This is a genomic window from Pseudomonas sp. YQ_6, assembly GCF_043103245.1.
Taxonomy (GTDB): Bacteria; Pseudomonadota; Gammaproteobacteria; order Pseudomonadales; family Pseudomonadaceae; genus Aquipseudomonas; species Aquipseudomonas alloputida.
Window position 1 is genome coordinate 1 of the sequence record NZ_JBICJR010000071.1, and the last position, 56,515, is coordinate 56,515.

The window sequence follows — 56,515 nt, forward strand, 5'->3', positions numbered from 1 at the left end:
GTGTCCAACTTCTTGGGGGCAGTCCACCTAAAGGACCGCGTCAAAACAGAGGCAAACAATCCACAGGTCAGCGACAGCTTGACGAATCGCTCGTCTTAGGTTTTGATTGCAACCATTAACTTTCGAATCGAAACTTAAGCGCACATGTCGAAACGAAACACACCACAACGGCGACACAATATTCTGGCTTTGCTCAGCGAGCAGGGTGAGGTAAGTGTGGACGCGTTGGCCAAGCGTTTCGCCACCTCGGAAGTGACCATTCGCAAAGACCTCGCCGCCTTGGAAACCAACGGCTTGTTGTTACGCCGCTATGGCGGGGCGGTGCCGGTGCCGCAAGAGTTGCTCGGTGAACCGGCACAACCCGTCTCTTCCTATAAAAAGGCCATTGCGCGTGCTGCTGTGGGGCGTATCCGCGAACATGCACGCATTATCATCGACAGCGGCAGCACCACGGCGGCAATGATCCCCGAACTGGGGCGCCAGCCAGGCCTGGTGGTGATGACCAATTCGCTCAATGTGGCCCGTGCGATTTGCGACCTCGAACATGAGCCGGTGCTGCTGATGACCGGTGGCACCTGGGACCCGCATTCCGAATCGTTCCAGGGTCAGGTCGCGGAGCAGGTACTGCGCTCCTACGATTTCGACCAATTATTCATCGGTGCCGACGGCATCGACCTCGGCCGGGGTACCACTACCTTCAACGAGTTGCTTGGGCTGAGCCGGGTCATGGCGGAAGTTGCCCGTGAAGTGATCGTGATGGTCGAGTCGGACAAGGTGGGGCGCAAGATCCCTAACCTCGAGCTGCCCTGGGGCAGTGTGCACACCCTTATTACAGATGAACGCCTGCCAGCAGCAGCGCGCGAACAAATTCAAGCCCGCGGCGTCAACCTGATCTGCGCCGCGATCAGCCAGGAGCAATAAAACATGTGTGGAATCGTTGGTGCTATCGCCGAGCGTAATATCACAGCCATCCTGATCGAAGGCCTCAAGCGTCTTGAATACCGCGGTTACGACAGCGCCGGTTTGGCTGTGCTCACCCAGAACGGTGAACTGCAGCGCCGCCGGCGCATTGGCAAGGTCAGCGAGCTGGAGGTTGCTGTTGCTGATGACCCATTGGCAGGCCAGCTGGGTATTGCCCACACCCGCTGGGCTACCCACGGCGCGCCGACTGAAGGCAACGCCCACCCGCACTTCTCGGGCAATGACGTGGCCGTGGTGCACAACGGCATCATCGAGAACCACGAGGAGCTGCGCGAAGAGCTGAAGGGGCTGGGCTATGTCTTCACTTCGCAGACCGATACCGAAGTCATCGTCCACCTGATCCACCACACCCTGAAGAGCCTTCCAAACCTGACCGACGCCCTTAAGGCAGCGGTGAAGCGCCTGCACGGCGCTTACGGCCTGGCGCTGATCAGTGCCAAGCAGCCGGACCGCCTGGTGGCCGCACGCAGTGGTAGCCCGCTGGTTATCGGCCTGGGCCTTGGCGAGAACTTCCTGGCGTCCGACCAGCTGGCGCTGCGTCAGGTTACTGACCGCTTCATGTACCTGGAAGAAGGCGACATCGCTGAAATCCGCCGTGATCAGGTCTCTATCTGGGACCAGCAGGGCAATAAGGTCCAGCGCGAAACCGTGCAGTATCACGAAGGTGCCGAGGCTGCCGACAAGGGGGCTTACCGTCACTTCATGCTCAAGGAAATTCACGAACAGCCAAGCGTTGTTCAGCGCACGCTTGAAGGCCGCCTGGGCAAGGACAACGTGCTGGTCCAGGCCTTTGGCCCGCAAGCTGCCGACCTGTTTGCCAAGGTGCGCAACGTGCAGATCGTTGCCTGTGGCACCAGCTACCACGCCGGTATGGTTGCGCGTTACTGGCTGGAAAGCCTGGCCGGCATCCCTTGCCAGGTGGAAGTGGCCAGCGAATTCCGTTACCGCAAGGTGGTGGTGCAGCCGGACACTCTGTTCGTCTCCATCTCGCAGTCCGGCGAAACCGCCGATACCTTGGCCGCGCTACGCAATGCCAAGGAGTTGGGTTTCCTTGGCAGCCTGGCGATCTGCAACGTAGGTATCAGCTCGCTGGTACGCGAGTCGGACTTGACCCTGCTGACCTTGGCCGGTCCTGAAATCGGTGTGGCTTCGACCAAAGCGTTCACCACCCAGCTGGTTTCGCTGATGCTGCTGACCCTGGCCCTTGGCCAGGTGCGCGGTACGCTAGAAGCCGGTGCCGAAGCTGAGCTGGTTGAAGAGCTGCGTCGACTGCCAACCCGCCTGGGCGAAGCCCTGGCCATGGATGCCACCGTCGAGAAAATTGCCGAGCTGTTCGCCGACAAGCACCATACCCTTTTCCTCGGCCGCGGCGCGCAGTACCCGGTGGCGATGGAAGGTGCTCTCAAGCTTAAAGAGATCTCCTACATCCACGCCGAAGCTTACCCAGCAGGCGAGCTGAAGCACGGCCCGCTGGCTCTGGTGGACAACGACATGCCGGTGGTTACCGTTGCACCGAACAACGAACTGCTGGAGAAACTGAAGTCCAACCTGCAGGAAGTGCGTGCCCGTGGTGGCGAGTTGGTAGTGTTCGCCGACGAGCACGCTGGCATGACCAATGGTGAAGGCACCCACGTGATCAAGGTGCCGCACATTGCCGATGCCCTGGCGCCAATCCTGTACACCATCCCGCTGCAGTTGCTGTCTTATTACGTGGCCGTGCTAAAGGGGACCGACGTTGACCAGCCGCGTAATTTGGCCAAGTCGGTGACTGTCGAGTGAAGTCAGGAGGCTTGCTGCAGTCATGGTTTCGTTGAATTAAAACAGTCGTCGGGCAATTAAAACTATCGCCGGTAGAGGAGAAGCGCTCGCTTCTCCTCATCGAGCGCTTTTACGAGCCTCCCCCGCTTCCCCCAACCTCTTACTGAAACGCTTCCTTCATACATGAGAAGCAATCTGTGGCTCTACTGGGCCGAGCCCAAGGCAGAGATCTTCGAAGTACGATAGCCAGTAAGTTGATGGACGATGCCAATGAGAATAGCCCATGCCTGATAGCTGACATGGGCGCCGGCAAGGCGGGATGGTAACGCCTAGTAAGCTGAATAGCAGTGAAGCACGCTGCGCCGATTACTGGATCAGCGGCACGCCACTCAGCGCTTGCAACTGCTCGAAGTCAATTTCCGCACAGATCTCGACCACGCGCAGCCCATCTGAGGTCACCTCCAGCACGGCCATGTCGGTGTAGATGCGGCTGACGCAACCGAAGCCGGTCGGCGGGTAAGTGCACTCGGGCACCAGCTTGCTTTCACCTGACTTGGTCAGGTGGTTCATCATCACGAACACCTGGCGGGCACCAGTGGCTAGGTCCATCGCGCCGCCCACGGCCGGAATGGAACCCTCGGCGCCGGTGTGCCAGTTGGCCAGGTCGCCCTTGACCGACACCTGGAAGGCGCCTAATACAGCGATGTCCAGATGGCCGCCGCGCATCATCGAGAACGAGTCGGCGTGGTGGAAGAAAGCGCCACCGGGGAGCATGGTCACGTGCTCCTTACTGGCGTTGATCAGGTCATCGTCTTCCTCCTCGGGCGCCGGGCTCGGGCCCATGCCCAGCAGGCCGTTTTCGCTGTGCAGGAACACTTCTTTGTCACCCAGGAAATTGGCCACCAAGGTCGGTGCGCCGATGCCCAGGTTGACGTAGGCGCCTTCCTGAATGTCTGCGGCCACGCGCTGGGCCATTTCGGTGCGGGAGAGCTTTTTGGTGATGGACATGGCAGACCTCAGGCAGCGTTGATGATCGAAGAAGCGGCAGCACCGGAAACGGCGACCACGCGCTGGACGAAAATACCCGGAGTGATGATGTGTTCCTGGTCCAGTTCACCGAGCTCGACGATCTGGTCGACCTGGGCGATAGCGGTCTTGGCGGCCATGGCCATGATCGGGCCGAAGTTGCGCGCGGCCTTGCGGTACACCAGGTTGCCCCAACGGTCACCCTTGTGCGCCTTGATCAGTGCGAAGTCGGCGTGCAGGGGCATTTCCAGTACATACATCCGGCCGTCGATCTCCCGGGTTTCCTTGCCTTCGGCCAGCAGGGTGCCGTAGCCCGTCGGCGAGAAGAACGCACCGATGCCCGAGCCCGCGGCGCGGATACGCTCGGCCAGGTTGCCCTGCGGGACCACTTCAAGCTCGATCTTGCCGGCGCGGTACAGTTCGTCGAACACGTAGGAGTCGGACTGGCGCGGGAACGAGCAGACCACCTTGCGCACGCAGCCCGCCTTGAGCAGGGCGGCCAGACCAATCTCGCCGTTGCCGGCGTTGTTGCTGATGATGGTCAGGTCGCGGGCACCAGTGGCGATCAGCCCGTCGATGAGCTCGGACGGCATGCCTGCCGTACCAAAGCCACCGACCATGATGGTCGAACCGTCGATGATGCCTTCTACCGCGCTGGCGATGGACTCAAACGTTTTATTGATCACAGCGAGCTCCTGGTTATTCCTGGAGTTGGATTGGTCTGATCAGCCGCTGAGCAGTGCGGGGAACGGTGGGCCACTCAGCGATTGGCGTTGTTTTGCTGATGTGGCTCTAGCGTGCCGCAAGACTGGGCAACAGTAGAGGGGGGAAAGTGGAATTTGTGCGTTTATCGAACAGTTGTGCGATGTTCGGTCATTCTCGCTGCTGCGCTTTTAGGTTGTCGCTCCAACGGGGTACCTCCTGAAAGTAGCTCGGAGGAGGTCAATGAAGAACGACAGCTTGGGAAACAGATTCAAGCTGTCCTGGGATATACGTCGTAAGTATCCGCTGGCGGTGTCTGATACTCCTCCAGCACCTCCGCCCACCGCCCACCGCCCACCGCCCACCGCGCAGGTGCTAGGCAAGATCGCCCTCTAAGGGAGAACCGGGCCGACGTACAACTTAAATCGCTTTAAAGGTTACAGGCTGGAATTGATGCTTCCGCTTGCTTGTAGTGCTCGCCCGATATTCTTCGCCGCCGCAATGGTCACGGACAGCGCTCGACGTTCAAGTTCCTCCGTGGTGCACCGCACTGCCGGCGCCGCGATGCTGATGGCGCCAACTGGGTAGCCGTCGATATCCAGGACCGGAACGGCGAGGATGCGCAGGCCCTCGGCGAACAGCGATTCCGTGATGATGTACCCATCCTTACGGATCTGCTCCAACACCTCGGACAACGGCCGTGAGAGAGATTTGCTCATGAAGGACGTGGACGAGGAAAGCTCTTTGATGCGCTCAACTTCGTGATCAGGAAGGAACGCGAGGATTGATTGGCCAATCGCTGTCTGGCAAGCCGGCACCGTTGTGCCAATGCGAATATCCACTCCAAGCCGAGTGATACCAGCCCTGACACGTTCCAGGTAGAGGACGTCTGCGCCTTGCAACACGGCGAAGCTTGCGGCTTCACTGGTTTCACTGACCAGCCCCCTTAGCACTGGGCGAACCAGACTGCGCAAGTCCGTGTGAGCAATGGCGTGGAAGCCCAAGTTGAGGATTTTGAGCGTGAGGGAGAATCGCTTGCTCTCAGGAATTCGAGAAACATAGCCGAGGTCCACCAGCGTATTCAGCATGCGATAGGTCGTGCCTGGGTCGAGCTCGGCCTTGGCAGCAATCTGGCTCAGGGTCAGCTCATCGCTTTCCGCTGTGAAGGCCTCCAAGACTCGAAATCCTTTGGCAAGAGACTGCACAGTGCTGCGCTGGTTTTTATCTTCTTCAGCAGCGGTCGTTTCGCTTTTTGTTGAGGTTCTAGGAGCCATGCGCGATATCTACCTGGTGTAATTCTTGTTTTCGGAATGCGAAAAAATTCGTTCAAAAAGAATAGCATCAGGCGTTGCCTCATCCCACCTTAGATTTCTGCCGCTTACCTAGTTTTCAGGGAGCGAAATGATGGCTTCCAGCCCTCCATTGTGGTTGATGAGGGTGATCTCGCCGCCATGCTGGCGGGCTATGGAGCGTACGATGGAGAGGCCCAGACCGACGCCGCCAGTATTACGGTTTCTGGAGTGTTCCAAGCGATAGAATGGGGTAAAAACGGCTTCAAGCTCTGAATCAGGGATGCCATTTCCCCTGTCCGTCACCGAAATGTGAACGTGCTTATCCGCACTGTAGACGCGGACGTCCGCACACTCGCCGTACCTCACAGCATTCTCGATGAGATTACGGATAGCTCGCCGCAGAGCGTCAGGCCGGCATTCCAAAATGACTTTTGAGTTGCAGGAGAACGACACGGCCATTCCCAAGGTGACCAAGTCTTCACACAAGCTTTCGACCAGTGTCCCGATGTCCATGGTCCTGGTTGGCTCGGTCACAGCATTGTCACGTCCGTACCCGATTGCGGCTTCAGTGATAGCCGTAATCTCATCCAGGGTCGCAAGCATCTTGCGCTGTACTTCAGGATCCTGAATGAACTCAACGCGCAGCCTGAGCGAGGTCAACGGAGTTCGAAGGTCGTGGCCCACCGCGGCGAGCATGCGCGTACGATCATCGACAAAGCGCTGAATTCTGCGTTGCATCTGGTTGAAGGCCTTGGCGGTGCGACGGATATCTTCAGGCCCGTGCTCGCGCAACTCCGTGCCTGAATGGCCTCGGCCCAATCGCTGGGCAGCGAGCGCTAAATCTCGCAGTGGTTGGCTGATGCCCCGAGCGATCAACACGGCAATCAAGGTTAGGGCTAGAGCGGTGATACCTAGGGATACCAATGCTCGGCGACTAAACGGAGAGTCCGTGACCGGCTTAGCATAAGCGGCATGTAACCAGGTGCCATTATTCAGCGGTGTGGCCACCCCCATTACATTGAGCTGAGGCAAGTAGATGAACCTAGCCGTCCGGGGGGAGGGCCACAGCGCTTCACCCGGCACAGACCAAGCCGCTGTCGCATCAATCGTTGCCGGTGGAACCTCATCTTCGCTTCGAAACTGTATGGAGAGCGTTCCCTGAGGCTTCCCATGACTCAACGGTTCAAGAAGATGCCGACGAGCGAACTTCCACCACTCTGAAGGCTGGCTTGGTGAGGCTGGAAACAGCCAGAATCGCTCGTAAGCGGTGCTGCTGACTTGAAGCGTCATCTGCCGCTCGTCCACGGGCATTCGGTCCAGGAGTGAGGCAAGGGATGAGGTCCGACTCAGAAAATCAGACTTCGCCACTTCCCTAAGCGCACCCGCGCGCTCGTCCCAAAAAATGCTGAGCGTCAGCGCTTGAGAGACAATCAGCGCCAATAGCATAAGCCCAATGAATCTTGCGGCTAAATTGGGGTTTCTTAGTTTCATGATGAATTGGAAACCAGGTGCACAAACGCGTAGCCGCCGCCCCAATGGGTTCTGATATAAATCGGGTTTTTCGGGTCTGGCTCAATCTTTCTACGAAGCCGGCTGATTTGGTTATCGATACTCCGGTCAAAGGGTTCGCTTGCACGACCGGAGACCTTGTTTAGAAGTTCATCGCGCGTCACTATTTCACCTGGTTTTTCTAGTAATGCAGCCAGCAATCTGAATTCGGTACCACTCAATGATACCGATACACCATCTGCACCTAATAATTCCCGTAGTTTGCAGTTCAACACCCATTCGCCGAAGCGGATCGACCCCTCCAGCATGCTGGAAGCACCTTCGCTTGCTGGCGTGGCCCGACGGAGCAGGGCTTTGACCCGAGCCAACAATTCACGGGGGTTGAAGGGCTTCTTGAGATAGTCGTCGCCTCCCATCTCAAGTCCGAGAATTACGTCCAGGTCTTCTGTGCGGGCACTAAGAAAAAGAACGGGAGTATTAGAGCGAGAGCGGATGTGCCTGCACAGGCTTAATCCGTCTTCGCCGGGCATCATGACATCAAGGATAATTAAGTCAGGCACATCCCGATCAAGCAGAGCCCTGAGTTCGTTGCCATCAGCTACAGCGGTTAGGCGATAACCTTCTTGGGTCAGATATTGTGCAACCAGTTCTCGGATATCCGGATAGTCATCAACGATTGCAATGTGCTGACTGGAACTCATTTGTAAACCATCTGATGGAGTCGAATCCTTTCAGCCTAAGGTACAGATGGCATTTTGAAAAGGGCTGTACAACTGACCTGATACAAAGCTGATACATTTCTGACAGGTTTGTAAGATATCAGGTGCATAAAACACAAAAACCGTCCCACAAGGGACAAACTTTTCACGCACCTCGGGATTTAGCATTCAGGTTCGATCACAAAAACGAGAGCCTTGAGATGAGCCAGTTCAAACACGCTGTCCTCTTCTGTCTGGTTTACCTCGCAAGCGGCCTGTCGGCCGCCGCCAACGCGGGTCCTTCCCGCCACCTCGCCGATGATCTTGAACTACACAGCGTCCACGGTTTCGGTTTTGCCGATGGCTTTCTCGAGCAGCGCGCTGTCTGAAGCCAAGATTCGAGATCTGGCGCTCAGCAGTATTCGTCCTCAGCTCTCAAGCATCGAAGGCATGGTCAACCACCTGAAGCAGCAAAAATAGGACGAAAGCGACGCGCTCGGCGCAGCGCAACTTGCTACGACCCTGGCCACGCAGCGTAAAAATGAAGGCGCCATCAGCAATCTGCAGGGACTCATTGCGCAGCCCTTGGCCTCGCAGCTCGGCGCAAGCTGCAAAAGGTCAAGACCAACCAGATGATTCAAAGCGCCCGGTTGATCGGTGCGGTAGGCGATAGATGGGGCTCGTAGAGAGTCGCGGAGCTGGTCAAGAACAACTCATAAAATCTAATGGAATTTCAAAGCGGGGGGACATGGCATAAAGGAATAAAAAATCAGTTGAAAGGCCCAAAAAAGGATGGGCCCTGACTATTGATGGTGATATTCTATTTGAAAATAACAAAAAAATTTCGCAATCCGAAAAAACAAAAAGGTGCGAAGAAAGATGAAGCAAATTTTCAAACAACATGCCTGCTCCAAGCGTGCCGTCTACTCAGATCCAGGCATCTGCAGCAGCAATTTCAGTCTCTCCATGATTGGGTCATGTCCTTCGCGTGCTATGTCCAGTTCACATCTGAGGCAAGCTATCATCCGCACCCAAATCAAGAGCGTCTCCTTTATTCATGAAGCGCAGTGCTTCGGTACTTCGGGCATTGCCCGGCTTCGCCCCTCATCGCCGTTCTCAAACGACTCTTTCAATACACCATTCAAAAAGCTTCCTGGCGTTTTTCGCAGCAGTCGTGGACCGGGCTATGAAGTGGTCGTTCTCAAAAAACTGATTACATAGCGTGGTGACGCTGAACTGACACAATATCAGCTTCTAGATTAACTACGCCATTGCACTGTGTTTACCACGGCAAGCTTTTGCTCGCCCCGAAAAACGCAAAAATAATAAAAGGTAGTGCTATGTTGATGCAGCAAGTAGAGACTGACCCCTTGCCGGACAAGGTGAAAAGCCAAGCCAATATAAGTGCCAGGTTAGAGCGACTCCCAATCACTAAGCAGGTTTTTTGGGCTCGGAACATTATCGGTGCCGCAACATTCTTTGATGGCTATACCGTCATTGCTATCGCTTACGCAATGCCGGTGCTGGCCAAGGAGTGGAGCTTGAGCGGTGCGCAGATCGGCATGATCCTGTCGGCGGGCTATCTGGGCCAGTTGTTCGGGGCGCTGATCTTTGGCTGGCTCGCTGAAAAGCTCGGGCGTATGAAGGTACTGACCTTCACCATCCTCCTGTTCGTATCGATGGACGTTGCCTGTCTTTTTGCCTCTAGCGCAGCGATGATGATCGCGTTCCGGTTCATCCAAGGCATCGGTACGGGAGGAGAGGTACCTGTAGCCAGTGCTTATATCAACGAGCTAATCGGCTCGAAGAAACGAGGAAAATTCTTCCTCCTTTACGAGGTCATGTTCCTGTTGGGCTTGGTCGGAGCCGGCATCATTGGTTACTTCCTGGTACCTATCTACGGTTGGCAAGCCATGTTCGCAGTGGGGATCGTCCCGGCCATGCTGCTGATACCGCTGCGCTTCTTCTTGTTCGAATCGCCGCGTTGGTTGGCTTCCAAAGGCCGCTTGGACGAAGCTGATCGCATCGTCACTCGGTTGGAAAACAGCGCGCTAAAAGCGGGCAAAACGCTGCAGCCTCCAGTGGAAGTGCCACAGATCCAAACGGACAAAAACGGTTTGGGGTGGAAAGAGCTTTTCAAAGGCATGTACTTCAAGCGCTCGCTGGTGATCTGGGCGATGTGGTTTGGCGCCTACATGGTCGCCAATGGACTAATCACCTGGCTGCCAACCCTTTATCGCCAACACTTCAACTTGCCGCTTGAAACAAGCTTGGCTTATGGGTTTATGACTTCAGCCGGTGGTGTAGTTGCCGCAGTAATTTGTGCACTGCTTATTGACAAAGTCGGCCGTCGCCGCTGGTATATGGGGGCGCTCTTCCTGGCTGCCATCCCATTGGCGATCCTGGCAACTACTGGTGCAAGTGCGCCACTGAAAATTTTGGCCCTGGCAGGTTTGGGATACGCACTGGTACAAACTGTTACGTTTTCTCTCTATCTGTATTCGGCAGAGCTTTATCCAACTCGACTGCGCGCTCTGGGAACCGGCGTGGGTAGTGCTTGGTTGAGAATGGGTTCTGCACTTGGCCCGATCATTGTTGGCTTTACAGTTTCCGGTGCGGGTGTTCAGTATGTATTCGGAACTTTCGCAGTCGTACTGCTGATCACTGCAACCATCACAGCTTTGTTTGCAATTGAAACCAAAGGGCGAATTTTGGAAGAGCTTTCGCCTTAATCTTCAATTAAAAGTTTCAAACGGCGGTATCTGACCTAGCAGCAACTTCAGAACACATCAATGTGTGTTTTGCGCCCGCGCATGCGTTAGTTGCGAAAATTAACTAAACCAGAGGTAATAGAAATGAGCACTAAAAACACCATCGACCTGAAAGGCCTCGTTCCCGCTCCAGTGACTCCGTTCACCCGTGACGGTGAAGTTGACTACGCCGCTATCCAGAAACTGGGCGCGTGGCTGGGCAGCTACGAAGGCGTCAAGGGTCTGGTTGTTTTGGGTCATGCTGGTGAAGGCACCTTCCTGACCCAGGCCGAACAGGGCCGCGTCATCCAGGCTTTCAAAGAGTCGGTTGGTGGCCGTCTGCCAATCATCGCCGGCATCACCGGTGAAGGTACTCAAGTCGCCGCTGAAGAAGCCAAACGCGCTGTAGACAACGGTGCTGCTGCTGGTCTGGTGTACCCATCCCACGGCTGGCTGCGCTTCGGCTACCAGAAAGGCGCCGCCCAGGACCGCTACAAGGCCATCTATGAGGAAAGCGGTCTGCCGCTGATCCTCTTCCAGTACCCAGACGTGACCAAGGCCACCTACGACTTGGAGACCCAGCTGGAAATCGCCAAGCAGCCTGGCGTCTTCGCCATGAAGAACGGTGTCCGTAACATGCGTCGTTGGGACACCGAGATCCCAGTAATCCGTCGTGAAGTGCCGGACCTGCAGATCCTGACCTGCCATGACGAATACCTGCTGCACACCATGTTCGACGTGGACGGTGCCCTGGTTGGCTACGGTGGCCTGACCCCTGAGCCGCTGATCGAGCTGATCGCTGCTGGTAAGCGTCGCGACTACCCAGCTGCTCGCGCCATCCACGACAAGCTGCTGCCGGTAACCCGCAACGTCTACCACCGCGGTTCCCACATGGAAGGCACCGTGGCCCTGAAACACGGCCTGGTTGCTCGTGGCATCCTGGATCACGCCACCGTGCGTTCGCCGCTGCTGCCTCTGGCCGAAGGCGCCGACAAGGAAATCGCTGACGCGCTGCGTAGCGCTGGCCTGGTCTGATCCCAAGCCAAGGCCAGCACTGAGCCAATTCGGTGCTGGCTTTCAGCTGAAATCCCGGCCAGGGCCCTGCGCATCAGGGTCTTGGCATCTTTCGATTCGGATTCTGCTTCACACACGAACAACGATCCGTTTTCCCGGAAGGACGGCATTCGCCCGCTCAACCGGTGATGACAGACCAACAAAGCCCTTCAATAAAAACAACAGGGGACAGGTCTTGAACATTCATGCAAATCGCAAAAGCCTCGTACTCGTCATTCCTACTCTGCTTCTGCCTATCAATGTTTGGGCTGAAGGGTTCGTGGAAGACACTAGCGCCACTCTGACCCTCAGAAACTTCTTTTTTGAACGCAATTTCACTGCGCCTGGTGTCACTCAGAGCCATGCCCGTGAGTGGACGCAGGGTTTTATCTTTGATCTCAAGTCAGGATTTACACAGGGCACCGTGGGCTTTGGCGTGGATGTCTTGGGTAAGTATGCAGTGAAGCTCGACGGAGGCGCAGGGGAGTATGGTGCGCTGCTGTTGCCCAAGGATGGCGATGGTGATCCAGCCGGAAGCTTCGGCAGGCTTGGGGTTGCATTAAAGGCAAAGCTGTCGAACACCGAGGTCAAGGTCGGCGAGTGGATGCCTAATTTCCCGGTCGTCACCGCAGACGACTTCAGGGCTCTGCCGCAGACTTTCCGCGGCGCTCAGATCGCTTCGCAAGAGCTCAAGAACTGGTCGTTTTACGCAGGCGAGTTCACCAAGACCAGCCTTCGGAATGACTCCTCCATGGAGGACCTCTCATTCGGATCTGCGCAGTCAGATTCCTTCACATTCTTGGGTGCTGACTACCGCTCTAGCTCCAAAAATACGACTGTCCGTCTCTGGTCGGGGGAGTTGGAAGACATCTACAAGCAGCACTACCTTGGGCTCATTCAGAAATGGCAGCTCAGCCAAACGGTATCGCTTACCTCAAACCTTGGCTATTTCTGGGGCAAGGATACGGGGGTTGCAAAGGCAGGCTCGTTGGATAACCAGACAGCTTCCGCTCTGTTCAGCCTCAACATCGCTCAGCACTCGATCAGTATCGGGCTGCAAAATGTTTCGGGTGACTCCGGGTGGATGCGAATCGGCGGGACCGGCGGCATTTACCTTGCGAACAACACCTTCAACCATGCCTTCGACAATCCTCGCGAAAGATCCTGGCAAGTTCGCTATGACCTCAATTTCGTTGGCTACGGGATACCTGGTCTGACTCTCATGACGCGGTATGTGCATGGCGATAACGTGGAATTGAGAAACGTCAAAGACGGTTCGGAATGGGTACGAGAATCAGAGCTGGGTTACGTGTTTCAGAGCGGCAAGCTGAGGGATCTAGCCGTGCGGTGGCGAAACTCCAGCGTCAGACGAAATTTCAACGCCAGTGATTACGATGAGAACCGCCTTATCGTCAGTTACCCGCTCAACATTTTCTAGAGGACCGAATCTCATCATGCAATTGCACGAAGCTACTGAAGTCATTGAGGTGCTTGGCCAGGCGTCCGCCAACGAGTTGCTCAAGGATGGGTGGACCCTGCTCGCAATAGTCCCGAGCGCACAATCCACCCCTTGGTACATCCTCGGCAAGCGTTCCTAGCTGGTAGCAGCTTGACTGGCATGCTGTGCTTGCGCTTCTGCGCCGATGACTCGAACTCGCGAAATTGGGTTGAAGCGGTCACTTCATTGTGCCGCTCTCGGCCCTCCGTTGCTCGGATGTCCCTTGCCGCTCAGGAGTGCAGTGCTCTTTCAGCGTTTCTCGCACGCACAACTGACAATTCTGCTTTCTACGCTGCTCGCACAGCGGCTGACGGAGTGTCCAAGATCAATGAGATGGCGTGACTTCGGGGCAACCCTTGGTATCGTTTGTTTCGTATTGACCATCGGGTGGAAACGGCGAGGGAGAACGCATTCGAAATCACCTTGGTCGATGATGTTGAGTTATCAATAGCCTATTAGATTCAGGGCACGCAGTAATACGATCTGTTGCAAAATTGCTTAACTGACCTTCATCGGGCTTATGAAGGTGAGGATTAGTACCGATAGCTTGCCTGCACTAAAAATATATTCGCACTGTTCTCGTAATTTGCACTGTATTCGGGTTGAAGGCCAGAGTTGTTCGCTTGGTTTACCGAGGCTTTGGATTCCCAGAGATAGCCATAAGCAAAGTCTATCGTCAGATCGGGGCTCGGCAAATAAGCGCCACCCAGGGTCACGACTTGGCGGTTACCAACCGGAACGCGCACGCTACGATCGGCATTGCTGATTGGCGACGGATCGTAGGCGTAGCCTGCACGCAGCAACCATTGTTGGTTCAATTGAAAGGATGTACCAACGGCGGTGGACCATGTGTCGTGCCAGTTCAATGGTTCGTCCACACGCTCCAGGCCCGCACTCTGGCCAAGGGCGGAAACATCGCTGTTGATGGCCTCAATCTTTTTCAGTCGACTCCAACGCTTCCAGGTGGTTCCCAGGTAGCCCGTCCAGCGACTATTGAAATGATGGGTGATAGAGGTGTCCACGGATTCGGGCATCGTGATGTCTATCTTGTTGTCATACTTTCCGTCCAGCGGGATAACGCTCGGAGAGCCGGAAACCTCGGTATGCCCTTTTAGGTGATAGCTCACCTTAGAGTGATAGTTAATCCCCCAACTTGTTGCATCACTCAAGTCAACCAAGAGGCCGACGTTGTAGCCAATTGCCGTGTCATCGCCTTTGAGGGTGATCTCTGTGTCCTGGCCGTTGTTCAGGGCCCCGCTGGCCAGGTAATTCTGAAGTTCTGCATCGAAATGGTTTATGGTCGGCCCGCCACCAATGGACACGTAATCATTGATCCGATAGGCAATGGTGGGCTGCAGGGTGACCTCCTTGGTCGAGCTATAGGAACCTTGGTAGCGCCCCTGAAAAGTGCTCTCGTATTCGTTGATCAGACCACTCGGAGCATAGAGGCCCAGACCAATCGAAAAACGATCATCAAGCGGCGTCGACATATAGGCGAAGGGCAGGATCGTCAAAGGTACCGAGTCCCCCTTATTTGTTCCTGCGACACTGCTCTGCGCATCACTAATGTCGTCGCTCCCCGAGATGATCGCCGCCCCGCCGGAAATCTCGGCACGTTTCAACTTGGTCAAGCCAGCAGGATTTCCGTAGATGGTGCTGGCGTCCAGTGCGGAAGACGACCTTCCCGCATAAGCAGTTCCCGCGCTGCTGGCACTTTGTTCGTTAAGAGCAATGCCATTGGCACCTGCAATTGTAGAGGCACTGAGCAGTGCCATTACACTGGTGTACTTAACCCACGCAGCACACTTTCGCTGAGCGGAGAGACACGGGATTTCACAGCCATTGATTTTCATTTTCCACCTCTCGTTTATTGTTTTTGTTGATTGCACGCAGGCAAGGCTTTGCCTTCCTGTGCACTTTTGAGTGCCGGTTGGAGTTGATCGAAGTGGTGTAAAAGAACCTGAAGAAACACCGCCAGGGCAAGACTGCTGGACTTACAAATGCGAGCCAGGGACTCAATTAAGCCATTCGACTTGGAGCTATAGCGCAAGAGCGGCGCCACGATTTCCTGGTTAGTTCCGGCCCGGATGCGGGCGAAATGCCCGCGACCAGAAGTGGTCATTCGTTCAGGCTGCGACCCTGACCTAAGGAAGCCTTGACTTCATCGCTTAGTCTTACCGCTTCGGCGACTTTTCCAGCGTCGAAACCGATCCACTCGATAAGCCGGCGCAGCAAGCCTGGCGCTTTCGCCACCAGCATCTGGCTGCGTGGCACCGTCACCAAGTCATGCCGCTGCTCAATGCAATCCACCAGGGCGGCCACCACCTGCTCCAACGCGACGAACTGCCAGATCCCCTGATGGTTATTCCAGACCAGGGTGGAGGACGGCCCATCAACGATCGCCTCCATCATCGGCGTTTGGAAGAAGGTCGGGTGGAGCGAGCCGACGCTCACACCGTGCTGACGAAGCTCCAGGCGCAAGCTGTCACACAGGGCCCAGACTCCTGCCTTGCTGGCGGTGTAGGCCGTGTTCAGCGGCGAATGAACGAAAGCCGCCATAGACGATATGGCCAGTAGATAACCCTGGCGTGCCTTCACGTGCGGCAATGAAGCGCGGAAGGTGCGCGCCACGCCGTTGAGGTTGATATCGATTACCCGGTCAAACGTGGCGGGATCAATATGCTCTAGGGCTACCACCGAGCTGACGCCAGCGCCGGCGACCACAACATCAATTCCGCCGAAATGCTGCGCGGCCTCTTTTAACGCCGTTTCCAGACTCTCAATTGAGCGCACATTGGCCACCCAACCGACAGCGACATTAGGCCCGCCCAGGGTGACAGCCATGGCATTCAGGCTATCCAGATCGAGATCCAGCAGAACCAGCTTCGCGCCTTTGTCGCGAAGGGCCTGCGCGGCGGCTCTGCCGAGACCTCCCGTGGCACCAGTGATAGCGATGACGCGGTCGTTTAATGAGTAGCTCTTCATGGGTGAACCTTAAGCAAGTAGTGGGGCATCAACTTGGGCTCTGGGTGCGAACGGTTTCTTCTTCCAATTGGTGGAGCAACCGTTGCAGGTGGGCATCGCGTGTCAGATGCCAGTCTGTGAAGACGTTGAACAGGCCGCGCAACAGTGAGATGGGCGCCCAGCGAGCCGGTACAACGATGCGCGGCTGGCGCTTTTGTAGACCGCGCACCACGCCACGTGCCACCTGTTCCGGTGCAATCGCCCGATGCAGGAAGGCCGGCAATAGGGTCTCGTTCATCTGGGTGGCGATGGCGTTGCCACCGAAAGCGACCTTGGCGATGGCGGTCGCCGTCCAGCCGGGATAGAGCACGCTGGCGCTGGCGCCGGTCGCACTTAACTCGGCGCGCAGCGAGCGGGCCAGCGACTCCACCGCTGCCTTGCTCGCGGCATAGGGCGCGTTGGCCATGCCGTTCAAGTAGGCATAGGTCGACGACGTGACCAGTACTTGACCCCGATTGCGCACGACCTCCGGCAGTGCGGCGCGCATCGCGTGCCACACCCCGAACAGATCCACCTCAATGATGCGACGGAACTCCGCTTCGTCGCAGGTGCGTAGGGTCGCCGGTACGCCTCGCCAGGAGATGCCGGCATTGGCGAAGGCCACATCGAGACGGCCGAAACGCTCGACTGCTTGGCGTATCACTGCTTTTGCCGCCTCGGCGTCGGTGACGTCGAACGCCAGCGGCAACACGCGTTGGCTGTTGAACTCCTGAGCCAACTTGTCCACCGCCTCCTGCGAGGTATCGGTCAGCACTAGGCTGGCACCCTGCACATACAGTTCGCGTGCACTGGCGGCGCCGATGCCGCCAGCCGCGCCGGTGATCAGAACCACTTTGCCTTGAAGGTCGTACATATTCTTATCTCTTCGTTGGCGTGCTTGGCACGTTGCGCTTGAGGAAGTCGAGTTGATCACCCACCACCTGCTCGAAGGCTTTGCCTACATAAATATCGAAATGCCCATGGGCATAGCGATGGATCTCATGACGTGGCGCGCGCCTGGCGTGACGCAGCGTCTGCTTCGCCGGTGCCACGCTGTCGGGATCGCACACGCAAAACAGCACGGGGGCCTGGATACGAGGTGTACTGCGCCCGGGGTAGTAGCGAATGATGTCCAGGGCAAAGCGCGCGGCGGCCTCTTTGCGGATGTGCGCACCTGACGGGATCAGCCCGTTATAGCCACTCCAGGCATCCGGCGAAGTCATGAATGCCGTATCGCCAGGTTGACCGGCGAGCGGAACCAGAATGGGTTTGGCGCCGAACCACGAGCCGATACGGTCGGCCAGGGCCAGCAAGGTGAGGCGAAGTGACACCAGAAGTTCGGTGGCAAGACTGGAGCTCAGGCCGTCGGTGAAGGGACATTGGGAAATGACAGCGGCCACCCTGGCATCGTCGGCGGCGGTGGCCAGCACATGCCCGCCACCGAACGAGGTGCCCCAGATAACGACACGCTGCGAGTCCACATCCGCGTGGCGGCGGGCGTGATCTATCGCGGCTTTCCAGTCTTCGAGTTGGCGGTTGATATCCAACAGTTGGCGAGGTTCGCCATCGCTGTCGCCGAAGTGGCGATAGTCGAATACCAGGCAAGCGTAACCGGCGGCGGCGAAGCGGGTGGCAAAGGCTGGCAAGCGCATCTTGCGCGTCCCGCCAAGCCCATGCGCCATCACCACCACCGGGAAAGGTCCGGCGCCCAGTGGGCGGTAAAAGTCGGCAACGCAACGCGAGCCGTTGGAGAAGAACTGGATTGTCGCTGGTGCCAGAAGATCGGTGATCGTGTTCATGAACGGCATCTGCTGGAATGGCTGGAGTGTCATCATTCTCGGCCGCTGCCGTTAGGAAGGCTTGACGGTATCCGACGACTTGCTTGACACTTTGCGCCAAACAACAAAAGGCCAACTGACCCAAAGAGGCCCGATGAGCCAGCCTTTGTATAGGCGCGTGGTGCCCGAGACCTACGTGCAACTGCTCTATGAATACCTGGAGGCGCTCGGTCATGAGCCTGAGTCGGTGCTTGGCCAGCCCTGGCCCACACCTGCCCAGGAGGGTGTCGGCGGCGTTGATGTGGAATGCTGGGATCGCCTGCTGCTGACGGCGGCGCAGGCACTGGACGACCCGCTGCTGGGCCTGCACGTCGGTCAAACCATCAGCGCCCGGCATATCGGTGTGCTCGGTTCGGTGCTGCTGGCCTGTGGTAATTTCGGTACGGCTATGCAACGCCTGGAGCGCTACATTCGCCTGGTGTACGACGTCATTCCCATGACTCGCCGCGACGGCGACGGCTGGTTCGAACTGGTCTGGGATGTCAGCCAGTACCAGCCCGGACCCTTGGTGAACGAAACCGGTATGGTTGCCATAGTGCAGTTCTGCCGTGCCCTAGTGCGCGGCACGGCCAACCCGTTACGAATCGATTTCAATCATCCCAGCCCCCTCGATACCAGTCCGTATGAAGCCTTCTTCGGCTGTCCGGTACGCTTCGGCCAGGCCGAGGCGGTACTGCGTTTCTCCGCGCAACTGCTCGAACTGCCCTTCAAGAGCCCCGACCCGGCGCTGGTCTCCCTGTTGGAACAACATGCGGATCGTCTGCTGGCCCAGTTGCCACAGCAGGATGAATTCGTGGAACAGCTGCGTAAGACCATCACCCATGCTCTGCGCGAAGGTGAGCCGAGCATAGAGCGAATAAGCCCCCAGCTGGGCACCTCGTCACGCACGCTACAGCGCCGTCTACAAGAAGCCGGCACCAGCTTTCGCTATGAGCTGAACTTGGTCCGCCACGAACTAGCGTTGTCGTACCTGCGCGATCCACGCCTGCAAATCGTGGATATCGCCATGCTGTTGGGCTATTCGGAGCACAGCGCTTTCACTCGCGCCTTCAAGGAATGGAGTGGAAGATCGCCCCATGAGGCGAGGCAACTCAACTCGGAGAGTTACTGGGCGGGGAGTCCATGGAATTAGAGAACGCTTCGGGGGCAGGCTCAGTCCAATCGCCAAGCAGCGATAACCAACCTATCAGCCAGGCCTTGCTGGAAGCTCTACGCTCGTAGGCTCTGGACCGTTGCGATCCGCCATTCCGAGCTCTGGTCACAGCAACATGTACGCAATCATCAGCATGCCTAAAACACGAAGCCATGCCCGAGCTCTCTCTCCATCCACGCCAAGAAACGCCTGACCCTTTCGAACCCTGAATGGGCTTTCGGAAACACCAGATGATGGGCCGCCACAGGCGCGCTGAAGATGTGTGGCACGACTTCCACCAGTGTTCCGGACGCAAGGTACTTCTGCGCTAATAACGTGCTTTCGAGTGCAAAACCCAGCCCGTGACTGGCGGCCTCCAGGGACATGTAGGAACGATCGAAGCTCAATGCGTAGGGCTTTTCCGGGCGGGCGAGTCCGTGTCGAGCGAACCAGGCCGGCCATTTCAACAATGTGGCCTCGGAGAGAATCAAGTCCCGACGCAGTAGATCCGACGCGTCGTCGATCCTATGCCGGGCCAGCAGTTTCGGTGAGGCCAGCACGGCAAATGCCTCATTGCCTAAGGTGCGCACCTCGTAGCTAGGCCAATTGGGTTCGCCATGGCGAATGTCTACGTCAATCTTGTCGCGACTGAAATGCAGAGATTCATAGGAGCACGACAAGTTGATCTGGATATCCGGGTGCGCCATCCGAAATGCCTCCAGCCTTGGCATTAGCCACAGCAGGCCGAAACTCGGTGAGGAATGCAAACGCAGGCAATCGAGGCTGACGTCGCTGCTGGCCCGTTCCGTGGCGACGGAAAGACTGTGCAGAATGCCGGAAACGTCTTTCAGATACTGCTCGCCAACGGGGGTCAGGCTGACGCCACGCGCCGCGCGAAAGAACAGTTGTCGACCAATCAGTGCTTCGAGCTTGGCCAATTGATGGCTGACAGCCGAAGGGGTGAGGTCTAGCACTTCCGCCGCGCGGGCAACATTACCGAAGCGAGCAGTTTGCTCAAAGGCCTGAATCGCTCTCAGGGGTGGAAGGGCCGGCGCGGTATCGTCAACAGATCGCATATCAGTCACTTCGCTCGCAGCGCATATTTTTATTGGGGACCTTCATTCAATCATTTAGCAATCAGGGTGACGAGTGCTGAATTTTTTTCAGCACCCAATGATTTTTGCGTTATTGCTCAGGGCCTGGGCCGAGACCAAAGTAGGCCCATCGATTCCGCTGAATCGACCTTATAAAAACAATCAGAGGTCACACCCATGCTTCTTCAAGGCAAAGTCGCAATCATCACTGGCGCCGCATCGGCACGCGGGATCGGCCGGGCAACTGCGGCCACATTCGCTGCTCAAGGTGCCCGCGTGGTGATCCTCGATCTGGATGAAGCCGCTGCCAGCGATGCCGCAGCGTCTCTTGGCGAAGGACATCTCGGCCTAGCGGCCAACGTCGCCGATCAGGCACAGGTAAACCAGGCCGTTGCACAGATCATCGAGCACTTTGGCCGCATCGACGTGCTGGTCAACAACGCTGGCATCACCCAACCCCTCAAGACCCTGGACATCAAGCACAGCGACTACGACAAGGTGCTCGACGTCAGCCTGCGCGGCACTCTGCTGATGTCTCAGGCCGTCATTCCCCTGATGCGCGAGCAACGTTCGGGCAGCATTGTCTGCATGTCCTCGGTATCGGCACAGCGTGGCGGCGGCATCTTTGGTGGCCCGCACTACAGCGCAGCGAAAGCGGGGGTACTGGGCCTGGCCAAGGCCATGGCACGAGAGCTGGGGCCGGATAACGTGCGCGTGAACGCCATCGCCCCGGGTCTGATTCACACGGACATCACTGGCGGTCTGATGCAGGACGATCGTCGTCACGCGATCATCGACGGTATTCCACTGGGCCGTCTGGGCGAAGCGCAAGACGTCGCTAACGCCGCATTGTTTCTGGCCAGCGATCTGTCGACCTACCTGACCGGAATCACCCTGGATGTAAACGGCGGCATGCTCATTCACTGATGCACATTGCGTCAGCCCGTGCGGCTGACGCTGTTCTGAATCGATAAAAACAAGAGATCAGACCATCATGATTACCACCCTGTCATTGGACGTGGTTTCGGCCGTGCGCTCCAACGCATACCGCAAGACTGCCTGGCGACTGATGCCGTTCCTGATGCTGTGCTACCTGTGTGCCTATCTGGACCGGGTAAACGTGGGCTTCGCCAAGTTGCAGATGATGAGCGACCTGGCCCTAAGCGAGGCCGTTTACGGCCTGGGCGCCGGCATGTTCTTCATTGGCTACTTTCTCTGCGAAGTGCCCAGCAATCTGATCCTGCACAGGGTCGGCGCACGCCGCTGGATCGCCCGGATCATGATTTCCTGGGGGATCATTTCCGCCCTCTTTGCCTTCGTTGAAACCGCCTGGCAGTTTTATGCCCTGCGTTTTCTGCTTGGCATCGCTGAAGCGGGTCTGGCTCCTGGCCTGTTGTTGTACCTGACCTACTGGTTCCCGTCCTACCGTCGCGCAAAGATGACCGTGCTTTGGTTCGTCGCGATTCCATTGTCGGGGATGATTGGCGGCCCACTGTCAGGTTGGATCATGAATCAGTTCGCAGGTTTTCATGGCTGGGCGGGCTGGCAATGGATGTTCGTCATCGAGGCGATTCCAACCGTCATCGTCGGGTTGTTGGTACTGACCTATCTCAAAGATGGCGTGCATCAGGCCACCTGGCTGACCGATGAAGAAAAGGAACTGGTTACCAAGGAGCTCGCCGAGGACAACGCCCACAAGGTCACTCATGCCTCACCTCGGGAATTCATCCGCGATCGCCGCCTATGGCTGCTGGCCTGCATCTACTTCTGTGTAGTCATGGGCCAGTACGCGATTACCTTTTGGCTGCCGACCCTGATCCGCAATGCCGGGGTATCGGACCCACTGCATATCGGCATGCTGACCAGCCTGCCTTACATGTGCGCCATCGTCGCCATGCTGCTGATGGGCCGTAGTGGCGACAAGCATCGCGAACGTCGCTGGCATCTGGTTGTCCCGATGATCGCAGGCGCCATCGGCCTGACGCTGGCGGCGCTGCTGGGCGGCAACCTGCTGCTGTCGGTACTCAGCCTGTGCCTTGCAGCAGCTGGCGTGCTCTCGGCTTCCTCACTGTTCTGGATGCTGCCCACTACGCTGCTCGGCGGCGTGTCAGCCGCAGCAGGTATCGCCGGTATCAACAGTTTCGCCAACCTTGCCGGGTTCTGCTCGCCTTACCTGATCGGTTGGATCACCACTTCCACCGGTTCCAGTGCCATCGGCATGTACCTGATCACCGCAGTGCTGCTCGCGGGGGCCACGCTGGTCCTGCGCATTCCCGCCGCATCGGTCAATCGTTAACTCGCTGGAGTAGTCACCATGACTGTCAACGCACCCGACACTTCGCTCTCGGCGCTCGCCGAACGCGCGTACAACATTCGCCGCCATGCCCTGCGCATGGGGCAGGTCCAGGGCCAGGGTTATGTCGGCCAGGCCCTCGGCGCCGCTGACTTGCTGGCCGTGTCGTACTTCCATGCGCTGCGCTATCAGCCCCACAACCCCGAATGGGAGCAACGCGACCGCTTTTACCTGTCCATCGGTCACTACGCCATCGCCCTGTATGCAGCGCTGATCGAAGCCGGCGTGATCCCCCTGGAGGAACTGGAAACCTATGGTTCGGACGACAGCCGCCTGCCGATGTCGGGCATGGCCGCCTACACGCCGGGCATGGAAATAACCGGGGGGTCGCTCGGCCACGGCTTGGGCATAGCGGTCGGCGCCTGCCTGGGCCTGAAACGCAAGAAATCGGATTCGTTTGTCTACAACCTGCTCTCGGACGGCGAATTGAACGAAGGATCAACCTGGGAAGCCGCGATGTCGGCTTCTCATTGGAAACTGAACAACCTCATCGCAATCATCGACGTCAACAACCAGCAAGCCGACGGCTACTCCAGCGAAGTGCTGGCATTCGAGCCCATCGTTGATCGTTGGCAGGCGTTTGGCTGGTTTACCCAGCGCGTGGACGGCAACGACATCGGGGCCCTGGTCGCCGCGTTCGACGCCGCACGCAACCATCAAGGTGCACAGCCGCGGGTCATCATCTGCGATACCAAGATGGGCAAGGGTGTGGACTTTCTCGAGTCACGTGAAAAAACCCACTTCATCCGCGTCGATGAAAACGAGTGGGATCTGGCATTGCAAAACCTTCAGGTCGGGAGAATCGTATGAGCCGCGTAAACACCACCGAAACCGGCAAGAAGCGCCTGACAACCTCGGCCATGATCGCTTCGATCGCTGCCGAGGGCCAGGCCACCCGCTCAGCGCCGTTCGGTCATGCGTTGGCGGCACTGGCCGAACAGCGTTCGGACATCGTCGGCCTGTCGGCGGACCTGTCCAAGTACACCGACCTGCACATTTTCGCGAAGGCGCACCCGGAACGTTTCTATCAGATGGGCATGGCCGAGCAATTGCTGATGAGTGCAGCCGCTGGCATGGCACGCGAAGGCTGCGTGCCGTTCGCCACCACGTACGCGGTATTCGCTTCGCGTAGGGCCTATGATTTTATCTGCATGGCCATCGCCGAGGAGAACCTCAACGTCAAGATCGTCTGCGGGTTGCCGGGCTTGACCACCGGTTACGGCCCCAGCCACCAGGCAACGGATGATCTGGCTATCTTCCGCGCCATGCCGAACCTGATGATCGTCGACCCATGCGACGCTCTGGAGATCGAGCAGGCGGTGCCCGCCATCGCCGCCCATCAGGGACCGGTGTACATGCGCCTGCTGCGCGGCAACGTGCCGCTGGTATTGGACGAATATGGCTACAAGTTCGAGATCGGCAAGGCCAAGACCCTGCGCACCGGAAAGGACGTGCTGATCATCTCCACCGGTCTGATGACCATGCGCTCGCTAGAGGCCGCAGCGCAGTTGCAGAAGGATGGCGTCGATGTGGCAGTACTACACGTACCCACCATCAAGCCACTGGACGAACAGGCGATTCTGGCTGAGGCACGAAAGTCTGGACGGCTGGTGGTCACCGCCGAAAACCATTCGATCATCGGCGGCCTCGGCGAGGCGGTGGCGGGCCTGCTGCTGCGCAACGGAGTAACGCCGACATTCCGCCAGATCGCCTTACCCGATGCCTTCCTCGATGCCGGCGCTCTGCCGACGCTGCATGACCGCTACGGTATCTCCACCGACGCAGTGAGCGCGCAGATCAAGGCTTGGCTGTGACTTGATACCTGGAGATAGAGCCAGCCGGAATTAAAGGCGGCTCTATCCCCGACGCAGCGAATGGGGCTCGTCAGATTTGCATGGCCATGCCATCCACATTCATCGCCGCCTGGCGCAGGGCCTCGGAGCGCGTCGGGTGCGGGTGGCAGGTGAGGGCGATATCTTCTGCCGAGGCCGAGAACTCCATAGCCACGCAGAACTCACCAATCATCTCGCTGACGCTTGGGCCCACCAGGTGCACACCTAGTACTTCATCGGTTTCGGCATCGGCGATGACCTTGGCGAAGCCTTCGGTCTCGTGATTGATCTTGGCACGGCTGTTGGCGGTGAAGGGAAACTTGCCAACCTTGTAGGCACGCCCTTCGGCCTTGAGCTGCTCTTCAGTCTTGCCCACGGTGGCCATCTCCGGGCGGGTATAGATCACGCCAGGGATGAGGTTGTAGTTGACCTCGTGGGGCTTGCCGGCGATGCGTTCGATACAGGCCACCGCTTCGTCTTCCGCCTTGTGCGCCAGCATTGGGCCCGAAGTGACGTCGCCAATCACCCAGACACCCGGCACTGAGGTACGGTGGTGCTCGTTGCCGAGCATGCCGCGCTTGTCGGCTTCCAGGCCCACGCTTTCCAGGTTCAGCCCTTTGGTATAAGGGCGGCGGCCAATAGCCACCAACACGTAATCGGCTTGCAGCGATTCTGCGGTACCCCCTGCGGCAGGCTCCAGCGTCAGGCTGACGCCATCGGCACCTGCGGTAGCCTGAGTCACTTTGCTGCCCAGCTTGAACACCATGCCTTGCTTGGCGAGCGCCTTCTGCAGGGTCTTGGCCGTTTCCGTGTCAGTGCCTGGGCAGATGCGGTCCAGGTATTCGATGACAGTGACCTGGCTACCCAGGCGGCGCCAGACCGAACCCAGCTCAAGACCGATTACGCCAGCACCGATGACGACCAGGTGCTTGGGCACTTGCGGCAGCGACAGCGCGCCGGTCGAGTCAATGATGCGCTGGTTGTCGACGGTCACACCTGGCAGAGGGGTGGGCTCAGAGCCGGTGGCAATGACGATGTCCTTGGCCTGCAACGCGGTTTCGCTACCGTCTTCGGCCTTGACCACGACCTTGCCGATGCCCTCCAGGCGGCCCCAGCCTTTGATCCACTCGACCTTGTTCTTGCGAAACAGGTATTCGATGCCCTTGGTCAGGCCTGTCACGCTCTCATCCTTCTGTTTCATCATCTGGGCGAGGTTGAGGGTGGGCTTTACTTCGATACCGAGGTGGGCGAACTCGTCACCGCTGGCAGCTTCGTAAAGCTCCGAAGCATGCAGCAGCGCCTTGGATGGCATGCAGCCAACGTTCAGGCAGGTGCCGCCCAAGGTCGAGCGGCCTTCCACGCAGGCAACGCTCAGGCCCAACTGGCCAGCACGGATGGCTGCGTTGTAGCCGCCAGGGCCACCGCCGATGATCACCACGTCATAGGATTTCATGGGTTCAACTCCAGGATGTAGAAGCGCGAGAGGGCACAAGGTTAAGCTGAGACGGAAAGATTGTATACAATCTGCTGCATGGATAAGATCAGTTGGTTCTAGACCAAGGTCTTGCTTAGAGGAAACATCCTACAGATGAACTACTCTGATCCGGTGACGTTCGAAATATTAGGCGTCGTGGCCAATTACGGACAGGAGGGGTGATTCATGCTTGCTCAACTTCCACCTGCATTGCAGAGCTTGCATCTGCCGCTGAGGCTGAAGCTGTGGGACGGTAACCAGTTTGATCTTGGACCTAGTCCTCAGGTCACCATTCTGGTGAAGGAGCCGCAGCTGATCAGCCAGTTGACCCACCCAAGCATGGACCAGCTAGGCACCGCATTCGTCGAAGGCAAGCTGGAGCTGGAAGGCGATATCGGTGAGGCCATCCGCGTGTGCGACGAGCTGAGCGAAGCGCTGCTGGCGGATGAGGATGAAACGCCGCCGCCACGTGTGTCTCATGACAAGAGCACTGACGCCAAGGCAATCTCCTACCACTATGACGTGTCTAACGCGTTCTACCAGCTTTGGCTGGACCAGGACATGGCCTATTCTTGCGCCTACTTCCGTGAGCCGGACAATACGCTCGACCAGGCGCAGCAGGACAAGTTTGACCACCTGTGCCGCAAGCTGCGTCTGGATGCCGGTGACTACCTGCTCGATGTTGGCTGTGGCTGGGGCGGGCTGGCGCGGTTCGCTGCCCGTGAATATGGCGCCAAGGTGTTCGGCATTACCCTGAGCAAGGAGCAATTGAAGCTCGGCCGCAAGCGTGTGCAAGCGGAAGGGCTTGCCGACAAGGTTGACCTGCAGATTCTCGATTACCGCGATCTGCCTCAGGATGGTCGCTTCGACAAGGTTGTCAGCGTGGGTATGTTCGAGCATGTCGGGCATGCCAACCTGGCGCTGTACTGCCAGAAGCTGTTCGGGGCGGTGAGGGAAGGGGGAGTGGTGATGAACCACGGCATCACTGCCAAGCACGTCGATGGCCGACCAGTCGGGCGCGGGGCCGGTGAGTTCATCGATCGCTATGTATTCCCCCACGGCGAACTGCCGCACCTGTCGATGATCAGCGCCAGTATCTGTGAAGCCGGGCTTGAGGTGGTGGACGTGGAGAGCCTGCGCCTGCACTACGCCAAAACCTTGCACCACTGGAGCGAGAACCTGGAGAACCAGTTGCACAAGGCTGCAGCGCTGGTGCCTGAGAAGACCCTGCGGATCTGGCGTTTGTACTTGGCCGGGTGTGCCTACGCCTTTCAGAAGGGCTGGATCAACCTGCACCAGATATTGGCAGTGAAGCCATACGCCGACGGGCATCATGACCTGCCCTGGACGCGGGAAGACCTGTATCGCTGAAATCGCGAGTGTCACAGCCCCGATGTGGCTTTGGAGGAGTGGCCTTTATCGCGAAAGGCCGCTTTCAACGGGTGTGCTCACCCTAAAGAATCGGCGATATCAGCCGCGCAATCCGCATCCCCAATTGCTGCAGTCGATGGGTATCTTCGGTGTCTTCTGCAGTAATTTCCCGCGCGTGTTCGAAGTCTTCCTGGAGCATGTGCTCGACTTGGTCGGCGAAGCCGCGATCGACTGTCAGCAGGGTAATCTCGAAGTTCAGGCGGAACGAGCGGTTGTCCAGGTTGGCACTCCCAATCGCGCTGACGTCATCATCCACCAGCACCACCTTCTGATGCAGAAACCCGGGTTGGTAACGGAACATCCGTACCCCCGCGCGCACCGCTTCGAAGGCAAACAGGCTGGAGGCGGCGTAGACGATGCGGTGGTCCGGCCGTGACGGGATCAGTACCCGCACATCGACTCCTCGTAGTACCGCCAGCCGCAAGGCGGCGAATACGGCCTCGTCAGGGATGAAGTAGGGGCTCGTGATCCACACCCTGCGGGTGGCCGAATGAATCGCCTCAAGGAAGAACAGCGAACAGGTTTCTTGTGGGTCTGCCGGGCCGCTGGCCAAGGCCTGACACAGCACGCCGTTATCCGGGTACGTATCGGGCAGGATCAGCGGCGGTAGCTGGCGCGTGGCCCAATACCAGTCCTCGGCGAACGACTCTTGCAGGCAGGCCAGTACCGGCCCGCTGATCTGTACGTGGGTGTCACGCCAGGGGGAAAGCTGTGGATGTTCACCCAGGTACTCGTCGCCCACATTGTGACCGCCGATGAAGCCGAGCAAGCCATCCACCACCACAATCTTGCGATGGTTGCGAAAGTTCACCTGGAAGCGGTTGAACCAGCCGCGACGGGTGGCGAATGCATGGATCTGCACGCCGCCGTCACGCAGCATCTGGCTGTAGCTGGCCGGCAAGGCGTGGCTGCCGACACGGTCGTACAGCACGAACACCTGCACGCCTTCGGCGGCTTTGCGTAGCAAGAGTTGCTGCAGTGCCTTGCCTAGGGTGTCGTCATGAATAATGAAGAATTGCACCAGTACCACATCGCGTGCTTTTTCGATGGCTGCGAAGATGGCATCGAAGGTGGCCTTGCCATTGATCAGCAGTTTCACCTGGTTATTTGCCAGGCATGGCATGCGACCCAGCTTGGGCATGGCGCGCAAGGCTGTGTAGCTTTCGGACTCGCGGGCGGTAAGGGCTTCTTCAACCCAGGGCCGCCAGTTGAGGTTGGCCATGGCCACGTGCATTTCCTGGTTGGCCTGGCGCCGAGCCTTGATGTAGGCATAGAACGAGCGGGCGCCGAAGATCAGGTAGGGGATCAAGGTGAGGTAGGGGATGAAGAGCAAGGGCATCGCCCACGCAATGGCGCCCTGAGCTGTTCGCACGGTGAACAGCGCATGCAGTGCGGCGACAATACCCAGCAGATGGATCAGGCCGAGTAGGTAACCAAAGAAGTAGGGGCTGTGGTAATCCATATGCATCCTGCTTGCCGAGTACACTTGAGGTAACAGAACACGTTCCCGGTCCGCCTGCAACCCGCAGACGGATTTGGCGTCTAAGGCTCAGTCCGGCCCGTTTGACCGGCTTTTTTCCAGGAGCGTTCGTCCATGAAGATTCGTCTGCCACTGTTGGCGTTGGCCCTAGGCATGAGCAGTCCGCTGGTGCAAGCCCAGATGCTGCAACCGGGGTTGTGGGAGCTGACCACCAGCAACATGCAGGTCGATGGCAAGCCTCTACCCGACATGGAATTCATGCTTGGCCAGTTGAAGAACCTGCCGCCAGAGCAGCGCGCAATGATGGAAGGGGTATTGGCCAAACAAGGGGTAAGTGTAGGTGGCAAGGGTGTGCGTTCGTGCCTGACACCAGAACAGGTGGCAACGAATGACATTCCGCTGCAGGACCCGAAATCGGGCTGCACTCAGAAGATTACCGACCGTACCGGTAACGTGTGGAAATTCCAGTTCAGCTGCCCGAAGGCACAGGGTAGTGGCCAGGCTACATTTCTCAGTGATCGGGAATTCACCACCCAGGTCAGTGGCACGTTCAACGCTTCGGGTGTGCAGCAGCAAGGCAGCATGAACACGCGTGCGGTGTGGCTAGGCAATGACTGCGGGACGGTCAAACCGCGCAGCTGAAGTCCCATTGCCACTGGCTGGTGGCAACCGCGTCGTGGGCATGCAGTCTCTGTTGCCGTTAGAGCAGCCGAGCATGGCCAGTTCCAGAAGTCGGTAGGGAAACGAATAGTTCCACGTGGAACATTTCATGTTCAACCATTGCCTCGACGCGGTTACGGCATAGCTTTTCGTCCTGAGAACGGCTGATCAAGGCAGGCGTTTTCAGCAAGCGCTCGAAGCTGATGTGCAAATAGGCAGCAGAGGAAAAACCTTCAAAACAAAGGAGGCATCAACGGCAGCCCTCGATCAAACTGCAATGCAGCTTGAAGCGCTCCCCGCTGGAACTCGATACGCGGTTCAAGGTGGTCCAGCCTACTCGGCGGCTGTATCCCACCCAGGCCTCACCATTGCTGGCCAGGCCGGAAAAAAAAGTCAACGTGCCATAGCGGCTGTTGGTTTGTGCCCATAGTCGGCGGCTGCTGAAGTCATAGCCGCGAAGGTAGAACGTGCTGCCTTCGGTGCGCACGCTGTAGTAGTTGCCTTTGCCGTCTTGGCAAGCGAGCAGCGTCGCGCTTCGCGTACAAAGGGCCAATGCACTGTTTTGCGGCATGGCTAATAGCGAGGCAGGCATGGTGAGCACCAGCAATGCCATGACGCGTGGCAGATTCATTTTCATCCCCTGTGAGCACTCGTCCGTCGAGAACCACTTGGCGAAATTGTATTGTTACTTTATAACATTGTGCAATGCATCGTTTCGAATGCGTCTGCCTGAAGGGGTTCGCCATGTCCAATCGTCTTCCCGTCACCGTGCTGTCCGGCTTTTTGGGAGCCGGCAAGAGCACGCTGCTCAACCATGTGCTGCGCAACCGCGACAACCTGCGGGTGGCGGTAATCGTCAACGATATGAGTGAAATCAACATCGATGCCAGTGAGGTGCAGCGCAATGTCAGCCTCAACCGCGCTGAAGAGAAACTGGTCGAGATGAGCAACGGCTGCATTTGCTGCACGTTGCGCGAAGACCTGCTTGAGGAGGTTGCACGGCTGGCCGAAGAGGGACGTTTCGATTATTTATTGATCGAATCCACCGGTATCTCTGAGCCACTGCCAGTGGCTGAGACCTTCACTTTCCGTGACGAGCTGGGTCGCAGTCTGTCCGATATGGCGCGACTGGACACCATGGTCACCGTGGTCGATGGCTTGAACTTCCTGCGCGACTATCAAGCAGCAGACAGCCTGGCCAGCCGTGGTGAAACGTTGGGCGAAGAAGACGAGCGGTCGATCAGTGATTTGCTGATCGAGCAGGTCGAGTTCGCAGATGTGCTGCTGCTGAGCAAGATCGACCTGATCAGCCAACATGAGCGCGAAGAACTCATCGCCATTTTGCGCAGCCTCAATGCCCGAGCGCAGATCGTACCCATGGTCATGGGCCAAGTGCCGTTGGCACGTATTCTCGACACCGGACTGTTCGACTTCGATCAGGCCGCCAAGGCACCAGGCTGGCTGCAGGAGCTGCGCGGTGAACATGTACCAGAAACAGAAGAGTACGGTATCGCGGCCATGACCTGGCAGGCCCGACGCCCGCTTCATCCACAGCGCTTTTACGACTTTATCCACAAGAACTGGGAAAACGGAAGGCTGCTGCGTTCCAAAGGGTTTTTCTGGTTGGCCAGCAAATATCAGGAAGCTGGCAGCTGGTCGCAAGCGGGCGGCATGATGCGCCATGGTCTGGCTGGCCGCTGGTGGCGCTTCGTGCCACGCGAGCAGTGGCCACAAGATGTGGATAACACGAACGCGATCTTGAAACACTGGACCGCTGAGACCGGTGACTGCCGCCAGGAATTGGTGTTTATCGGGCAGAATATCGACGTCGAAAAATTATCCACAGCCCTTGATGCATGCCTGTTGACGGATCAAGAAATGGCCTTGGGACACATGGGCTGGTTGCGTTTACCTGACCCATTTGGCCCATGGCATGAGGAAGCGGCAGCATGAACCTGGCGCACCGACCTGTGGATATCTTTCAAGTGTTTGGCGAGACGCCTCAGGTGCTGGCCGAAGTGCTGCAGGATGGCGTGAACCTGGCCGTATGGCGGCGGCGCTTGCCGGCACAACTGGAGGACTTTGCCGCATTGGTGCTCAGCCTTGGCCAGCCCTTGGCTGATCAGCGGGTAATTGATGTGGACGAGGAACAGAAGCCGGTATTGCCAGATCTGCTGCGTGAAGCGGCGGATCTGCATGGATATGAAGCGTTCGTTGCTGATGTGACCTGGTTAGTGGCGGCTTATACCTGTCTGGTTGGCGCACGACGTGTAGGTTTGCGCTTGCGCGTTCTGGACAGTCCGATGTGCCCGCGCTTCCATGTGGATAACGTACCGTTGCGCCTGCTCACCACCTATGTCGGCCCAGGTAGCGAATGGTTGCAAGAGCGGGTTAGCGGTCGTGGTGAGTTACACACAGCTCAGCCGTCTGTGGATAACATCCAACAGCTGCAAGCCGGTGAGGTGGCGATACTCAAAGGTGAAAAATGGCAGGGTAATGAAGGTGCAGGCCTGGTTCATCGGTCGCCTTCGGCACAGCAGGGGCGTTTGCTGCTCAGCCTTGACTGGCTGGCCTGACAGCGCATAGTGGGGCATCACCGCCGCCTGAAGCCACGCCATGTTGCAGAACATTCCCACCCATGTAATTGCTGGCCCGCTGGGTGCTGGCAAGACCACTTTGATCCGTCACTTGCTGGCCCAGCGCCCCGCCAACGAGCGCTGGGCGGTATTGATCAACGAGTTCGGCCTTGTCGGCCTGGATGCAGCCATACTCAGCCGTGACGAAGACGGCATCGCCATCGGCGAAGTCGCAGGCGGCTGCCTGTGCTGCGTCAACGGCATGCCGTTCCAGGTGGGCCTGGGAAGACTGCTACGCAAATCGCGGCCTGACCGGCTGTTTATCGAACCTTCCGGCCTGGGCCATCCGTTGCAGCTGCTGGCTCAGTTGCAACAAGCGCCTTGGGTTGGAGTGCTGACAATTCAGCCACTCCTGATGGTTGTGGATGCCCAGGCCATGGCTCGAAACGAGCCACTTCCAGAGGCTCAACAGCAGGCTTTCAACGCCTCTGAAAGCGTGGTTTTCAATAAGTCAGAGGCTGTGGATGAAATACATAAGTTGTTGATAAGTAATCAATTTAAAGAAAAGAGAATCATGTGGACCGTGCAGGGGCAGTTGCCTTTGTCCGGCCTCCCGACTGTATCGCCACAGATTGTTGACAGCCCATTCTTGAAAAACAGGATTGTCGACAATCCTGGAATCGCACCAGCAGCACTGTGGGCTGACCCCAGTCTACCCATTTGCCTTGTCCAGCAGGGGGAGGGCGGATGGAGTATTGGCTGGCGGTGGCACCCTGGCCAACAGTTTTATCCACAGCGGCTAAAGGCTTTCTTGTGTGCTTGGCCATGGCGACGGGCCAAAGGAGTTATCCACAGCATGGAGGGCTGGTGGTCGTTCAATGGGCTGAATGGGGATATGCCCGCTTGGCAGCCCAGCGACTGGCGCAAGGACACGCGTATCGAGCTGATTTTCGATCAGCCGCAACCGCAACCCGCATTGCAAGCCGGGTTGGATGAATGTCGCGTCAGTTGATCAGTTGCGCCAGCGGTTGTGCTCCTGGCGCCATTGCTGCATCTCTATGACGTTGTCAGCGCGCGGTGGGGTCTTGATTTCGAACGGGTAGGGCGCCAGTTCAATCTGCACGCTGTGGGCGCCGAACTGGGTTGCGGTGCCGGGGTGACGTTGCTCACCCGTGACGGTGAATTCGAAGGCATAGACGCGTGCCAGGCGCTTGCGGCCATTGGCATCCCGGACAAAGGCGATGCGCTTGAGCGCTACGGCATCGTCAAGCAACTCCAGGTCGAGTTTGGCGCAATGCTGTTTGACCCGTTCCAGGGCCTTTTCACGCAACCCATGGTTGTGCCACAACCAGGCGCCTGCCGTGGCTACCAGCATCAGGACGAAGAGGTTCTCCAGGGTCAACATTTGCATATGCTCCAAACAGGTAGATCCAGCTTAACTGCGTTCCTGGCCTGTCGTACAGGTAGCAATCGAGTTCATACTGCGCTGCGCACAATCCTAGAAACAGCTTTGGAAACCTCCCGCATGAAACGTACCCCGCACCTGCTCGCCATTCAGTCCCACGTGGTGTTCGGCCACGCCGGCAACAGCGCCGCGGTATTCCCCATGCAGCGTATCGGGGTCAATGCCTGGCCCCTCAATACCGTGCAGTTCTCCAATCACACACAGTATGGCCAGTGGGCGGGTGAAGTGCTTGCCCCAGCGCAAATTCCTGCGTTGGTGGAAGGCATTTCCAACATCGGCGAGCTGGGCCACTGCGATGCAGTGCTTTCCGGCTATCTGGGCAGTGCCGAACAAGGGCGAGCGATCCTGGCCGGTGTCGAGCGGATCAAGGCGGTAAACCCAAAAGCGTTATACCTGTGCGACCCGGTCATGGGGCACCCGGAAAAGGGCTGCATCGTGCCGCCCGAAGTCAGTGAGTTCCTGCTTGACGAGGCTGCAGCCACAGCGGACATCCTGTGCCCCAACCAGTTGGAGCTGGACAGCTTCAGTGGGCGCCGCGCCCAGTCGCTGGAGGATTGCGTGAACATGGCGCGCAGCCTGCTGGAGCGTGGTCCGCAGGTTGTACTGGTCAAGCATCTGGCGTACCCCGGGCGGGCCGAAGAACAGTTCGAAATGTTGCTGGTGACCGCCGAGCAAAGCTGGCACTTGCGCCGCCCACTGTTGGCGTTTCCGCGTCAGCCGGTGGGGGTGGGTGACCTGACCTCAGGCCTGTTCCTGGCGCGTGTGCTGCTTGGCGACAGCTGGGTGCAGGCATTCGAATTCACGGCTGCGGCAGTGCATGAAGTGCTGCTGGAAACCCAGGCCTGCGCCAGCTACGAATTGCAGCTGGTACGGGCCCAGGACCGTATTGCGCACCCACGGGTGCGCTTCGAAGCGCAGTTGCTCGCGCTTTAAATGGCGTCGGTTTTCAGGTCCTGGTAGCGCTTTTCCAGCTCCTGGCGGATCTGCCGGCGCTGCTGGCCCTGCAGGAAGCGGCGCTTTTCTTCGCTGCTGTGCGGCTGGCGTGGTGGCACCGGCACCGGGCGGCGGTTGTCGTCGACCGCGACCATGGTGAAGAAGCAGCTGTTGGAATGGCGCACCGAGCGCTCGCGAATGTTCTCGGTCACGACTTTGATGCCAACTTCCATCGAAGTGTTGCCGGTGTAGTTGACCGACGCAAGGAAGGTCACCAGTTCACCCACGTGCACGGGTTCACGGAAGATCACCTGGTCGACCGACAGGGTCACCACATAACTGCCGGCGTAACGGCTGGCGCATGCATAAGCCACTTCGTCGAGGTACTTGAGCAGGGTGCCGCCATGTACGTTGCCAGAAAAGTTGGCCATGTCCGGGGTCATCAGGACGGTCATGCTCAGCTGGGCGTTTCCAGGTTCCATAGTGTGCTCACGGTGAGGTTGCGCTGAATCGGGCGAATGGAGGGCGTTATCTGCTGACACTTCTGTTCCCCTCTTTGAATTTGCCTTGCTGATACGGGACGTTGGCCGGCGCGCTGTCGTCACGCTGATCATGCCATCACGAGCGCTTTTCCAGCCGATCTGTTTCTGCATATTGCACCGACTTTTAGCGGCGGGGTGCGATGTTAACCTGAGTACGCCCATGCAACATGGGCGTTGCTGCATTCAATGCAGTATTTACTTGCTGCTCGCTCAGGTTTGCCTCGGCAGGAGCGGTCTGACCAGGCATCCCAAAAAAGACGAGATAAGGAGTATCACGCCATGCATGCCATCAGCTTCATCCAGGACCTGGCAGTCATCATGCTGATCGCTGGCGTCGTCACCATTCTTTTTCACCGCCTAAAGCAGCCGGTGGTGCTGGGCTACATTGTCGCCGGCTTCATCATTGGCCCACATACTCCCCCGTTCGGCCTTATTCATGACGAAGAAACCATCAAGATCCTCGCTGAACTGGGCGTGATATTCCTCATGTTCTGTCTGGGGCTCGAGTTCAGCCTGCGCAAGCTGTTCAAGGTCGGTGCCACGGCGTTCATCGCAGCGTTCCTGGAAATCGTCCTGATGATCTGGATCGGCTTCGAGATTGGCCGCTGGTTTGGCTGGAGCACCATGGATTCACTGTTCCTGGGCGCCATCCTGGCCATTTCCTCCACCACCATCATCGTCAAGGCGCTCAACGACTTGAAGATGAAGAACGAGCGCTTTGCCCAGCTGATCTTCGGCGTGCTGATCGTCGAGGACATTCTGGGTATCGGAATCATTGCCCTGCTGTCGGGCATTGCGGTCAGCGGCACGGTCAGCTCGGGCGAAGTGTTCTCCACTGTCGGCAAGCTGTCGCTGTTCATGATCGTCGCCTTGGTCATCGGTATTTTGCTGGTGCCGCGGTTACTGGCCTATGTCGCCAAGTTCGAAAGCAACGAAATGTTGCTGATCACTGTTCTGGGCCTGTGTTTCGGCTTCTGCCTGCTGGTTGTGAAGCTGGAGTACAGCATGGTGCTAGGCGCTTTCCTGATTGGCGCGATCATGGCCGAATCACGCCAGTTGCTGAAGATCGAACGCCTGATCGAGCCTGTACGCGACCTGTTCAGTGCCATCTTCTTCGTCGCCATCGGCCTGATGATCGACCCTCAGGTACTGATCGACTATGCCTGGCCTATCGTTGTCATCACCCTGGCGGTGGTGCTGGGCAAAATGCTGTCTTGCGGCATGGGGGCGTTCATTGCCGGCAATGACGGGCGGACGTCTTTGCGCGTAGGCATGGGGCTTTCGCAGATTGGCGAGTTCTCCTTCATCATTGCCGCGCTGGGCATGACCCTGCAGGTGACCAGCGACTTCCTTTACCCGGTGGCGGTGGCGGTATCGGCAATCACTACGTTGCTGACACCCTATCTGATCCGCGCGGCTGACCCGTTGTCGCAGAAACTGGGCAATGTGGTGCCCGCCCGCCTCGCACGCGTGTTGTCGTTGTATGGCGAGTGGTTACGCAACATCCAGCCGCAGGGCGAGAGTGCCATGCTGGCGGCGATGATCCGGCGCATCCTGTTGCAGGTGGGGGTGAACCTGGCGCTGGTGATCGCCATCTTCTTCAGTGGCGGTTATTTTGCAGGGCGTATCGGCAATTGGCTCAGCGAGTGGGTCAGCGATGTCAGCCAGCAGAAGGCCGTCATTTGGGGGGCAGCTTTGTTGCTGTCACTGCCATTCCTGATCGCCGCGTACCGCAAGCTAAAAGCACTCTCGATGCTGCTGGCAGAGATGGGCGTGAAGCCGGAAATGGCCGGGCGACATACCCAGCGCGTGCGCCGTGTGATCGCCGAAGTGATCCCGCTGTTGTCGCTGCTGGTGATTTTCCTGCTGCTGTCGGCATTGTCCGCCAGCATTCTGCCCACCAGCGAATTGCTGCTGGTGATTGCCGTGGTAGCTGCGGTGGTGGTGGCGTTGTTGTGGCGCTGGTTTATCCGCGTGCACACGCGCATGCAGATCGCGTTGCTGGAGACGCTGGAGAACAGTCGCGAGAACTCGCACTGAGGGGGTTACGCCCTGGGCAAGGTATCCCGTCCGCCCGAAGATATGGGGCTATAGCGATGTCGCCAGGCGCAGAAGGCCTGGCGATTTTAACGACCTTGAGGCGCTCAGATGTCATTGTTACTGACTCAGATCGCGAGCTTCTTTATAGGTGCAAGCGATCAGCTCTCCAGCCAAACATCTCGCGCCCAGTGCCACACAGATTCCCAACTGTCTTCGCCGACAATTTCCTCTTCGGCATCCCACAGCACCACGGTGCCGTCCTCTTCGACGCAATAGTAATTGTCGCCGTCCTGGCACAGCGGAATCAGGTCACGCGGTACGCCGGCATCCCAGGCGTTGGAGGCTACATCTGGCAGGTAGGTGTGCGACTGCGGATCAGTGACAGTAACAGGCTCAAGAGAGCCATAAACCACATCACTTACGGTCAGCAGAAACTCTTTGAACACGAATGGAATATTGATGAACAGCTGTTCTTCGATCTCTACCAGCTGGTCTTCGTCGGGAAGCTCCAGGGGCACCGGTACCGGCTCATTCGCTTCACGGAGTTGTTCGATCACTTCTTCCACGGTTCACTTCCTCTAACCTAGATGACAACGCTGCGCCTTATACCCTAGTAGCCCACTTTGGCAAAAGCAAAAACCCCGGGCAAGCCCGGGGTTCTCTGTTTAGCACGCAGCGGTTAGCCGTTTTGACGGATACCGGCTACCAGCCAAGGCTGGTTCTCGCCTTGGGCGCGAACCATGTGCCAGCTTTCGCTGAACACTTCGCCCTGGTCGAAGCGCGAATTCTTCGACACGCCACGGAAGGTCAGGGTAGCGTCGGTGCGGTCGGCGCGGTCATCGACACCGTCCAGTTGCACTTCCAGGTTATCGATGTAGGTAGACTGGAAGCCATCACCCAGCTCAGCACGCTCACGCTTGAGGAACTCAAGCATTTGCGGGGTAACGAACTCGCTGATCTTGTCCATTTCATTGGCATCCCAGTGCTGCTGCAGCGACTGGAAGTGGTTACGGGCTGCCGCCAGGAAGCTCTGCTCGTTGAACCAGGCCGGCGCGTTGATCACCGGTGCGGCTGTGGCAGCAGGTGCGGCCGAACCACCGAAAATCGACGGCTGCGCAGGCTGCGCGTGAGCCTCACGCTGCATCGGCGCATGGCCTGGCATGGCCATTTGTGGCTGCTGCTGGCGACGTCGCGCGGCAATGAAGCGGAACACGAGGAAGGCGATGAGCGCCACGATCAGGAAGTCCATGATCTGGAAGCCTTCGAAACCGTCGCCCATGAACATGGAAGCCAGCAGGCCACCGGCGGCGAGGCCGGCCAGTGGGCCCAACCAGCGCGAAGCACCGCTGGCAGCAGCCGGTGCACGGCCAGGTGCGGTCGGCGCGGCAGCAGGCGTGGTTGGCGTAGCCTGGCGGGTCTGGTGGATAGGCGCGGAGCCCGAGCTCTTGCCGCCGCCGAAACGCTTGGCGCTGGCGTCCAGGCTCAGCGTCAGGCCGACGCAGAGCGCCAGTGCGATGCTAAGAAAACGTTGCATAAGTGGGATATCCCCTGTTGTGGATTGCACGCGCGTCATGGTGCACAGGTTCCCGGGCACATGACCAGCGACATAGTGTTTCGAGCTTTTGCCTGATGTTACAAAGTTGGCAGGCCAGACCCTTGTGCGCTTTAGACAGCCTCGAGCTTGGCATACCCCAGCATCAGCCATTTGCTACCTTCGGCAAAATTCACCTGCACCCGCGCCTGAGCGCCAGAACCCTCGAAGTTGAGGATCACACCTTCGCCGAATACCGCATGCTGCACACGCTGGCCAAGGTTGAACGCGGTCTGCGGAATGCTGGCATTGGCGAACAGGTTGCTGTTGGTGGCCGTCTTGGCCCCGCCGAACGGGCGGCTGACGCTGTTGGACAGGCGTACTTCCTGAACCAGGCCTGCCGGAATTTCACGCACGAAACGCGAAACCTTGTTGTAAGTCTCGCTGCCATAAAGGCGGCGTGTTTCGGCGTAGGTCATGACCAGCTGGCGCATGGCGCGGGTGATGCCTACATAGGCCAGGCGTCGCTCCTCTTCCAGGCGGCCGGGTTCTTCCAGGCTCATCTTGTGCGGGAACAAGCCTTCTTCCATGCCCACCAGGAACACATATGGGAACTCAAGGCCTTTGGCGCTGTGCAGGGTCATCAGCTGGATGCTGTCTTCATGCTCATCAGCCTGTGTATCGCCAGCTTCGAGTGAGGCATGGCCAAGGAAGGCCGAGAGCGGGGAAAGGTCGGCGTCTTCGTCGGTGGACTCGAAGTTGCGTGCCGCACTGACCAGTTCCTCAAGGTTTTCTACCCGTGCCTGGCCCTTTTCACCCTTTTCTTCCTGGTGATAGGTGATCAGGCCGGACTGTTCGATGGTGGTCTGGGTCATGGTATGCAGCGGCATGTCCACAACTTTGGCGGCCAGCCCCTCGATCAGCTCGATAAAGGCCCCCAGGGCACTGGCGGCGCGGCCTTTGAGGGCCTTGGCGGCGAGCAGCTGGCACATGGCCTCCCACATGGACAGCTGGCTGTGACGGGCGTGCTCGCGGATGGCTTCGACGGTTTTTTCGCCAATACCGCGCGGCGGCACGTTGATCACCCGCTCCAGAGCGGCATCGTTGCCACGCCCTTCGATCAGGCGCAGGTAAGCCATGGCATTCTTGATTTCGGCGCGCTCGAAGAAGCGCTGGCCGCCATAGATGCGGTAGGGGATGCGCTCGCGTAGCAGGGCCTCTTCCAGCACGCGCGACTGGGCGTTGGAACGGTACAGGATGGCGATCTCGTTGCGCGCATTGCCCTGCTTGACCAGGCTCTCGATGGTTTCCACGACATAGCGCGCTTCGTCGTGCTCGTTGTAGGCCGCGTACAGGGTCAGTGGTTCGCCTTCGCCCATGTCGGTCCACAGTTCCTTGCCCAGGCGCCCGCTGTTGTTGGCGATCAGCGCGTTGGCCGCCTTGAGGATGCCGCCGGTGGAGCGGTAGTTCTGCTCCAGCCGGATCATTTCGGCGTCGGGGAAGTCGGCGGTGTACTGGTGAATGTTTTCGATCTTGGCGCCGCGCCAGCCGTAGATCGACTGGTCGTCATCGCCTACCGCCATCAGGCTGTCGCCACCGCGTGCCAGCAGGCGCAACCAGGCGTACTGCACGGCGTTGGTATCCTGGAACTCGTCCACCAGCACGTGGCGGAAGCGTCGCTGATAGTGCTCCAGCAGGCCCGGGTGGTCACGCCACAGGTCCAGGGCGCGAAGCAGCAGCTCGGAGAAATCGATGACACCGGCGCGCTCGCAAGCCTGCTCGTAGGCCGTATAGACCTCGCGCATGGTCGCCAGGAACAGGTCGCCCCCCGCCTGGATATGCTGCGGGCGCAGGCCTTCGTCTTTCTGCCCGTTGATGAACCACTGGGCCTGGCGTGCCGGCCACTTCTGCTCGTCCAGGCCCAACTCGCGCATGACCCGCTTGATCAGGCGCTGCTGGTCGTCGCTGTCGAGGATCTGGAAGTTCTGCACCAGCCGCGCTTCCTGCCAGTGGGCCCGCAACAGGCGATGGGCCAGGCCGTGGAAGGTGCCGACCCACATGCCTGCCGGGTTGATGCCCAGCAGTTGCTCGATCCGCTGGCGCATTTCTGCTGCGGCCTTGTTGGTGAACGTCACCGACAGGATCGAGTGCGGCGACGCCTGCTCGACCTGGATCAGCCAGGCGATGCGGTGTACCAGCACGCGGGTTTTACCGGAACCGGCGCCGGCAAGCACCAGTTGACGCCCGAGCGTGGCCGCTACGGCCTGGCGTTGGGCATCGTTGAGGGAATTCAGCAGGAGAGAGAGGTCGTCTGTGCGCATCGGGCCATTCTAGGGCGATGCCGGGTAAGGGGCAAATATCTACTGTATGAATATTCACCTGGCGGCATCCCGCTCATCGGTCCGGGGCCAGGTCACGGCCTGCGCAAGCTGGCTGAGGCATGGTCAGGCGATGGCCTTCACGTTATGGATTTCGCACCTTCGAACTTCATCTGCTGCTGTTTCAGATTAAGGGTCGCGCCATCGCGCAGGTCATTCAGCCATGCCAATGCCTGCCATGCCTGGCGAGCAGGCTGTTGGCTTGTTCGGGCCCGAAACTGCCAGCCGGGTAGGGGCGGGGCGCCTGGAAGTGCTCTTCACAGCCCTTGATGATTGGATCTACCCAAGCCCAGGCTGCTTCCACTTCATCGCGGCGCATGAACAGTGTCGAATCACCTTCGAGCACATCCAGCAGCAGGCGCTCGTAGGCTTCCCAGCGGCGAGTCTGGCTGAACACCTGGGCCAGATTAAGGTCCAGGTCCACGGGTTCCAGGCGCATGCCCTTGCCTGGGCTCTTGGTCATCATGCGCAGGCTGATGCGTTCGTCCGGTTGCAGCTGTATCAGCAACTGGTTGACCTGGCCGCCGCTGAACAGTTCGTGAGGCACTGGCTTGAACTGGATGACGATCTGCGAAGCGCGCCGCGCCATGCGTTTGCCGGTGCGCAGATAGAAAGGCACGCCCGCCCAGCGCCAGTTGTCGATATGCGCCTCGATGGCAACGAAAGTTTCGGTATCGCTGTCGTTGTCGACGTCCTTTTCAAAGTAGTAGGCCGGCACTTCCTGGCCGCCGATACGCCCGGCACCATATTGGCCACGTACCGTCTTGTCCTGCACATCCTGGCCGGTGATCGGCTTGAGGGCGCGCAGGATTTTCACCTTTTCGTCGCGTACCGCCTCTGCCTCGAATTGCGCGGGTGGCTCCATGGCCACCAGGCACAGCAGTTGCAGCAGGTGGTTCTGCAGCATGTCGCGAATAGCCCCGGCGCGATCATAGTAGGCACCGCGGTTTTCTACGCCCAGTGTCTCGCAAACGCTGATCTGGACATGGTCGACCTGGTTGTTGCGCCACACCGGCTCCAGCAGGGCATTGGCAAAACGCAGGGCCATCAGGTTCTGCACGGTTTCCTTGCCCAGGTAGTGGTCGATGCGGAACACCTGTCTTTCTTCGAACACCGTGCCAATCGCTTCATTGATGGCTGTGGCCGATTCCAGCGAATGACCGATCGGTTTTTCCAGCACGATGCGCGCTTCGGTGTCGGCCAGCCCGGCAATGCGCAGGTGGTTGGCAATTGGCACGAACAGGTTGGGGGCGGTGGCCAGGTAGAAGATGCGCGTCAGCCCGCCGGGTTCACCCAGGTAGCGTGCCAGGCGGCCAAAATCGGCGCTCTGTGAAGCATCCATCGGGAAGTAGTCGACCCGTGCGGAAAACCGCTGCCATACCTCTTCGTCGAAGTCGCTGCGGGCAATCTGCGCCCGACAATGGCGTTCGGCGAGCTTGAGATAGTCGATGCGTGGCAGGTTGCGTCTGGCCAGTGCGATGACCCGCACGGCAGGGTTCAGACGGGCCTCGCGAAACAGGTGGTAGAGCGCCGGAAGCAATTTGTGCAGGGCAAGATCACCGGTGCCGCCGAAGACCAGAATGTCGCAAGGAATAGTCAAACCACCACTCTCCACGTTCGTTTAACTGGGCGGGTTGGCGTCCATGTAGTATAACTACAAGAAAGCTACAACCCGGCAAGCCGATCATAACCGAGTCCCGCCTGTGAATCTGTTGCAACATATCGCCCAATCGCGCCACCTGCTGCGCAAATCGGAACTGAAAGTGGCCGACCACGTGCTGCTCGACCCGGCTGCCGTCATGCACAGCTCCATGGCCGATTTGGCGCACAGCGTGGGTATCAGTGAGCCGACCATCGTGCGTTTCTGCCGGGCCATTGGCTGCTCGGGCTTCCAGGACCTGAAGCTGAAACTGGCGCAAAGCCTGGCTGCCGGGGCCAGCTTCGGGCAGTTCGCCATCCACGAAGACGATTCGGTCGCTGACTACAGCCTGAAGATCTTCGACACCACCCTGCACACCCTGATGGAAGTGCGCGAGCACCTTGATCCGCAGGCGCTGCAACAAGCCGTGAGCGCCATGGCCCAGGCGCAGCGGGTAGAGTTCTACGGCTTTGGCGCGTCCGGTGCGGTTGCCGCCGATGCCCAGCACAAGTTCTTCCGCCTGCTGCTCAGCGCGGCAGCGTATTCCGACCCGCACATGCAAGCGATGTCGGCCGTTACCCTGAAGCCGGGCGATGTGGCTGTGTGTATTTCCCAGTCGGGCCGTTCCAAGGACCTGCTGATCACTGCCAACCTGGTGCGTGAGAGCGGCGCAAACCTGATTACCCTATGCCCCAGCCAGACGCCGCTGGCCGAGCTATCGACGGTCAACCTGGCGATCGACGTGCATGAAGACACTGAGATCTACACCCCACTGACCTCGCGTATTGCCCACCTGGTGGTGATCGACGTGCTGGCGATGGGCGTTGCCATGGCGCGCGGGCCTAGCCTGGTCAACCACCTGAAGAGCGTGAAACGCAGCCTGCGCAGCTTGCGTCTGTCGCCCAAATCGATCAAGGCTACAGACGACTGAATTCAACTGTACTGGCCTGTTCGCGGGCTTGCCCGCTCCCAGAGGTACTGTGCACCTCTGTAGATCGGTGCAATTCCTGGGGAGCGGGCAAGCCCCCGAACAGGCCGGCACAGGCAGTGAAAATTCACGATTCTGTCACCATTCCACCGCCAAACGGTAAACCATCAAGGTCAGTCTGAAACTCCCGCATACTATCTGGGAGACAGGCAATGGCTCGTGACTTCGACGGTACGTACCAACCCAACGCCAAGGCTCGCAAGCAGCAGGAAAAAGATCAGCGTCGTATGGAATACCGCCGCGCGATCGAGAGCTATTGCGACCAACGTCAACTGCTCCGCGACCTGGCGGACTACCCCGAGCTGCAAGCACTCACGGTATGGCAGTCGTCGGCGGCAACTTCCCCGAAAAACGTTCAACAAGCGCGCTGATAAGAGCACGTTCGCCGCGTATGAATGCAAGAAACGCCAAGGCCACCGGCGACTGCCGCTTGGCCTTGGCCTGCACCACGCACCAGCTACGGTACAGCGGTAGCTCCTCGACCGGTAATTCCTTCAGCATCCCGGTAGCCAGCTCCAGGTTGACTGCGTGACGGGTCAACAGGGCGATTCCCAGCCCGGCGATCACGCATTCGCGCTGGGCGTCGGCCGAGGCTACTTCAAGCGTTTGGGCGAAATGCACACGCTTATCCTTGAAGTACTCTTCGCACGCCTTGCGTGTTCCCGAACCTTGCTCGCGGACCAGCAGGGTATGAGGCTCCAAGTCCTGCATGCGCAACTGCTCCAGCTTGCACAGCGGGTGCTGTGGCGGCGCAACCGCAACGATCGGGTTGTTGAGGAACGGCAGAAACTCCAGGCCCATGTCTTGCGGCACCATCGACATGATGATCAGGTCGTCGCGGTTATCGGAAAGGCGGCGGATGGCTTGGGCACGGTTGACTACCGTCAGGGTCAGGTTGACTTCCGGGTGACGCTGCTTGAAGGCGGCGAACAGGTGTGGCACGAAGTACTTGGCACTGGACTCGATCGCCAGTTTCAACTGACCCTGCAGTGAGCCCTGCATGTCCGACAGCTGCATGTCCAGGCTTTCCAGGCGCCCGAAGATATCGTGGCTGGCGCGCTGCAAGGCCTCGGCCGCCTCGGTCAGGTAGAGCTTTTTGCCGACGTACTCGAACAATGGCTGGCCGATCAGCTCTTCAAGCTGGCGGATCTGTAGACTAACGGCGGGTTGCGTCAACGCCATCTCCTCCGCAGCACGGCTGTACGACCGTAAATCGCACACCTCGTTAAAGATCTGGAGTTGACGCAATGTCATACGCATCAAGGACTTACGCATTTTAATCAGCTCTTCGGCAACACCTTGTTACCCAACTATAAGCTTTTGCTAATACAGCCTCTAACAAATATTGATTTTTGTTTATCGACCTACAGCGCTAGGGTGAATACGCGACTGGCCAGCAACGTCTGGTCACGCGCCGACCGGTAGAACCGGCTCGACTGTTCCTACGGCTTTGGGAAGACTCCAGTGATAAAAAAAATCCTGATCGCCAACCGAGGTGAAATCGCAGTTCGGATCGTGCGTGCTTGCGCCGAGATGGGCATTCGCTCGGTAGCGATCTTTTCCGACGCCGACCGGCATGCCTTGCACGTCAAGCGCGCTGACGAAGCACACAGCATCGGTGCCGAGCCGCTGGCCGGTTATCTGAACCCGCGCAAGCTGGTGAACCTGGCTGTGGAAACCGGCTGTGATGCCCTGCACCCGGGCTATGGTTTCCTTTCGGAAAACGCTGAACTGGCAGAAATTTGCGCCGAGCGCGGGATCAAGTTCATTGGCCCGGCCGCCGACGTGATTCGCCGTATGGGCGACAAGACCGAAGCGCGCCGCACCATGATCGCCGCCGGTGTGCCGGTAACCCCGGGCACCGAAGGCAACGTTGCCGATATTCATGAAGCCCTGAGCGAAGGTGACCGCATCGGTTATCCGGTGATGCTCAAGGCCACCTCCGGTGGTGGCGGCCGCGGTATTCGCCGTTGCAATAGCCGCGAAGAACTGGAACAGAACTTCCCGCGGGTCATTTCCGAGGCGACCAAGGCATTCGGTTCGGCCGAAGTGTTCCTGGAGAAATGCATCGTCAACCCGAAGCACATCGAGGCGCAAATTCTCGGTGACAGCTTCGGTAACGTAGTGCACCTGTTCGAGCGCGACTGCTCTATCCAGCGTCGTAACCAGAAGCTAATCGAAATTGCCCCGAGCCCACAGCTCACTCCTGAGCAGCGCGCCTACATCGGCGACCTGGCGGTGCGTGCGGCCAAAGCGGTGAATTACGAGAACGCCGGTACCGTGGAGTTCCTGCTCGCCGATGGCGAAGTGTACTTCATGGAAATGAACACCCGGGTGCAGGTGGAACACACCATTACCGAGGAAATCACCGGTATCGACATCGTTCGTGAGCAGATCCGCATCGCCTCGGGGCTGCCACTGTCGGTCAAGCAGGAAGACATTCAGCACCGCGGCTACGCCTTGCAGTTCCGTATCAATGCTGAAGATCCGAAAAACAACTTCCTGCCCAGCTTCGGCAAGATCACCCGTTACTACGCCCCCGGCGGCCCGGGCGTGCGCACCGACACGGCGATCTACACCGGCTATACCATTCCACCGTTCTACGACTCCATGTGCCTGAAACTGGTGGTGTGGGCGTTGACCTGGGAAGAAGCCATGGACCGCGGCCTGCGGGCCCTGGACGACATGCGCGTGCAAGGGGTGAAGACCACCGCCGCGTACTACCAGGAAATCCTGCGCAATCCGGAATTCCGTAGCGGCCAGTTCAATACCAGCTTTGTCGAAAGCCACCCTGAATTGACCAACTACTCGATCAAGCGCAAACCCGAAGAGCTGGCCCTGGCCATCGCCGCCGCCATTGCCGCCCACGCAGGCCTGTGAGGAACCCTATAATGTCCAAGAAAATTCACGTAACCGACACGATCCTGCGCGACGCTCACCAGTCCCTGCTGGCTACCCGCATGCGTACCGAAGACATGCTGCCGATCTGCGACAAGCTCGACAAGGTTGGCTACTGGTCGCTGGAAGTCTGGGGTGGTGCCACCTTCGACGCCTGCGTGCGCTTCCTCAAGGAAGACCCGTGGGAGCGCCTGCGCAAGCTGCGCGCGGCGCTGCCAAATACCCGCCTGCAAATGCTGCTGCGCGGCCAGAACCTGTTGGGCTACCGCCACTACAGCGACGACGTGGTCAAGGCCTTCGTCGCCAAGGCGGCGGTCAACGGCATCGATGTGTTCCGCATTTTCGACGCCATGAACGACGTGCGTAACCTGCGCGTGGCCATCGAAGCGGTCAAGGCCGCCGGCAAGCACGCCCAGGGCACCATCGCTTACACCACCAGCCCGGTACACACCATCGACGCCTTCGTGAACCAGGCCAAGCAGATGGAAGCCATGGGTTGCGACTCGGTGGCGATCAAGGACATGGCCGGCCTGCTGACCCCGTTCGCCACTGGCGAGCTGGTCAAGGCGCTGAAGGCAGAACAGTCGCTGCCGGTGTTCATTCACTCCCACGATACCGCCGGCCTGGCAGCCATGTGCCAGCTCAAGGCTGTGGAAAATGGCGCGGACCACATCGACACCGCCATCTCCAGCTTCGCCTGGGGCACCAGCCATCCGGGTACCGAGTCGATGGTTGCTGCACTCAAGGGCAGCGAGTTCGACACCGGCCTGGACCTGGAGCTTCTGCAGGAGATCGGCTTGTACTTCTACGCCGTGCGCAAGAAGTACCACCAGTTCGAAAGCGAGTTCACCGCGGTAGACACCCGGGTACAGGTCAACCAGGTACCGGGCGGCATGATTTCCAACCTGGCCAACCAGCTCAAGGAGCAGGGCGCCCTCAACCGCATGAACGAAGTGCTGGCCGAAATCCCGCGTGTGCGTGAAGACCTCGGCTTCCCGCCGCTGGTCACCCCGACCTCGCAGATCGTCGGCACCCAGGCCTTCTTCAACGTGCTGGCGGGTGAGCGCTACAAGACCATCACCAATGAGGTGAAGCTGTACCTGCAAGGTGGCTATGGCAAGGCCCCGGGTGTGGTCAACGAGCAACTGCGTCGCCAGGCTATCGGCAGTGAAGAAGTGATCGATGTGCGCCCGGCTGACCTGCTGAAGCCGGAAATGGCCAAGTTGCGTAGCGACATCGGTGCCCTGGCCCGTTGCGAAGAAGACGTGCTGACCTTCGCCATGTTCCCGGACATTGGCCGCAAGTTCCTCGAAGAACGCGAAGCTGGCACCTTGACGCCTGAAGTTCTGCTGCCGATTCCGGAAGCCGGTGCCGTGGCTGCACCTGGCGGTGAAGGCGTGCCGACCGAGTTCGTCATCGACGTACACGGCGAAACCTACCGCGTCGATATCACCGGTGTGGGCGTTAAGGCCGAAGGCAAGCGTCACTTCTATCTGTCGATCGACGGCATGCCGGAGGAAGTGGTATTCGAGCCACTCAACGAGTTCGTCAGCGGTGGCGGCAGCAAGCGCAAGCAAGCGACCGACCCTGGCCACGTGAGCACCACCATGCCAGGGAACATCGTTGATGTGTTGGTCAAGGAAGGTGACATGGTCAAGGCCGGCCAGGCGGTATTGATCACCGAAGCCATGAAGATGGAAACCGAAGTGCAGGCGGCCATCGCCGGTAAGGTCGTGGCCATCCATGTGGCCAAGGGCGATCGCGTGACGCCGGGTGAGATCCTGATCGAGATCGAGGGCTGATTTAAGCCCTCATCTACAAGTGGTTAACCTCTGGGGAGCGGATGCTCCCCTTTTTTGTGCCGGACTCACCCGCACCTCACAACGCGCATCCCTTGTAGGAGACCTGATTCAGCACACCGCTTAACCTTTGCGGCACATCTCAAGGCTTTCCACCTGGCCACCCGGCTGCTGGTTCTCTTCACTCAACCACCGCTCAAACCCGGCAGCCACCGCCGGCCATTCATCATCGGTAATCGAATACCACGCCGTATCGCGGTTATGTTCCTTCACCACCAGGTGCTTGCGGAACACCCCTTCGTAGACGAAGCCGAATCGCTCTGCCGCACGTTTGGAGCGGGCGTTGGCATTATTGCACTTCCACTCCAGCCGTCGATTACCCAGCGCGAAGCCCAGCTTGCCCAGCAGGTACACCGCCTCGGTACCCTTGGGCGTACGCTGCATGGCGGCGCCGAAGGCAATGTGGCCGATCTCGATCCGGCCGTGTTCAGGCACGATCGACATCAGGCTGAGGATGCCTTGGGCCTGGCCACTGGCGCGGTCTATGACGGTGTAGAAAAGCGGATCGCGGCCAGCAGCGTTGCCTTCCAGCCAGCGGTCAAAGGCGGCGCGTTCGGCGAACGGGCCGTAGGGCAGGTAGTCCCACAGCACCGGATCGGAGGCCGGGCCCTGCAGTGCCTCCCAGAGGTCTTCGCCATGGCGACCGGGATCGAGCTTCTCCAGGCGGATGAAGCGGCCTTCAATGGGCTCGGCCTTGGGGGGTGCGGCGGGTTTCCAGTTCAATGCGTCTGTCATGTGCGGCCTACAAGCCTTTGCGGAATTGGATGAAGCCCGAGCGCTCGGCAACCTGCTGGTACAGGCTGATGGCGGTGGCGTTGGTTTCGTGGGTCAGCCAGTGCACCTTGATGCAGTTGTCGGCTTTGGCAGTGGTGTAGACGTGCTCGATCAACTGTCGACCAATGCCCAGGCCACGTTGCGTGCTGTCCACATACAGGTCCTGCAGGTAGCAGGAATTCTCGATGCTCCAGTTGGAACGATGGTAGATGAAGTTGACCATCCCCACCGCCTTGCCGTCGACCCAGGCCAGTGCCGAATGGGTTGGCTCGCTGGGGTCGAGCAGGCGTTGCCAGGTGCTCAGGCTGACGGCATCGGCCAGCTCGGTCTCGTAGAAGTGCAAGTAGGCCTGCCACAGGGCGTGCCAGGCCGCGTGATCTTGGGCCGTGACAGGGCGCAGGGTAAGGTTGGGCATGGGCTATTCCTTCAGAGTTGGCGCATGTGCGCCGCGAGTTGGTTGTCCCGTTGATCGGGGCTGGCGCTCAGGCCTTCGCGCACGCCATCGATGTCCTGCCTGGAGCGGTTCTGGCTGAGCTTGCGTGCACCTTGCAGGCGCGCGATGGGCAGGCGGATGCCGACGATGGCGCGGAGCATGCCCTCGATGTAGTCGGCAGGGGCGTCGGTGACTTTCCATGGTTCGTTGCGACCCTGTTCGTGGCGGTCGGTCAGGCGGCTTACGATAGACAGTAGCGGCTCGGCCTCATGGATAACTTCGGCCGGGCCATAAGCGTGCACCGCCAGGTAGTTCCAGGTCGGCACCACCTTGGGGTTTTCGGCCTTGCTTGGGTAATAGCCGGGGCTGACATAGGCATCGGCGCCGGGGAATACCAACAGTGCTTCGCCGCCGTGCTGCAGGTCTTCCCATTGGCGGTTGGCCCGGGCCAGGTGGGCATACACAGTGCCGAAATCGCCCTCGGCGGTATCGACCAGCACCGGCAGGTGCGTGGCCAGAAGGCCCTGTTCGCCCTGGCTGACCAGAATGGCCAGGCGGGTGTCTAGCATGTGCTGGTGCAAGCGGGTGAGGTCGTGTTCCTGGTGCGGCTTACTGTTGTACATGGCGAGATCCTTGTCGAATGGTTCCATCCTAGGCAGGCTATTGGTTCTGGGTAAGATCCATTAATGCCTGTTTTCATAGGTCCAATATCATGCGCGAGTCACCCCTCATCCTGCCTTTCGACCCTGCCGGGATCGCCCTGGATCGCAGCCGCGGGCTTAGCCAGCAGCTATATCAGGCGTTGCGAGCGCGGGTACTGGATGGGCGCCTGAGCAGTGGTACTCGCCTGCCGGCTACGCGCGACCTGGCTGCCATGTTGGCGCTTTCACGCAACAGCGTGGTGCGCGCGTACGATCAACTGTATGCCGAGGGCTTCATCGAAAGCCGGGTCGGTGATGGCACCTACGTTAGCCGGCTGCCAAAACTGTCCACACAAGTATCCACAGGGTTATCCCTGGGCTTATCAACAGGTTTATCCACATTTCGTGAAGAAAATACTGAGGATTTATCCAGCGGGAGGCTTTTCAGCGCGCCTCTGCAGCGCCTGAAAAATAACCATTTGCCACCGCCCAGAATCGGTGCGCCGCGTGCTTTTCGCGTTGGTATTCCAGCATTCGACCTGTTCCCGTTTGACGTCTGGGCCAAGCTACAGGCGGGTTTCTGGCGCAACCCGTCGCCTGCGCAACTGGGCTATGGTGACCCCGCTGGCGAGCCGGCTTTGCGCGATCTGATAGCGGCCTATCTACGCCGCTCGCGGGGGCTGAGCTGTACGGCTGAACAAATTGTGATCACAAGCGGTGCGCAGCAGGCCATCAGCCTTTGTGCACAGTTGCTGTTGCAACCGGGCGACGGTGTGGCTGTGGAAAACCCAGGCTATCGGGCGGCCGCTCATGCCTTCACGCTCGCGGGCGGTCGGGTGTTTGGCGTGCCTGTGAATGAAGACGGGCTGGATTGCAGCCGGCTGGAACAATTGACGGATTGCCGACTGACTTATGTTACGCCTGCGCACCAATACCCGACCGGGGTGACCATGAGCCTTGCACGTCGCCTGGCATTGCTGGCCTGGGCTGAACGCAGTGACGGCTGGATCATCGAGGACGACTACGACGGCGAGTATCGCTACAGCGGTGCACCGCTGGCCCCGCTGGCAGCGCTCGACCGGCACGGGCGGGTGCTGTATGTCGGCACCTTCGGCAAGATCGCCTTCCCGGCGTTACGCCTGGGCTACCTGGTGCTTCCGTCGAAGCTGGTGCAGGCTTTCAGCCAAGGCAAAGCGTTGGCGGTGCGGCATTCGGAGGTCAGCAGCCAGTGCGTGATGGCCGAGTTCATGGCCCGTGGCCATTTTCAGCGGCATATCCGGCGTATGCGCAAGGCGGCATTGAAGCGGCGCGATGTGCTCAAGGCCGGTTGGCCTGTGGATATTCCGGGGTTGGGCGCAATGCCGGAAGTGGCGGCTGGGCTGCATGTGAAGGTCGATGTGGATAACTTTGCTCGGGAGCAGGAGTTGGTGGCCAAGGCTGAGGCGGTGGGGGTGGAAGTGACACCACTGAGCAATTTCTGGTTGGCGGACTGCGAGGTGCCTGTGGATAAGCGGGCAGGGCTGGTGCTGGGCTTTGCGGCAGTGCCGGAGGGCGAGATAGCCGAGGCCTTGATGAAACTACGCAAAGTCTGGAGAAAATGAAGGAGGCTGCAAAGCAGCCCCCGGTTCAACATCAGGTACCGGACTTTATCCGCGTCCAGGCGCGGGTCCTGGCCCGTTCGGCATCTCGCGTCAAAGGCTTGAGGGTATACAGCTTGGCCATCGCCTCTGCCGTCGGATACAGGTTGGGGTTGTTGCGAATCGTCGGATTCACCTTGTCGGTCGCATCCTTGTTCGGGTTCGGATACCCCACGAAATCGCTGATCGGCGCAATCACCTCTGGCCGCAGCAGGTAATTGATGAACGTATGCGCATCCTCCGGGTTTGCTGCGCCCTTTGGAATCGCCAGCATGTCGAACCAGATCGGCGCGCCTTCCTTGGGCAGGCGCATGTCCACCATCACGCCGTTGTTTGCCTCACGGGCGCGGTTGGCTGCTTGCGAGAAGCTGCCGCTGTAGCCCACTGCCACACAGATGTCGCCATTGGCGATGTCTGCCATGTACTTCGAGGAGTGGAAGTAGGTGATATGCGGGCGAATCTTCAGCATCAGCTCCTCGGCCTTCTTGTAGTCAGCCGGTTTGTCGCTGTTCGGCGGCAAGCCCAGGTACTGCAGGGCCAGCGGTAGAATCTCCGACGGCGAGTCGAGCAGGGCCACGCCGCACTGCTTGAGCTTGGCGATGTTCTCTTCCTTGAAGATCAGGTCCCAGCTGTCCACCGGCGCGTTGTCGCCGAGTGCAGCCTTGACCTTGCCCGGGTTGAAGCCGATCAGCACGGTGCCGTACATATACGGCACGGCAAACTTGTTGCCCGGGTCGTTAGCTTCGATCAGCTTCATCAGTGCCGGGTCCAGGTGTTGCCAGTTCGGCAGCTTGCTGCGATCCAGCGGCTGGAACACCCCTGCTTCGATCTGCTTGGCGAGGAACACGTTGGACGGTACCACCACGTCATAGCCGGAGTTGCCGGTCAGCAGCTTGGCTTCCAGCGCCTCGTTGGTGTCGAAGATGTCGTACACTAGCTTCACGCCGCTGTCCTTCTGGAAGGCAGTCAAGGTCTGCGGGGTGATGTAATCGAACCAGTTATATACACGCAGGGTGCGCTGCTCGGCTTGCGCATGCAGGGCGCCTGCGAACAGGGTGGCAGCGATGAAAGGGGCGAGCAGACGTTTGAGTCGGACCATTATCAGGCTCCTGGCTGGGCGCGCTGGAAGCCTTCCAGCACATTGACCGCGTTGATGCCGATTTCTTCCACAGCGTAGCCGCCTTCCATCACGAACAGGGTCGGCTTGCCGAGTTGGCCGATGCGCTTGCCCATTTCCAGGTAGTCCGGGCTGTCCAGCTTGAACTGCGAGATGGGGTCGTCCTTGAAGGTGTCCACACCCAGGGAGATGACCAGCACGTCGGCGTCATAGCTGGCGATGCGCTTGCAGGCATCCTCCAGGGCTGCGCTCCAGGCGGCCCAGTCGCTACCGGCGGGCAAGGGGTAGTTGATGTTGTAGCCCTGGCCTGCGCCTTCGCCGGTTTCATCGGCATAGCCGAGGAAGAACGGGAATTCGTCCTGTGGGTCGCCATGGATCGAGGCGAAGAACACGTCGTCGCGGCTGTAGAAGATGTCCTGCGTACCGTTGCCGTGGTGGTAGTCGACGTCAAGGATGGCGACCTTGCGTCGGCCTTGGTCAAGGAAGGCCTGGGCAGCGATGGCGGCGTTATTCAGATAGCAGTAGCCACCCATCACTTCGCCGGCAGCGTGGTGCCCTGGCGGACGGCACAGGGCGAACGCGGCATGGGCGCCTTGCTGAATCGCTGCCTGGGCGGTAAGGGCAACTTGCGCAGCACTGTAGGCAGCCTGCCAGGTACCCGCGGTGATGGGCGCGCCGGCGTCGAAACTGTAGTAACCCAGTTCGCCATGCAGGCCGGTCGGCTTGACCTGGCGCAGTGTGCGGGCCGGCCAGGTGAAGGGCAGCAGGTCACCCTCGTGGCCCAGTGCAGCCCAGCGCGCCCAGGCGCCTTCGAAGAAATCCAGGTAATCGGCGCTGTGGACGCGCAACAGCGGCGCACGGCCGAAGTCGGTCGGGCCCTGGATGTCGCCGAGGTTGCGTTTTTTCACCTGGTCGAGCACATGGTCGGCGCGCGAAGGCATTTCGAAACAGGGCATCAGCTTGCCATCGATCAGCTCGCAGCGGCCGTGGTGCAGGCGGTGGTCATCGGAATAGATCGTCAGCATTGTTGTTCTCCGGTGGGACTGGCGTGGGTCCATTGTCATGGGCTGATCAGCAGGGGAGAACGACGCAAACGGCCAAAAGGGGATCGATATGGCCAAGGTCTTTGGCCGGATGGGTGGTGACCTATCCCAGCCTCGTCGCGGGTAAGGCAGCGGCGGCTACGGTGAACGGCCTTTGGACATTAGCCGGCAGGCCCGGCCCTTTCGCGGGTGAACCCGCTCCTACAATGTCCACCAAGGCGTCAGGGGTTGTGACGCCCCTGTAGGAGCGGGTTTACCCGCGAAGAGGCCAGAACAGGTCAACCACGAAAATGGCTGGGCGCCACGCCACTCCAGCGCTGGAAGGCATGCCGAAAACTGGCCGTCTCACTGAAACCCAAAGTCTCTGCAATCCGGTAGATCGGCATCTGTTCATCGGCCAGCAACTGCTTGGCCCGCTCGAACCTCAGCTCGTCCAGCAGCTGTTGATAACTGCTGCCCAGCGCCTGCAAATGCCGGCGCAGGGTGCGCGAAGAGCAATTCATCTGCCGCGCAAGTCCTTCCAGCCCGGGGGCTGCATCCAGTTGCTGCGCCAGCAGCTGGCGAATCCGTCCCAGCCATGCCTGGCGACCTGTGAATTCAAGGTTCAGGCGCCGGCAGCGCTCGCTCATGGCTTTGTGAGTAATCGGGTCGGCCAGCGGCAGCGGCATATCCAGCCATCGCCGTTCGAAGGCAAAGGCATTGTCCTCGGCGGCGAAACCGATCGGGCATTGAAACGCTCTGGCATAGAGCGCGTGGTAACCAGGGCGAGGGTGTTCGAAGCGTGCGCCAAGCAGCGGCAACGGCCGGCCAAGCAGGTCGTCACAGATGACTTTCAGCGACACCAGGCAGAACTCGGCGTTGAAAGCGCTCAGCGCCGGGCTGTCCTGGTAATCGCTGGCGCTGAACCAGACACGTTGGCCGTCGTCGAGCAAGCGCAGCTTGAAGACTGTTCCCAGCAGTGCCGGATACTGCAGCGCCAGGCGTAGGGCGTCACCCAAAGTGGCACTGGAGAGCAGCGCGTAACCGAGCATGCCGTAGCACGACACGCGCATGCGCTGGCCCAGTTCCAGGCCAATGTCCTTGCGCCGGGCCACAGCATTGGCGCAAACCTGCAGCTCCTGCTGGGTGGTGATGCGCGCATCGGCATGCCCCAGGTCTGCCGGGCCAATGCCGCTGCCGGCCAGCAACGCCGACGCCTCGCAACCGTCTGCCTGGAAGACGTTGAGGATCAGCGAAACTGCGTTGAGGGTGGTCAGGTGGCTGTGCAGCATGCTGGGTAATCCCGTTGGGCTGGGACGCATTATGGAGCAAGTTGTGTGCCGATATCCGAGGCTGCAGGCAAACCACATACCCTGCAGGCGCGCCGAGTGTCGCAAAGGCCTGCGAAGCGGCCTCCAAAACCTTCAGGCAAAAAAAAAGGCCCGAAGCAAGCGCTCGGGCCTTGGAAAGGTTGAGAGGTGTCTAGTCCCTCGACCTGGTGAGACTGTTTACAGCGGCCTGATTACGCCTTCAGCGGAACCAGACGTGGAGCGATCATGTTTTCCGGACGCAGGATGTCGTCGAGCATCGCGTCGTCCAGCAGCTTCTCTTCACGCACCAGTTCCAGTACGCCGCGGCCGCTTTCCAGGGCAACGCGGGCGATACGGGTGGCGTTTTCGTAGCCGATGTACGGGTTCAGTGCGGTAACCAGGCCGATCGAGTGCTCGACCAGTTCACGGCAGCGCTGTTCGTTGGCGGTGATGCCGACGATGCAGTGCTCGCGCAGCATGTCCATGGCGCGTTGCAGAAGGCGGATCGAGTCGAAGATCTTGTAGGCGATCAGCGGCTCCATCACGTTCAGCTGCAGCTGGCCACCTTCAGCGGCGACGGTCAGGGCCAGGTCGTTGCCCATGATGGCGAAGGCCACCTGGTTCACAGCTTCTGGAATGACCGGGTTGACCTTGCCTGGCATGATCGAGCTGCCTGGCTGACGCGCTGGCAGGTTGATCTCGTTGATGCCGGTACGCGGGCCGCTGGACAGCAGGCGCAGGTCGTTGCAGATCTTCGACAGCTTGACCGCGGTGCGCTTGAGCATGCCGGAGAACAGCACGAATGCGCCCATGTCGGAGGTGGCTTCGATCAGGTCGGCAGCCGGTACCAGCGGGTGGCCGCTGATGGTGGCCAGGCGCTGTACGGCCAAGGCCTGGTAGCCAGGGTCGGCGTTGATGCCAGTACCGATGGCGGTACCGCCCAGGTTGATTTCGGTCAGCAGTTCCGGAGCCAGCGAGCGCAGGCGCTGCAGGTCTTCGGTCATGGTGGTGGCGAAGGCGCGGAATTCCTGGCCCAGGGTCATCGGTACGGCGTCCTGCAGCTGGGTACGGCCCATCTTCAGTACGTGGTCGAATTCTTTACCCTTGGCAGCGAAGGCCTGGATCAGGCTATCAAGGCTGGCCAGCAGCGCGTCGTGACCCAGCAACA

Annotated in this window: 52 protein-coding genes (1 of these 52 cut by a window edge); 25 read left to right on the plus strand and 27 right to left on the minus strand. The window is 59.1% G+C overall.

What is annotated here, in order from left to right; all coding sequences use genetic code 11:
• The first annotated feature begins 144 nt into the window (after positions 1–144).
• A complete protein-coding gene (locus ACF8FG_RS24680; RefSeq protein WP_014589194.1) occupies positions 145–921 on the plus strand; it encodes a DeoR/GlpR family DNA-binding transcription regulator in 777 nt (258 codons plus the stop codon).
• 3 nt (positions 922–924) lie between these two features.
• A complete protein-coding gene (gene glmS / locus ACF8FG_RS24685; RefSeq protein WP_014589193.1) occupies positions 925–2,760 on the plus strand; it encodes a glutamine--fructose-6-phosphate transaminase (isomerizing) in 1,836 nt (611 codons plus the stop codon).
• A 345-nt stretch (positions 2,761–3,105) separates the two neighbouring features.
• Here glmS and ACF8FG_RS24690 read toward each other — a convergent pair whose 3' ends face one another.
• From ACF8FG_RS24690 to ACF8FG_RS24710, 5 genes are all read right to left on the minus strand, one after another.
• Positions 3,106–3,747: a 3-oxoacid CoA-transferase subunit B gene (locus ACF8FG_RS24690; RefSeq protein WP_012054149.1), complete on the minus strand. Its 642-nt coding sequence runs from the start codon at positions 3,745–3,747 to the stop codon at positions 3,106–3,108.
• 8 nt (positions 3,748–3,755) lie between these two features.
• The gene (locus tag ACF8FG_RS24695; protein ID WP_012054148.1) at positions 3,756–4,451 is read right to left on the minus strand and encodes a 3-oxoacid CoA-transferase subunit A; all 696 of its coding nucleotides are present in this window, start codon (positions 4,449–4,451) and stop codon (positions 3,756–3,758) included.
• 453 nt (positions 4,452–4,904) lie between these two features.
• Positions 4,905–5,741, minus strand: coding sequence for an IclR family transcriptional regulator (locus ACF8FG_RS24700; RefSeq protein ID WP_012054147.1), 837 nt, complete (start codon positions 5,739–5,741; stop codon positions 4,905–4,907).
• Between the two features lie 108 nt (positions 5,742–5,849).
• A complete protein-coding gene (locus ACF8FG_RS24705) occupies positions 5,850–7,250 on the minus strand; it encodes a cell wall metabolism sensor histidine kinase WalK (RefSeq protein ID WP_014589191.1) in 1,401 nt (466 codons plus the stop codon).
• A complete protein-coding gene (locus ACF8FG_RS24710) occupies positions 7,247–7,969 on the minus strand; it encodes a response regulator (protein WP_041166810.1) in 723 nt (240 codons plus the stop codon). Before ACF8FG_RS24710 ends, ACF8FG_RS24705 begins: the two co-directional genes overlap by 4 nt.
• Positions 7,970–8,187: 218 nt before the next feature.
• Between ACF8FG_RS24710 and ACF8FG_RS24715 the strand changes: the two genes are divergently transcribed.
• From ACF8FG_RS24715 to ACF8FG_RS24740, 6 genes are all read left to right on the plus strand, one after another.
• Complete coding sequence (locus ACF8FG_RS24715; protein WP_155295209.1) at positions 8,188–8,355, plus strand: hypothetical protein; 168 nt, start codon at positions 8,188–8,190, stop codon at positions 8,353–8,355.
• Between the two features lie 490 nt (positions 8,356–8,845).
• Entirely contained in the window at positions 8,846–9,187 is a 342-nt protein-coding gene (locus ACF8FG_RS24720; RefSeq protein ID WP_135198625.1) for a hypothetical protein, read from the plus strand.
• A gap of 119 nt (positions 9,188–9,306) precedes the next feature.
• Positions 9,307–10,698, plus strand: coding sequence for an MFS transporter (locus tag ACF8FG_RS24725; protein WP_014589189.1), 1,392 nt, complete (start codon positions 9,307–9,309; stop codon positions 10,696–10,698).
• Positions 10,699–10,821: 123 nt separating this feature from the next.
• Positions 10,822–11,751, plus strand: coding sequence for a dihydrodipicolinate synthase family protein (locus tag ACF8FG_RS24730; RefSeq protein WP_012054141.1), 930 nt, complete (start codon positions 10,822–10,824; stop codon positions 11,749–11,751).
• 214 nt (positions 11,752–11,965) lie between these two features.
• Positions 11,966–13,207, plus strand: a complete 1,242-nt coding sequence (locus ACF8FG_RS24735; RefSeq protein ID WP_318077732.1) for an OprD family porin — start codon at positions 11,966–11,968, stop codon at positions 13,205–13,207.
• A gap of 16 nt (positions 13,208–13,223) precedes the next feature.
• Positions 13,224–13,367, plus strand: a complete 144-nt coding sequence (locus ACF8FG_RS24740; RefSeq protein WP_165366962.1) for a hypothetical protein — start codon at positions 13,224–13,226, stop codon at positions 13,365–13,367.
• A gap of 433 nt (positions 13,368–13,800) precedes the next feature.
• Here ACF8FG_RS24740 and ACF8FG_RS24745 read toward each other — a convergent pair whose 3' ends face one another.
• The 4 genes from ACF8FG_RS24745 to ACF8FG_RS24760 form a co-directional block, all read right to left on the minus strand.
• Positions 13,801–15,120, minus strand: a complete 1,320-nt coding sequence (locus tag ACF8FG_RS24745) for an outer membrane protein transport protein (RefSeq protein WP_135198626.1) — start codon at positions 15,118–15,120, stop codon at positions 13,801–13,803.
• Between the two features lie 265 nt (positions 15,121–15,385).
• Positions 15,386–16,252, minus strand: a complete 867-nt coding sequence (locus tag ACF8FG_RS24750) for an SDR family NAD(P)-dependent oxidoreductase (RefSeq protein WP_014589186.1) — start codon at positions 16,250–16,252, stop codon at positions 15,386–15,388.
• A 28-nt stretch (positions 16,253–16,280) separates the two neighbouring features.
• Positions 16,281–17,144 carry an SDR family NAD(P)-dependent oxidoreductase gene (locus ACF8FG_RS24755; RefSeq protein WP_014589185.1) on the minus strand — a complete coding sequence of 288 codons (864 nt, stop codon included), beginning with the start codon at positions 17,142–17,144 and terminating at the stop codon, positions 16,281–16,283.
• A gap of 4 nt (positions 17,145–17,148) precedes the next feature.
• Positions 17,149–18,069: an alpha/beta hydrolase gene (locus tag ACF8FG_RS24760; RefSeq protein ID WP_041167116.1), complete on the minus strand. Its 921-nt coding sequence runs from the start codon at positions 18,067–18,069 to the stop codon at positions 17,149–17,151.
• A gap of 133 nt (positions 18,070–18,202) precedes the next feature.
• Between ACF8FG_RS24760 and ACF8FG_RS24765 the strand changes: the two genes are divergently transcribed.
• A complete protein-coding gene (locus ACF8FG_RS24765; protein WP_014589183.1) occupies positions 18,203–19,240 on the plus strand; it encodes an AraC family transcriptional regulator in 1,038 nt (345 codons plus the stop codon).
• Positions 19,241–19,398: 158 nt separating this feature from the next.
• Here ACF8FG_RS24765 and ACF8FG_RS24770 read toward each other — a convergent pair whose 3' ends face one another.
• Positions 19,399–20,316 carry a LysR substrate-binding domain-containing protein gene (locus ACF8FG_RS24770; protein WP_019437636.1) on the minus strand — a complete coding sequence of 306 codons (918 nt, stop codon included), beginning with the start codon at positions 20,314–20,316 and terminating at the stop codon, positions 19,399–19,401.
• 195 nt (positions 20,317–20,511) lie between these two features.
• On the opposite strand from ACF8FG_RS24770, the gene ACF8FG_RS24775 reads away from it, so the two are divergent.
• The 4 genes from ACF8FG_RS24775 (at position 20,512) to ACF8FG_RS24790 (ending at position 24,501) form a co-directional block, all read left to right on the plus strand.
• The gene (locus ACF8FG_RS24775; protein ID WP_134697402.1) at positions 20,512–21,261 is read left to right on the plus strand and encodes an SDR family NAD(P)-dependent oxidoreductase; all 750 of its coding nucleotides are present in this window, start codon (positions 20,512–20,514) and stop codon (positions 21,259–21,261) included.
• A 67-nt stretch (positions 21,262–21,328) separates the two neighbouring features.
• Entirely contained in the window at positions 21,329–22,630 is a 1,302-nt protein-coding gene (locus ACF8FG_RS24780) for an MFS transporter (RefSeq protein ID WP_318077728.1), read from the plus strand.
• Positions 22,631–22,648: 18 nt separating this feature from the next.
• On the plus strand, positions 22,649–23,497 hold the full coding sequence (locus ACF8FG_RS24785) for a transketolase (RefSeq protein WP_014589179.1): 849 nt from the start codon (positions 22,649–22,651) through the stop codon (positions 23,495–23,497).
• Complete coding sequence (locus tag ACF8FG_RS24790) at positions 23,494–24,501, plus strand: transketolase family protein (RefSeq protein ID WP_318077727.1); 1,008 nt, start codon at positions 23,494–23,496, stop codon at positions 24,499–24,501. Before ACF8FG_RS24785 ends, ACF8FG_RS24790 begins: the two co-directional genes overlap by 4 nt.
• A gap of 70 nt (positions 24,502–24,571) precedes the next feature.
• On the opposite strand, the gene lpdA is transcribed toward ACF8FG_RS24790, so the two are convergent.
• Positions 24,572–25,972 carry a dihydrolipoyl dehydrogenase gene (lpdA, locus tag ACF8FG_RS24795; protein ID WP_019437633.1) on the minus strand — a complete coding sequence of 467 codons (1,401 nt, stop codon included), beginning with the start codon at positions 25,970–25,972 and terminating at the stop codon, positions 24,572–24,574.
• Between the two features lie 207 nt (positions 25,973–26,179).
• Between lpdA and cfaB the strand changes: the two genes are divergently transcribed.
• Positions 26,180–27,364: a C17 cyclopropane fatty acid synthase CfaB gene (gene cfaB / locus ACF8FG_RS24800; protein ID WP_014589176.1), complete on the plus strand. Its 1,185-nt coding sequence runs from the start codon at positions 26,180–26,182 to the stop codon at positions 27,362–27,364.
• Between the two features lie 82 nt (positions 27,365–27,446).
• Here the strand turns inward: cfaB and cls are convergent, their stop codons facing one another.
• Entirely contained in the window at positions 27,447–28,886 is a 1,440-nt protein-coding gene (gene cls / locus ACF8FG_RS24805) for a cardiolipin synthase (protein ID WP_241791434.1), read from the minus strand.
• A gap of 132 nt (positions 28,887–29,018) precedes the next feature.
• Here cls and ACF8FG_RS24810 point away from each other — a divergent pair, with 132 nt between their 5' ends.
• Positions 29,019–29,546, plus strand: coding sequence for a DUF3617 domain-containing protein (locus ACF8FG_RS24810; RefSeq protein WP_003253248.1), 528 nt, complete (start codon positions 29,019–29,021; stop codon positions 29,544–29,546).
• A gap of 268 nt (positions 29,547–29,814) precedes the next feature.
• Here the strand turns inward: ACF8FG_RS24810 and ACF8FG_RS24815 are convergent, their stop codons facing one another.
• Positions 29,815–30,195: a hypothetical protein gene (locus tag ACF8FG_RS24815; protein ID WP_019437631.1), complete on the minus strand. Its 381-nt coding sequence runs from the start codon at positions 30,193–30,195 to the stop codon at positions 29,815–29,817.
• Between the two features lie 113 nt (positions 30,196–30,308).
• Between ACF8FG_RS24815 and zigA the strand changes: the two genes are divergently transcribed.
• The 3 genes from zigA to ACF8FG_RS24830 are packed head-to-tail and all read left to right on the plus strand — an operon-like array spanning position 30,309 to position 33,152.
• Positions 30,309–31,517, plus strand: a complete 1,209-nt coding sequence (gene zigA / locus ACF8FG_RS24820; protein WP_392519332.1) for a zinc metallochaperone GTPase ZigA — start codon at positions 30,309–30,311, stop codon at positions 31,515–31,517.
• Positions 31,514–32,140, plus strand: a complete 627-nt coding sequence (locus ACF8FG_RS24825; RefSeq protein ID WP_014589171.1) for a DUF1826 domain-containing protein — start codon at positions 31,514–31,516, stop codon at positions 32,138–32,140. The genes zigA and ACF8FG_RS24825 overlap by 4 nt, the downstream gene beginning before the upstream one ends.
• A gap of 40 nt (positions 32,141–32,180) precedes the next feature.
• Entirely contained in the window at positions 32,181–33,152 is a 972-nt protein-coding gene (locus tag ACF8FG_RS24830; protein WP_070384457.1) for a GTP-binding protein, read from the plus strand.
• Here the strand turns inward: ACF8FG_RS24830 and ACF8FG_RS24835 are convergent, their stop codons facing one another.
• The gene (locus ACF8FG_RS24835) at positions 33,153–33,545 is read right to left on the minus strand and encodes a DUF3301 domain-containing protein (protein WP_003253259.1); all 393 of its coding nucleotides are present in this window, start codon (positions 33,543–33,545) and stop codon (positions 33,153–33,155) included.
• A 120-nt stretch (positions 33,546–33,665) separates the two neighbouring features.
• Here ACF8FG_RS24835 and pdxY point away from each other — a divergent pair, with 120 nt between their 5' ends.
• Complete coding sequence (gene pdxY / locus ACF8FG_RS24840; RefSeq protein WP_014589169.1) at positions 33,666–34,538, plus strand: pyridoxal kinase PdxY; 873 nt, start codon at positions 33,666–33,668, stop codon at positions 34,536–34,538.
• On the opposite strand, the gene ACF8FG_RS24845 is transcribed toward pdxY, so the two are convergent.
• Complete coding sequence (locus ACF8FG_RS24845) at positions 34,535–35,020, minus strand: acyl-CoA thioesterase (protein ID WP_003253263.1); 486 nt, start codon at positions 35,018–35,020, stop codon at positions 34,535–34,537. The genes pdxY and ACF8FG_RS24845 overlap by 4 nt on opposite strands.
• 339 nt (positions 35,021–35,359) lie before the next feature.
• Here ACF8FG_RS24845 and ACF8FG_RS24850 point away from each other — a divergent pair, with 339 nt between their 5' ends.
• Positions 35,360–37,120 (plus strand): cation:proton antiporter, encoded by a 1,761-nt coding sequence (locus ACF8FG_RS24850; protein WP_014589168.1) that lies wholly within the window; start codon positions 35,360–35,362, stop codon positions 37,118–37,120.
• 158 nt (positions 37,121–37,278) lie between these two features.
• Here the strand turns inward: ACF8FG_RS24850 and ACF8FG_RS24855 are convergent, their stop codons facing one another.
• From ACF8FG_RS24855 to zwf, 4 genes are all read right to left on the minus strand, one after another.
• Complete coding sequence (locus tag ACF8FG_RS24855; RefSeq protein WP_003253266.1) at positions 37,279–37,686, minus strand: SMI1/KNR4 family protein; 408 nt, start codon at positions 37,684–37,686, stop codon at positions 37,279–37,281.
• Positions 37,687–37,799: 113 nt separating this feature from the next.
• A complete protein-coding gene (locus ACF8FG_RS24860; protein WP_014589167.1) occupies positions 37,800–38,654 on the minus strand; it encodes a Tim44 domain-containing protein in 855 nt (284 codons plus the stop codon).
• A 131-nt stretch (positions 38,655–38,785) separates the two neighbouring features.
• A complete protein-coding gene (gene uvrD / locus ACF8FG_RS24865; RefSeq protein WP_004575197.1) occupies positions 38,786–40,972 on the minus strand; it encodes a DNA helicase II in 2,187 nt (728 codons plus the stop codon).
• Between the two features lie 214 nt (positions 40,973–41,186).
• Positions 41,187–42,629, minus strand: coding sequence for a glucose-6-phosphate dehydrogenase (gene zwf / locus ACF8FG_RS24870; protein WP_003253271.1), 1,443 nt, complete (start codon positions 42,627–42,629; stop codon positions 41,187–41,189).
• A 103-nt stretch (positions 42,630–42,732) separates the two neighbouring features.
• Between zwf and hexR the strand changes: the two genes are divergently transcribed.
• Together hexR and ACF8FG_RS24880 are read left to right on the plus strand one after the other, a co-directional pair.
• On the plus strand, positions 42,733–43,599 hold the full coding sequence (gene hexR, locus ACF8FG_RS24875) for a transcriptional regulator HexR (RefSeq protein ID WP_003253273.1): 867 nt from the start codon (positions 42,733–42,735) through the stop codon (positions 43,597–43,599).
• Between the two features lie 209 nt (positions 43,600–43,808).
• Positions 43,809–44,027, plus strand: coding sequence for a PA3496 family putative envelope integrity protein (locus ACF8FG_RS24880; protein WP_061405728.1), 219 nt, complete (start codon positions 43,809–43,811; stop codon positions 44,025–44,027).
• Here ACF8FG_RS24880 and ACF8FG_RS24885 read toward each other — a convergent pair.
• Positions 43,969–44,931 (minus strand): LysR family transcriptional regulator, encoded by a 963-nt coding sequence (locus ACF8FG_RS24885; protein WP_010955834.1) that lies wholly within the window; start codon positions 44,929–44,931, stop codon positions 43,969–43,971. The genes ACF8FG_RS24880 and ACF8FG_RS24885 overlap by 59 nt on opposite strands.
• A 189-nt stretch (positions 44,932–45,120) precedes the next feature.
• Here ACF8FG_RS24885 and ACF8FG_RS24890 point away from each other — a divergent pair, with 189 nt between their 5' ends.
• Together ACF8FG_RS24890 and oadA are read left to right on the plus strand one after the other, a co-directional pair.
• The gene (locus tag ACF8FG_RS24890) at positions 45,121–46,536 is read left to right on the plus strand and encodes an acetyl-CoA carboxylase biotin carboxylase subunit (protein WP_003253279.1); all 1,416 of its coding nucleotides are present in this window, start codon (positions 45,121–45,123) and stop codon (positions 46,534–46,536) included.
• An 11-nt stretch (positions 46,537–46,547) separates the two neighbouring features.
• Entirely contained in the window at positions 46,548–48,356 is a 1,809-nt protein-coding gene (gene oadA, locus ACF8FG_RS24895; RefSeq protein WP_318077719.1) for a sodium-extruding oxaloacetate decarboxylase subunit alpha, read from the plus strand.
• Positions 48,357–48,476: 120 nt separating this feature from the next.
• Here oadA and ACF8FG_RS24900 read toward each other — a convergent pair whose 3' ends face one another.
• From ACF8FG_RS24900 to ACF8FG_RS24910, 3 genes are read right to left on the minus strand one after another with little or no spacing between them, the layout of a single operon-like run.
• On the minus strand, positions 48,477–49,148 hold the full coding sequence (locus tag ACF8FG_RS24900) for a GNAT family protein (RefSeq protein WP_318077718.1): 672 nt from the start codon (positions 49,146–49,148) through the stop codon (positions 48,477–48,479).
• 7 nt (positions 49,149–49,155) lie between these two features.
• Entirely contained in the window at positions 49,156–49,602 is a 447-nt protein-coding gene (locus ACF8FG_RS24905; RefSeq protein WP_003253286.1) for a GNAT family N-acetyltransferase, read from the minus strand.
• An 11-nt stretch (positions 49,603–49,613) separates the two neighbouring features.
• Positions 49,614–50,243, minus strand: coding sequence for an FMN-binding negative transcriptional regulator (locus ACF8FG_RS24910; protein WP_014589164.1), 630 nt, complete (start codon positions 50,241–50,243; stop codon positions 49,614–49,616).
• A gap of 89 nt (positions 50,244–50,332) precedes the next feature.
• Between ACF8FG_RS24910 and ACF8FG_RS24915 the strand changes: the two genes are divergently transcribed.
• Positions 50,333–51,862, plus strand: a complete 1,530-nt coding sequence (locus ACF8FG_RS24915) for a PLP-dependent aminotransferase family protein (protein WP_014589163.1) — start codon at positions 50,333–50,335, stop codon at positions 51,860–51,862.
• Positions 51,863–51,893: 31 nt separating this feature from the next.
• Here the strand turns inward: ACF8FG_RS24915 and ACF8FG_RS24920 are convergent, their stop codons facing one another.
• The 4 genes from ACF8FG_RS24920 to aspA form a co-directional block, all read right to left on the minus strand.
• Entirely contained in the window at positions 51,894–52,997 is a 1,104-nt protein-coding gene (locus ACF8FG_RS24920; RefSeq protein ID WP_019437626.1) for a polyamine ABC transporter substrate-binding protein, read from the minus strand.
• Positions 52,998–52,999: 2 nt separating this feature from the next.
• The gene (locus tag ACF8FG_RS24925; RefSeq protein WP_019437625.1) at positions 53,000–54,040 is read right to left on the minus strand and encodes a histone deacetylase family protein; all 1,041 of its coding nucleotides are present in this window, start codon (positions 54,038–54,040) and stop codon (positions 53,000–53,002) included.
• A 296-nt stretch (positions 54,041–54,336) separates the two neighbouring features.
• On the minus strand, positions 54,337–55,329 hold the full coding sequence (locus ACF8FG_RS24930; RefSeq protein WP_019437624.1) for an AraC family transcriptional regulator: 993 nt from the start codon (positions 55,327–55,329) through the stop codon (positions 54,337–54,339).
• Positions 55,330–55,559: 230 nt separating this feature from the next.
• On the minus strand, positions 55,560–56,515 hold the 3' portion of the coding sequence (aspA, locus tag ACF8FG_RS24935; protein WP_003253297.1) for an aspartate ammonia-lyase. 469 nt of this gene lie beyond the right edge of the window; the window shows 956 of its 1,425 coding nt (coding positions 470–1,425); the start codon falls outside the window, past its right edge; it ends in the stop codon at positions 55,560–55,562.

Excerpts from the sequence above, each read along its gene's own strand:
- ACF8FG_RS24770 (WP_019437636.1), bottom strand. The coding sequence starts at position 20,316 with ATGCGATCTGTTGACGATACCGCGCCGGCCCTTCCACCCCTGAGAGCG.
- ACF8FG_RS24885 (WP_010955834.1), bottom strand. The coding sequence starts at position 44,931 with ATGCGTAAGTCCTTGATGCGTATGACATTGCGTCAACTCCAGATCTTT.
- ACF8FG_RS24690 (WP_012054149.1), bottom strand. The coding sequence starts at position 3,747 with ATGTCCATCACCAAAAAGCTCTCCCGCACCGAAATGGCCCAGCGCGTG.
- ACF8FG_RS24860 (WP_014589167.1), bottom strand. The coding sequence starts at position 38,654 with ATGCAACGTTTTCTTAGCATCGCACTGGCGCTCTGCGTCGGCCTGACG.
- glmS (WP_014589193.1), top strand. The coding sequence starts at position 925 with ATGTGTGGAATCGTTGGTGCTATCGCCGAGCGTAATATCACAGCCATC.
- ACF8FG_RS24755 (WP_014589185.1), bottom strand. The coding sequence starts at position 17,144 with ATGTACGACCTTCAAGGCAAAGTGGTTCTGATCACCGGCGCGGCTGGC.
- ACF8FG_RS24815 (WP_019437631.1), bottom strand. The coding sequence starts at position 30,195 with ATGAATCTGCCACGCGTCATGGCATTGCTGGTGCTCACCATGCCTGCC.
- ACF8FG_RS24725 (WP_014589189.1), top strand. The coding sequence starts at position 9,307 with ATGTTGATGCAGCAAGTAGAGACTGACCCCTTGCCGGACAAGGTGAAA.
- ACF8FG_RS24720 (WP_135198625.1), top strand. The coding sequence starts at position 8,846 with ATGAAGCAAATTTTCAAACAACATGCCTGCTCCAAGCGTGCCGTCTAC.
- ACF8FG_RS24730 (WP_012054141.1), top strand. The coding sequence starts at position 10,822 with ATGAGCACTAAAAACACCATCGACCTGAAAGGCCTCGTTCCCGCTCCA.
- ACF8FG_RS24880 (WP_061405728.1), top strand. The coding sequence starts at position 43,809 with ATGGCTCGTGACTTCGACGGTACGTACCAACCCAACGCCAAGGCTCGC.
- cls (WP_241791434.1), bottom strand. The coding sequence starts at position 28,886 with ATGGATTACCACAGCCCCTACTTCTTTGGTTACCTACTCGGCCTGATC.
- ACF8FG_RS24740 (WP_165366962.1), top strand. The coding sequence starts at position 13,224 with ATGCAATTGCACGAAGCTACTGAAGTCATTGAGGTGCTTGGCCAGGCG.
- ACF8FG_RS24760 (WP_041167116.1), bottom strand. The coding sequence starts at position 18,069 with ATGAACACGATCACCGATCTTCTGGCACCAGCGACAATCCAGTTCTTC.
- ACF8FG_RS24910 (WP_014589164.1), bottom strand. The coding sequence starts at position 50,243 with ATGTACAACAGTAAGCCGCACCAGGAACACGACCTCACCCGCTTGCAC.
- pdxY (WP_014589169.1), top strand. The coding sequence starts at position 33,666 with ATGAAACGTACCCCGCACCTGCTCGCCATTCAGTCCCACGTGGTGTTC.
- ACF8FG_RS24680 (WP_014589194.1), top strand. The coding sequence starts at position 145 with ATGTCGAAACGAAACACACCACAACGGCGACACAATATTCTGGCTTTG.
- zigA (WP_392519332.1), top strand. The coding sequence starts at position 30,309 with ATGTCCAATCGTCTTCCCGTCACCGTGCTGTCCGGCTTTTTGGGAGCC.
- uvrD (WP_004575197.1), bottom strand. The coding sequence starts at position 40,972 with ATGCGCACAGACGACCTCTCTCTCCTGCTGAATTCCCTCAACGATGCC.
- ACF8FG_RS24905 (WP_003253286.1), bottom strand. The coding sequence starts at position 49,602 with ATGCCCAACCTTACCCTGCGCCCTGTCACGGCCCAAGATCACGCGGCC.
- ACF8FG_RS24710 (WP_041166810.1), bottom strand. The coding sequence starts at position 7,969 with ATGAGTTCCAGTCAGCACATTGCAATCGTTGATGACTATCCGGATATC.
- lpdA (WP_019437633.1), bottom strand. The coding sequence starts at position 25,972 with ATGAAATCCTATGACGTGGTGATCATCGGCGGTGGCCCTGGCGGCTAC.
- ACF8FG_RS24780 (WP_318077728.1), top strand. The coding sequence starts at position 21,329 with ATGATTACCACCCTGTCATTGGACGTGGTTTCGGCCGTGCGCTCCAAC.
- ACF8FG_RS24900 (WP_318077718.1), bottom strand. The coding sequence starts at position 49,148 with ATGACAGACGCATTGAACTGGAAACCCGCCGCACCCCCCAAGGCCGAG.
- ACF8FG_RS24810 (WP_003253248.1), top strand. The coding sequence starts at position 29,019 with ATGAAGATTCGTCTGCCACTGTTGGCGTTGGCCCTAGGCATGAGCAGT.
- ACF8FG_RS24745 (WP_135198626.1), bottom strand. The coding sequence starts at position 15,120 with ATGAAAATCAATGGCTGTGAAATCCCGTGTCTCTCCGCTCAGCGAAAG.
- ACF8FG_RS24825 (WP_014589171.1), top strand. The coding sequence starts at position 31,514 with ATGAACCTGGCGCACCGACCTGTGGATATCTTTCAAGTGTTTGGCGAG.
- ACF8FG_RS24715 (WP_155295209.1), top strand. The coding sequence starts at position 8,188 with ATGAGCCAGTTCAAACACGCTGTCCTCTTCTGTCTGGTTTACCTCGCA.
- ACF8FG_RS24750 (WP_014589186.1), bottom strand. The coding sequence starts at position 16,252 with ATGAAGAGCTACTCATTAAACGACCGCGTCATCGCTATCACTGGTGCC.
- ACF8FG_RS24850 (WP_014589168.1), top strand. The coding sequence starts at position 35,360 with ATGCATGCCATCAGCTTCATCCAGGACCTGGCAGTCATCATGCTGATC.
- ACF8FG_RS24915 (WP_014589163.1), top strand. The coding sequence starts at position 50,333 with ATGCGCGAGTCACCCCTCATCCTGCCTTTCGACCCTGCCGGGATCGCC.
- ACF8FG_RS24845 (WP_003253263.1), bottom strand. The coding sequence starts at position 35,020 with ATGGAACCTGGAAACGCCCAGCTGAGCATGACCGTCCTGATGACCCCG.
- ACF8FG_RS24790 (WP_318077727.1), top strand. The coding sequence starts at position 23,494 with ATGAGCCGCGTAAACACCACCGAAACCGGCAAGAAGCGCCTGACAACC.
- ACF8FG_RS24775 (WP_134697402.1), top strand. The coding sequence starts at position 20,512 with ATGCTTCTTCAAGGCAAAGTCGCAATCATCACTGGCGCCGCATCGGCA.
- ACF8FG_RS24835 (WP_003253259.1), bottom strand. The coding sequence starts at position 33,545 with ATGTTGACCCTGGAGAACCTCTTCGTCCTGATGCTGGTAGCCACGGCA.
- ACF8FG_RS24920 (WP_019437626.1), bottom strand. The coding sequence starts at position 52,997 with ATGGTCCGACTCAAACGTCTGCTCGCCCCTTTCATCGCTGCCACCCTG.
- oadA (WP_318077719.1), top strand. The coding sequence starts at position 46,548 with ATGTCCAAGAAAATTCACGTAACCGACACGATCCTGCGCGACGCTCAC.
- ACF8FG_RS24705 (WP_014589191.1), bottom strand. The coding sequence starts at position 7,250 with ATGAAACTAAGAAACCCCAATTTAGCCGCAAGATTCATTGGGCTTATG.
- cfaB (WP_014589176.1), top strand. The coding sequence starts at position 26,180 with ATGCTTGCTCAACTTCCACCTGCATTGCAGAGCTTGCATCTGCCGCTG.
- ACF8FG_RS24700 (WP_012054147.1), bottom strand. The coding sequence starts at position 5,741 with ATGGCTCCTAGAACCTCAACAAAAAGCGAAACGACCGCTGCTGAAGAA.
- ACF8FG_RS24830 (WP_070384457.1), top strand. The coding sequence starts at position 32,181 with ATGTTGCAGAACATTCCCACCCATGTAATTGCTGGCCCGCTGGGTGCT.
- ACF8FG_RS24765 (WP_014589183.1), top strand. The coding sequence starts at position 18,203 with ATGAGCCAGCCTTTGTATAGGCGCGTGGTGCCCGAGACCTACGTGCAA.
- ACF8FG_RS24930 (WP_019437624.1), bottom strand. The coding sequence starts at position 55,329 with ATGCTGCACAGCCACCTGACCACCCTCAACGCAGTTTCGCTGATCCTC.
- ACF8FG_RS24925 (WP_019437625.1), bottom strand. The coding sequence starts at position 54,040 with ATGCTGACGATCTATTCCGATGACCACCGCCTGCACCACGGCCGCTGC.
- ACF8FG_RS24785 (WP_014589179.1), top strand. The coding sequence starts at position 22,649 with ATGACTGTCAACGCACCCGACACTTCGCTCTCGGCGCTCGCCGAACGC.